Annotated in this window: 49 protein-coding genes (2 of these 49 cut by a window edge); 35 read left to right on the top strand and 14 right to left on the bottom strand. The window is 67.4% G+C overall.

Translation table 11 applies throughout. The annotated features are described in order from the left end of the window. The 4 genes in view from VL15_RS01785 to VL15_RS01770 are tightly spaced (at most 57 nt apart) and all read right to left on the bottom strand, a layout consistent with a single transcriptional unit that may run on beyond the window. Positions 1 to 1554: the 5' portion of a lactate permease LctP family transporter gene (locus VL15_RS01785; protein WP_048242772.1), read on the bottom strand. Its footprint begins 162 nt before the window's first position; 1554 of the gene's 1716 nt are visible here — the first part of the coding sequence; its start codon is at positions 1552 to 1554; its stop codon lies off the left edge, out of view. Positions 1555 to 1611: 57 nt separating this feature from the next. Then, the gene (locus VL15_RS01780) at positions 1612 to 3057 is read right to left on the bottom strand and encodes a LutB/LldF family L-lactate oxidation iron-sulfur protein (RefSeq protein WP_048242770.1); all 1446 of its coding nucleotides are present in this window, start codon (positions 3055 to 3057) and stop codon (positions 1612 to 1614) included. Further along, on the bottom strand, positions 3054 to 3779 hold the full coding sequence (locus VL15_RS01775) for a LutC/YkgG family protein (RefSeq protein ID WP_048242768.1): 726 nt from the start codon (positions 3777 to 3779) through the stop codon (positions 3054 to 3056). The genes VL15_RS01780 and VL15_RS01775 overlap by 4 nt, the downstream gene beginning before the upstream one ends. Then, positions 3776 to 4573 carry a (Fe-S)-binding protein gene (locus VL15_RS01770; RefSeq protein ID WP_048242767.1) on the bottom strand — a complete coding sequence of 266 codons (798 nt, stop codon included), beginning with the start codon at positions 4571 to 4573 and terminating at the stop codon, positions 3776 to 3778. The genes VL15_RS01775 and VL15_RS01770 overlap by 4 nt, the downstream gene beginning before the upstream one ends. 134 nt (positions 4574 to 4707) lie before the next feature. On the opposite strand from VL15_RS01770, the gene VL15_RS01765 reads away from it, so the two are divergent. The 5 genes from VL15_RS01765 (at position 4708) to VL15_RS01745 (ending at position 10049) form a co-directional block, all read left to right on the top strand. Next, positions 4708 to 5421 (top strand): FadR/GntR family transcriptional regulator, encoded by a 714-nt coding sequence (locus VL15_RS01765; protein ID WP_048242766.1) that lies wholly within the window; start codon positions 4708 to 4710, stop codon positions 5419 to 5421. Positions 5422 to 5668: 247 nt separating this feature from the next. Then, positions 5669 to 7294 carry a phospholipase D family protein gene (locus VL15_RS01760; protein ID WP_048242765.1) on the top strand — a complete coding sequence of 542 codons (1626 nt, stop codon included), beginning with the start codon at positions 5669 to 5671 and terminating at the stop codon, positions 7292 to 7294. 147 nt (positions 7295 to 7441) lie between these two features. Next, positions 7442 to 8215 (top strand): class II aldolase/adducin family protein, encoded by a 774-nt coding sequence (locus tag VL15_RS01755; protein ID WP_048242764.1) that lies wholly within the window; start codon positions 7442 to 7444, stop codon positions 8213 to 8215. Positions 8216 to 8562: 347 nt separating this feature from the next. Next, entirely contained in the window at positions 8563 to 8997 is a 435-nt protein-coding gene (locus tag VL15_RS01750; protein WP_048242763.1) for a CHRD domain-containing protein, read from the top strand. An 89-nt stretch (positions 8998 to 9086) separates the two neighbouring features. Further along, on the top strand, positions 9087 to 10049 hold the full coding sequence (locus tag VL15_RS01745) for an alpha/beta hydrolase (RefSeq protein WP_048242762.1): 963 nt from the start codon (positions 9087 to 9089) through the stop codon (positions 10047 to 10049). On the opposite strand, the gene VL15_RS01740 is transcribed toward VL15_RS01745, so the two are convergent. After that, positions 10019 to 10861, bottom strand: coding sequence for an EcsC family protein (locus VL15_RS01740; protein WP_048242761.1), 843 nt, complete (start codon positions 10859 to 10861; stop codon positions 10019 to 10021). The two genes, VL15_RS01745 and VL15_RS01740, sit on opposite strands and share 31 nt — an antisense overlap. Before the next feature lie 396 nt (positions 10862 to 11257). Between VL15_RS01740 and VL15_RS01735 the strand changes: the two genes are divergently transcribed. Next, positions 11258 to 12853 carry an MDR family MFS transporter gene (locus VL15_RS01735; protein ID WP_048242760.1) on the top strand — a complete coding sequence of 532 codons (1596 nt, stop codon included), beginning with the start codon at positions 11258 to 11260 and terminating at the stop codon, positions 12851 to 12853. Between the two features lie 51 nt (positions 12854 to 12904). Continuing rightward, complete coding sequence (locus VL15_RS01730) at positions 12905 to 13351, top strand: MarR family winged helix-turn-helix transcriptional regulator (RefSeq protein WP_048242759.1); 447 nt, start codon at positions 12905 to 12907, stop codon at positions 13349 to 13351. Positions 13352 to 13463: 112 nt separating this feature from the next. On the opposite strand, the gene VL15_RS01725 is transcribed toward VL15_RS01730, so the two are convergent. Together VL15_RS01725 and VL15_RS01720 are read right to left on the bottom strand one after the other, a co-directional pair. Continuing rightward, positions 13464 to 14045 (bottom strand): DJ-1/PfpI family protein, encoded by a 582-nt coding sequence (locus tag VL15_RS01725; RefSeq protein WP_048242758.1) that lies wholly within the window; start codon positions 14043 to 14045, stop codon positions 13464 to 13466. A 192-nt stretch (positions 14046 to 14237) separates the two neighbouring features. Continuing rightward, on the bottom strand, positions 14238 to 15518 hold the full coding sequence (locus tag VL15_RS01720; RefSeq protein ID WP_048242757.1) for an amino acid deaminase: 1281 nt from the start codon (positions 15516 to 15518) through the stop codon (positions 14238 to 14240). 118 nt (positions 15519 to 15636) lie between these two features. Here VL15_RS01720 and VL15_RS01715 point away from each other — a divergent pair, with 118 nt between their 5' ends. The 3 genes from VL15_RS01715 (at position 15637) to VL15_RS01705 (ending at position 18562) form a co-directional block, all read left to right on the top strand. Continuing rightward, positions 15637 to 16566: a MurR/RpiR family transcriptional regulator gene (locus VL15_RS01715; protein WP_048242755.1), complete on the top strand. Its 930-nt coding sequence runs from the start codon at positions 15637 to 15639 to the stop codon at positions 16564 to 16566. Positions 16567 to 16568: 2 nt separating this feature from the next. Beyond that, on the top strand, positions 16569 to 18050 hold the full coding sequence (locus VL15_RS01710; RefSeq protein ID WP_048242754.1) for an N-acyl-D-amino-acid deacylase family protein: 1482 nt from the start codon (positions 16569 to 16571) through the stop codon (positions 18048 to 18050). Positions 18051 to 18175: 125 nt separating this feature from the next. Beyond that, positions 18176 to 18562 carry a RidA family protein gene (locus tag VL15_RS01705; RefSeq protein ID WP_011353171.1) on the top strand — a complete coding sequence of 129 codons (387 nt, stop codon included), beginning with the start codon at positions 18176 to 18178 and terminating at the stop codon, positions 18560 to 18562. 124 nt (positions 18563 to 18686) lie between these two features. Here VL15_RS01705 and queF read toward each other — a convergent pair whose 3' ends face one another. Further along, positions 18687 to 19517 carry an NADPH-dependent 7-cyano-7-deazaguanine reductase QueF gene (queF, locus tag VL15_RS01700; protein WP_048242752.1) on the bottom strand — a complete coding sequence of 277 codons (831 nt, stop codon included), beginning with the start codon at positions 19515 to 19517 and terminating at the stop codon, positions 18687 to 18689. 12 nt (positions 19518 to 19529) lie between these two features. After that, on the bottom strand, positions 19530 to 21053 hold the full coding sequence (gene ilvA / locus VL15_RS01695; RefSeq protein WP_048242751.1) for a threonine ammonia-lyase, biosynthetic: 1524 nt from the start codon (positions 21051 to 21053) through the stop codon (positions 19530 to 19532). A 578-nt stretch (positions 21054 to 21631) separates the two neighbouring features. On the opposite strand from ilvA, the gene VL15_RS01690 reads away from it, so the two are divergent. From VL15_RS01690 to VL15_RS01605, 18 genes are all read left to right on the top strand, one after another. After that, positions 21632 to 25663: a DUF3683 domain-containing protein gene (locus tag VL15_RS01690; RefSeq protein ID WP_048242750.1), complete on the top strand. Its 4032-nt coding sequence runs from the start codon at positions 21632 to 21634 to the stop codon at positions 25661 to 25663. A gap of 85 nt (positions 25664 to 25748) precedes the next feature. Then, a complete protein-coding gene (locus VL15_RS01685) occupies positions 25749 to 26192 on the top strand; it encodes an HIT family protein (protein ID WP_048242749.1) in 444 nt (147 codons plus the stop codon). Continuing rightward, positions 26189 to 26602: a gamma-butyrobetaine hydroxylase-like domain-containing protein gene (locus tag VL15_RS01680; RefSeq protein WP_047899004.1), complete on the top strand. Its 414-nt coding sequence runs from the start codon at positions 26189 to 26191 to the stop codon at positions 26600 to 26602. The genes VL15_RS01685 and VL15_RS01680 overlap by 4 nt, the downstream gene beginning before the upstream one ends. Positions 26603 to 26654: 52 nt before the next feature. Further along, positions 26655 to 27386 (top strand): bifunctional demethylmenaquinone methyltransferase/2-methoxy-6-polyprenyl-1,4-benzoquinol methylase UbiE, encoded by a 732-nt coding sequence (ubiE, locus tag VL15_RS01675; protein ID WP_048242748.1) that lies wholly within the window; start codon positions 26655 to 26657, stop codon positions 27384 to 27386. 41 nt (positions 27387 to 27427) lie between these two features. Beyond that, positions 27428 to 28468: a Tim44 domain-containing protein gene (locus VL15_RS01670; protein ID WP_048242746.1), complete on the top strand. Its 1041-nt coding sequence runs from the start codon at positions 27428 to 27430 to the stop codon at positions 28466 to 28468. Positions 28469 to 28632: 164 nt separating this feature from the next. Then, positions 28633 to 29259 (top strand): ubiquinone biosynthesis accessory factor UbiJ, encoded by a 627-nt coding sequence (locus VL15_RS01665; protein ID WP_048242745.1) that lies wholly within the window; start codon positions 28633 to 28635, stop codon positions 29257 to 29259. A 12-nt stretch (positions 29260 to 29271) separates the two neighbouring features. Then, positions 29272 to 30849, top strand: a complete 1578-nt coding sequence (gene ubiB, locus VL15_RS01660) for a ubiquinone biosynthesis regulatory protein kinase UbiB (protein WP_048242744.1) — start codon at positions 29272 to 29274, stop codon at positions 30847 to 30849. A gap of 17 nt (positions 30850 to 30866) precedes the next feature. Beyond that, positions 30867 to 31493 carry an SAM-dependent methyltransferase gene (locus VL15_RS01655; RefSeq protein WP_048242743.1) on the top strand — a complete coding sequence of 209 codons (627 nt, stop codon included), beginning with the start codon at positions 30867 to 30869 and terminating at the stop codon, positions 31491 to 31493. A 95-nt stretch (positions 31494 to 31588) separates the two neighbouring features. Continuing rightward, positions 31589 to 31933: an FmdB family zinc ribbon protein gene (locus VL15_RS01650; RefSeq protein ID WP_048242742.1), complete on the top strand. Its 345-nt coding sequence runs from the start codon at positions 31589 to 31591 to the stop codon at positions 31931 to 31933. 61 nt (positions 31934 to 31994) lie between these two features. After that, positions 31995 to 32645 (top strand): DUF502 domain-containing protein, encoded by a 651-nt coding sequence (locus tag VL15_RS01645; protein ID WP_048242740.1) that lies wholly within the window; start codon positions 31995 to 31997, stop codon positions 32643 to 32645. Positions 32646 to 32712: 67 nt separating this feature from the next. Then, positions 32713 to 34515 carry an aspartate--tRNA ligase gene (gene aspS / locus VL15_RS01640; RefSeq protein ID WP_048242739.1) on the top strand — a complete coding sequence of 601 codons (1803 nt, stop codon included), beginning with the start codon at positions 32713 to 32715 and terminating at the stop codon, positions 34513 to 34515. Between the two features lie 160 nt (positions 34516 to 34675). After that, positions 34676 to 35170, top strand: a complete 495-nt coding sequence (gene nudB / locus VL15_RS01635) for a dihydroneopterin triphosphate diphosphatase (RefSeq protein ID WP_048242738.1) — start codon at positions 34676 to 34678, stop codon at positions 35168 to 35170. Beyond that, positions 35167 to 36441: a cardiolipin synthase ClsB gene (gene clsB / locus VL15_RS01630; protein WP_048242737.1), complete on the top strand. Its 1275-nt coding sequence runs from the start codon at positions 35167 to 35169 to the stop codon at positions 36439 to 36441. The genes nudB and clsB overlap by 4 nt, the downstream gene beginning before the upstream one ends. Before the next feature lie 200 nt (positions 36442 to 36641). Then, the gene (locus VL15_RS01625; protein ID WP_047898994.1) at positions 36642 to 37241 is read left to right on the top strand and encodes a TetR/AcrR family transcriptional regulator; all 600 of its coding nucleotides are present in this window, start codon (positions 36642 to 36644) and stop codon (positions 37239 to 37241) included. 58 nt (positions 37242 to 37299) lie between these two features. Further along, positions 37300 to 39087 (top strand): acyl-CoA dehydrogenase C-terminal domain-containing protein, encoded by a 1788-nt coding sequence (locus tag VL15_RS01620; protein ID WP_048242736.1) that lies wholly within the window; start codon positions 37300 to 37302, stop codon positions 39085 to 39087. Between the two features lie 113 nt (positions 39088 to 39200). Continuing rightward, positions 39201 to 41636 (top strand): 3-hydroxyacyl-CoA dehydrogenase/enoyl-CoA hydratase family protein, encoded by a 2436-nt coding sequence (locus tag VL15_RS01615; protein ID WP_048242735.1) that lies wholly within the window; start codon positions 39201 to 39203, stop codon positions 41634 to 41636. Between the two features lie 70 nt (positions 41637 to 41706). Then, positions 41707 to 42906, top strand: coding sequence for an acetyl-CoA C-acyltransferase (locus VL15_RS01610; protein ID WP_048242734.1), 1200 nt, complete (start codon positions 41707 to 41709; stop codon positions 42904 to 42906). Positions 42907 to 42997: 91 nt separating this feature from the next. Beyond that, positions 42998 to 43765, top strand: coding sequence for an enoyl-CoA hydratase (locus VL15_RS01605; protein ID WP_048242733.1), 768 nt, complete (start codon positions 42998 to 43000; stop codon positions 43763 to 43765). Positions 43766 to 43816: 51 nt separating this feature from the next. Here VL15_RS01605 and fdhD read toward each other — a convergent pair whose 3' ends face one another. Continuing rightward, positions 43817 to 44683, bottom strand: coding sequence for a formate dehydrogenase accessory sulfurtransferase FdhD (gene fdhD / locus VL15_RS01600; RefSeq protein WP_419188647.1), 867 nt, complete (start codon positions 44681 to 44683; stop codon positions 43817 to 43819). A gap of 115 nt (positions 44684 to 44798) precedes the next feature. On the opposite strand from fdhD, the gene VL15_RS01595 reads away from it, so the two are divergent. After that, positions 44799 to 45281, top strand: coding sequence for a nitrate reductase associated protein (locus VL15_RS01595; RefSeq protein WP_048242731.1), 483 nt, complete (start codon positions 44799 to 44801; stop codon positions 45279 to 45281). 38 nt (positions 45282 to 45319) lie between these two features. Here VL15_RS01595 and VL15_RS01590 read toward each other — a convergent pair whose 3' ends face one another. After that, positions 45320 to 45715 carry an acyl-CoA thioesterase gene (locus VL15_RS01590; RefSeq protein ID WP_048242730.1) on the bottom strand — a complete coding sequence of 132 codons (396 nt, stop codon included), beginning with the start codon at positions 45713 to 45715 and terminating at the stop codon, positions 45320 to 45322. A 175-nt stretch (positions 45716 to 45890) separates the two neighbouring features. Between VL15_RS01590 and VL15_RS01585 the strand changes: the two genes are divergently transcribed. Next, positions 45891 to 47762 carry an ABCB family ABC transporter ATP-binding protein/permease gene (locus VL15_RS01585; RefSeq protein WP_048242729.1) on the top strand — a complete coding sequence of 624 codons (1872 nt, stop codon included), beginning with the start codon at positions 45891 to 45893 and terminating at the stop codon, positions 47760 to 47762. Positions 47763 to 47856: 94 nt separating this feature from the next. On the opposite strand, the gene murU is transcribed toward VL15_RS01585, so the two are convergent. Beyond that, positions 47857 to 48576, bottom strand: coding sequence for an N-acetylmuramate alpha-1-phosphate uridylyltransferase MurU (gene murU / locus VL15_RS01580; RefSeq protein ID WP_048242728.1), 720 nt, complete (start codon positions 48574 to 48576; stop codon positions 47857 to 47859). Between the two features lie 31 nt (positions 48577 to 48607). After that, positions 48608 to 49657 (bottom strand): aminoglycoside phosphotransferase family protein, encoded by a 1050-nt coding sequence (locus VL15_RS01575; protein WP_048242727.1) that lies wholly within the window; start codon positions 49655 to 49657, stop codon positions 48608 to 48610. A gap of 212 nt (positions 49658 to 49869) precedes the next feature. Here VL15_RS01575 and VL15_RS01570 point away from each other — a divergent pair, with 212 nt between their 5' ends. From VL15_RS01570 to rsmA, 4 genes are read left to right on the top strand one after another with little or no spacing between them, the layout of a single operon-like run. Continuing rightward, on the top strand, positions 49870 to 52230 hold the full coding sequence (locus tag VL15_RS01570) for an LPS-assembly protein LptD (RefSeq protein ID WP_048242725.1): 2361 nt from the start codon (positions 49870 to 49872) through the stop codon (positions 52228 to 52230). Between the two features lie 51 nt (positions 52231 to 52281). Then, positions 52282 to 53640: a peptidylprolyl isomerase gene (locus VL15_RS01565; RefSeq protein WP_048242724.1), complete on the top strand. Its 1359-nt coding sequence runs from the start codon at positions 52282 to 52284 to the stop codon at positions 53638 to 53640. A gap of 11 nt (positions 53641 to 53651) precedes the next feature. After that, the gene (gene pdxA, locus VL15_RS01560) at positions 53652 to 54641 is read left to right on the top strand and encodes a 4-hydroxythreonine-4-phosphate dehydrogenase PdxA (protein WP_048242723.1); all 990 of its coding nucleotides are present in this window, start codon (positions 53652 to 53654) and stop codon (positions 54639 to 54641) included. A gap of 48 nt (positions 54642 to 54689) precedes the next feature. Next, positions 54690 to 55517, top strand: a complete 828-nt coding sequence (rsmA, locus tag VL15_RS01555; protein WP_048242721.1) for a 16S rRNA (adenine(1518)-N(6)/adenine(1519)-N(6))-dimethyltransferase RsmA — start codon at positions 54690 to 54692, stop codon at positions 55515 to 55517. Positions 55518 to 55625: 108 nt separating this feature from the next. Here rsmA and VL15_RS01550 read toward each other — a convergent pair whose 3' ends face one another. After that, the gene (locus VL15_RS01550; protein ID WP_048242720.1) at positions 55626 to 56561 is read right to left on the bottom strand and encodes a DMT family transporter; all 936 of its coding nucleotides are present in this window, start codon (positions 56559 to 56561) and stop codon (positions 55626 to 55628) included. A gap of 345 nt (positions 56562 to 56906) precedes the next feature. Here VL15_RS01550 and gloA point away from each other — a divergent pair, with 345 nt between their 5' ends. Further along, positions 56907 to 57083: the beginning of a lactoylglutathione lyase gene (gene gloA / locus VL15_RS01545; RefSeq protein WP_031401084.1), read on the top strand. 213 nt of this gene lie beyond the right edge of the window; only the first 177 of its 390 coding nucleotides appear in the window; its start codon is at positions 56907 to 56909; its stop codon lies beyond the right edge, outside the window.

The following is a 57083-nucleotide window of genomic DNA, read 5'->3' as shown; positions in this document are numbered from 1 at the left end:
CATCTTCGCGGTCACGCCGCCCGTCGTGTTCGCGGCGACCGCGAGCGTCTCGGGCACGCCGAGCTGATGGGCGGTGGCCTGCTGCAGCGAGCAGAAGAGGGCATTCGACGACGTGTCCGAGCCGGTCAGGAACACGCCGAGCCAGCCGAGGAACGGCGAGAAGAACGGGAACGCGGCGCCGGTCGCGGCCAGCATCAGCGCGAGCGTCGACGACATCCCCGAGTAGTTCGCGACGAACGCGAACGCGAGCACGAGGCCGATCGACAGGATCGGGCGCGTCAGTTCCTTCAGCGTCTCGCCGAACGTGACGAGCGCGTCGCGCGGCTTCATCCGCAACAGCGCCATCGAGATCAGCCCGGTCACGAGGATCGCGCTGCCCACCGCCGATACCAGGTCGATCTTCAGCACGGCTTCGATTGCCTTCGGCGTCGCGGCGATCGGTGCGGTCTTCACGACGAGCTGGTCGAGCCCCGCCACATGGAACTTCAGCACGGTCGACGCGAGCGCGCCGTGCGCGGCGAACAGCGCCTTGAACGGCGCGATGCTCCATACGGTGACGACGGCCGTCAGGATCAGGAACGGTGACCACGCGCGCACGGTCTGCGCGAGCGTGTATGGCGACGCTTGCCGGCTCGAACCGGCGCCGAAGCCGCCCGCGTCGAACCTGCCCGCGCCGAACCCGGCCAGCGCCGCGCCGCCGCCGGACGCGACGATGCCGCCGGCCGGCTGCTGCGCGGTGCGCGGCTGCCACACCTTCAGGAACGCCGTGAGCGCGACGAGGCTGACGAGCGACGACGTGATGTCCGGCAGCTCGGGCCCGATGTGGTTCGACGTGAAGTACTGCGTGACCGCGAAGCTGCCGCCCGCGACGAGCGCGGCCGGCCAGGTCTGCCGCACGCCGCGTAGCCCGTCCATCATGAACACGAGCCAGAACGGCACCGCGAGCGACAGCAGCGGCAGCTGGCGGCCGGCCATCGCGCCGATATGGAACGGGTCGATGCCGGTCACCTGCCCGGCGACGATGATCGGGATGCCCATCGCGCCGAACGCGACCGGCGCGGTATTCGCGATCAGACACAGCCCGGCCGCGTGCAGCGGGCGAAAGCCGAGGCCGACGAGCAGCGCGGCCGTGATCGCGACGGGCGCGCCGAAGCCGGCCGCGCCCTCGAGGAACGCGCCGAACGAGAAGCCGATCAGCAGCATCTGCAGGCGCTGGTCGTCGGTGATCGACAGTACGGACGCGCGAATGACGTCGAACTGGCCGGTCTTCACGACGATCTTGTACAGGAACACGGCCGCGACGATGATCCACGCGATCGGCCACAGGCCGTACGCGAAGCCGAAGCCGGCCGCGGCGAGCGCCTGCGGCACGGGCATGCCGTACGCGAGGATCGCGACGCCGAGCGACAGCAGCAGCGTGATTGCGGCGGCGACGTGACCTTTCATCCGCAGCGCGGCCAGCGCGACGAAAAAGAAGATGATCGGGATCGCGGCGACGAACGCCGACAGCCCGAGGCTGCCGAGCGGGGTGTAGATCTGATGCCAAACCTGCATGGATGTCTCCTCCATCTGTGTCTGTATTTCTATGGGTAAGGGCGGGAAAACGGTGTTCTATTCGGGCTGGCCGCGTGCGCGCAGCAGGTCGGACAGGCTGCGCGGCGCCGGTTCGAGCGGCGTGCGGTGCTGCGTCCAGCCCATCTGTTTCGCGGGCGTCAGCGCACGCAGGCGCGTCGCGGCCCAGCGGAACGCGCGGTACGCACGCGGATGCGCGAATGCGCCCGACCAGAAGCGCCATACGAGGTCTTCCGCGCGGTTGTAGTTCGCGCCCTGGCCGCGCAGCGGATGCGCGACGGGTTCGTCGGGCTTGCGGTTCGCCTCGGTGCGCAGCCGCACGAGCAGTTGCGGGATCGGGATCCGGACCGGGCACACCTCGCCGCACGCGCCGCACAGCGTCGACGCGGTCGGCAGGTCGGCCGTCGCGTCGAGGCCGAGCAGGTGCGGCGAGATGATCTTGCCGATCGGCCCCGGGTAGGTGGTTCCGTATGCATGGCCGCCGATGCGCGTGTAGACGGGGCAGTGGTTCATGCACGCGCCGCAGCGGATGCATTGCAGCGTCGCGCGCAGCTGTTCGTCCGCGTAGGCCTGCGTGCGGCCGTTATCGAGCAGCACGAGATGCAGCTCGCGCGGGCCGTCGCGTTCGCCGTCGCGGCGCGGGCCCGAGATCAGGTTGAAGTAGGTCGTGATCGCCTGACCGGTGGCCGAGCGCGTGAGCAGGCTCGACAGCGGCACGATGTGCTCGAGCTTGTCGACGACTTTCTCGATCCCCATGATCGCGATATGCGTGTCGGGCACCGTCGTCGACAGCCGGCCGTTGCCTTCGTTCTCGACGAGCCACAGCGTACCCGTGTCGGCCGCCGCGAAGTTCACGCCGGACAGCCCGATGTCCGCGTCGGCGAACGCGCGGCGCAGCGCGCGCCGGCCGGTCTGGATCAGCTCGTCGACGTCTTCCGTGTAGCGCGTGCCGGGGATGTGCGCCTCGAACAGTTCGGCGATGTCGCCACGCGTCTTGTGGATCGCCGGCATCACGATATGCGACGGCTTCTCGCCCGCGAGCTGCACGATGAACTCGCCCATGTCGGACTCGATGCAGTCGACGCCGTGCTCCGCGAGGTAATGGTTCAGCTCGATTTCCTCGCTCGCCATCGACTTGCCCTTGATCACGCGGCGCGCCTTCTTCGCCTGCGCGATGCCGAGCACGATCGCGTTCGCGTCGGCGGCCGTCTCGGCCCAGTGCACGTGCACGCCGGCTTCGGTGAGCTTCGCCTCCAGCCGTTCGAGCAGCGCGGGCAATTGCGCGAGCGCGTGCTGCCGTACGGCTTCGCCGAGGTCGCGCAACTGCTGCAGCTCGGTGTCGTCGGGGAACTGCGTCGCGCGCTTGCCCTGCAGGAAATCCATCGCGCCGCGAAAGCTCTGGCGCAGCGCGGGATCGTCGAGCGCGGCGCGCGCGCGGGCCTTGAAGTCGCCGGGGGCGACGAATTGCAGCGTGCGGTCGCTCATCGCGGCAGGTCCTCGCATGCGGTTGCGGCCGGCCGGTCGGCCGAGTCGGTGACGATCACGACCCACAGGCGGCGCGGGCCGTGCGCGCCATATGCGAGCGTCTGCTGGATGTCGGAGGTCTTCGACGGCCCCGACACCAGCACGAGGTTGGTCGGCATGCCGGCGTGCCAGCGTTCCGCATGCACGGCCGCGTGAAGGTCCGCATGCAGCGTGCTTGCGTGGACGAGCGCGACATGCAGCGGCGGCACCAGCGACACCGTGCGCGGCGTGCCGGCATCGGGTGCGAGCACGACGGTGCCGGTTGCGGCGATGCCCGAGCGCGCGACGGTGAAGCCTGCGTCGATCGTGTCGAACAGTTCGGCTTTCCATGCGTCGATGGGTCGGTCGAACGGCACGGGCGCGACCGTGTCGGGCAGCGAGCGGGCGAGGGTCGCGGATTCGGCGCGGTGCGGGTCGAGCAGCAGGCGGCGCACACCGGCGTGGGCGAGACGCGCGGCGAGTTGCGCGGGCCATTCGTCGCCGGTCGCGCACCAGACGTCCGCGTGCGATGCGGCGAGTGCGACCTGCATCGCCTGGGCGAGCGCGTGCGGATCGCGCGCGGCCGATGCGCGGCGCGTGTCGTAATGCGTGTCGATGCGTGCGTCGAGCGTGGGGGCGGCCGTCGCGGCGACGCCCGGGGCCGTGGCGCGCAGGCGCGCGAGAATCGCGGCGCGCGCGCTCATTGCTGGTCTCCGCGCAACGACGCGGCGCCGGCCGTGCGGCGCCACAGGAAGCTCGCGAGATGTTCGACCGGCAGCGGCGCGCCGGACTGGGTCGCAGCGTGGCCGATGTTCAGCAGGCAGCCGCAGTCCGCGGACACGAGCCGGTCGCAGCCGGTCGTGCAGGCCGACGCGACCTTGTCGCGCACCATCGCGCCGGAGATGTCGGGATGTTTGAGCGAAAACGTGCCGCCGAAGCCGCAGCATTCGGATTCGCGTTCGTGTTCGATGCGCGTCACGCCCGGCAGCGCGTCGACGAGCGCGACGCCGTGCCCGCGCGTGCCCATCTCGCGCCGCGCCGCGCACGACGTGTGCAGCACGACGCGTTCGGCGGGCCCGGCGCTTGCCGCGACCGCATCGAGTTGCACGTCGAGCACATGGACGAGGAATTCGGCGAGCTCGTAGGTCCGCTCCGCGATCGCGCGGGCCTTCGGGCCGTGGACCGGATCGTCGGCGAACAGCGCCGGCCAATGGTGCCGGATCATGCCCGCGCACGAGCCGGACGGCACGATCACGGGCCACGATTCGGCGAACAGGTCGAGCTGCGCGGCCGCGACGCGGCGCGCTTCGTCGGGATTGCCGCTGCTGTACGCCGGCTGCCCGCAGCAGCTCTGGCCGCGCGGATAGTGGACGGTCAGGCCTTCGCGTTCCAGCAGGCGGACCGCGTCGAGCCCCGCTTCGGGGACGAACAGGTCGACCAGGCAGGTCGCGAACAGGTAAGCGTGCGCGGTGGCGGCGGGGTACTGCCTTTCGTTCATGTCTCGCTCCAGAGGCGACGGCCCGGCATGCGGATGCGGGACGACGATTTCGCTGCATAATTCCCGCGACGGCGCCGCAGTTCAAATTGGTTGGGCCAATCGGCGTGACGGGCAATCCGGGAGGAGACGCGACGATGGCAGCGATGACGGCACGGGGCCGGACCGAAGTGGTGATGCGCAAGATCGAGACGGCGCTGCTCGACGGCACCTGGCCGGCGGGCGCGCGCCTGCCGGCCGAGCGCGTGCTCGCGCAGCAGTACGGCGTCGCGCGCAATACGGTGCGCGAGGCGACCCAGCGGCTCGTCGCGCGCGGGTTGCTGCAGAGCCGGCGCGGCGCGGGCGTGTACGTGACGGACCAGTTGCGCGCGGGCATCGCGTCGCCGTGGGGCCAACTGGTCGCCGACCATCCGGCGCTGCGCGACGACATCCTCGAATTCCGCCGCGTGCTGGAAGGCGCGACCGCGTATTTCGCCGCGCTGCGGGCCGACGCGAACGACCGCCGCCGGATCCGTGCGCTGCTGCGCGAACTCGAAACCGCACACGCGAACGACGACCGGGCCGTCGAGGCCGCGACCGACGCGAAGCTGCACGAGGCGATCGCGCTCGCGTCGCGCAACACGATGTTCCTGCACCTCCATACGAGCGTGATCGGGATGCTGCGCGAGCACATTTCGATCAACGTGGTCGGCATGAGCGTGCAGAACGAGCAGGCGGACCAGTTGCTGCTGCAGCACCGCGCCGTGTGCGACGCGATCTGCGCGCACCGGCCCGAGGAGGCGCGCACCGCGATGCAGACGCACATCGATTACGTGCGCAGCCATTTCGAGCGCAGCGACGACGCGCGTTGAAATTGGTCGGACCACTTCGGCGAACGGCCGGTGTGGTGGGCGGGGGCGGGGGAAGCATCGCCGGCTTCCGGGCGGCGGCCGTTCGCCGGCGGTCCGCGCCGCCCGCCGCCGCCGCCGCGGTGCGCCGCCCGCGCTTGCCGCGCGATTGACCGGTTCATCGGGCGCCCACTAGAATCGGCCGGAACCGCCCGCCAGCCGCGCGCCGCGGCGAATGCGGACTTTTGTTCCGCCAGTCGAGGAAGTTCCCGTGCTCACGTCTTTCATCCGGCGCGCGCCGGCCGCGCCGTCGTGGCGCGCCGTATGCGGCCCGGCCCGTGCGCTGGCCGTCTGCGTGCTGCTGTCGCTCGTTGCCGCGTGCGCGACGCATCCGCCCGCCACCACGCTCGATCGCCCGGTTTCCCATGCATTGCCGCCCGATACGGCGACGCCGTTGCGCGACGCGCTGGCCGCGCCCGAGGCCGCGCATCCGGGACAGTCCGGCTTCCGGCTGCTGCCCGACGGCGCCGCGGCGCTGCAGATGCGCATCGCGCTCGCCCGCGCGGCGACGAAGACGCTCGACATGCAGTACTACATCGCGACCGAGGACACGACCGGCAAGCTGCTGCTCGCCGCGGCGCTCTACGCGGCCGATCGCGGCGTGCGCGTGCGGATGCTGATCGACGACCTGAACTTCCGCGACATCGATCGCATCATGGCCGCGCTGAACACGCACCCGAACATCGAGATCCGCGTGTTCAACCCGTTCGGCGCGTCGCAGCAGCGCATGGCAGAGCGCACGGCCAACTTCTTCACGCGCATCGACAGCTTCACGCGCCGGATGCACAACAAGGCGATGATCGCGGACAACCAGATCGCGATCGTCGGCGGCCGCAATCTCGGCGATGAATACTTCAGCGCGAGCCCCACGCTGCAGTTCCGCGATCTCGACGTGCTCGCCGCGGGCCCCGTGACGAATGACATCTCGGCAAGCTTCGACACGTATTGGAGCAGCGCGAGCAGCTATCCGCTGAGCGTGCTGAATCACCAGTCGTTCGATCCGAAGGATCTCGACGCGATGCGCGACGAGTTGCGCGACCACTGGCGCAAGAACGCCGATCCGTACAACGCGAAGCCGCTGAACGCGACGCCGCTCGCGCAGCAGATCGCGCGCGACGAGCTCGCGCTCGTGTGGGCGCCGGCGGAGTTTCAGGCAGATGCACCCGACAAGGTCGCGCAGCGAACCGACGCGTACGTGAGCCCGCCGATGCAGCGCCTCGTCGAGCTGACGCGCGGCGCGCAGCAGGAATTCCTCGCGTTCTCGCCGTATTTCGTGCCGCACGACGCGGGCGTGACGATCCTCGGCGACGCGACCGCGCGTGGCGTGCGCGTCGCGATCCTGACGAATTCGCTCGCCGCGACCGACGCGGTCGCCGTGCAGGCCGGCTACGGGCCGTACCGCGTGCCGCTGCTGCAGCACGGCGTCGAGTTGTACGAGTTCAAGGCGCAGCCCGGCCGGCAGCGCCCGCGCCTGTTCGGGTCGCGCTCGCGGGCGAGCCTGCACGCGAAGGCGTACGTGATCGACCGGAAGATTCTCGTGATCGGCTCGATGAACCTCGATCCGCGCTCCGCATACCTGAATACCGAACTGGCGCTCGTGATCCACAGCCCGGCGCTCGCGCAGCAGGTCGCGACGATCTTCACACGCGTGACGCAGCCGGACGAAAGCTATCGCGTGAGCCTCGCGACGCCGGCGGGCGGCGGCGCGCCCGCACTCGAATGGACCGGCACGGACAACGGCCGGCCGGTCACCTATCACGTCGATCCGGGCGCGGGGCTGCTGCGCAACCTGATGACCGGCATCTTCATGCTGCTGCCGGTCGACGATCAGCTCTAAGGGACGGAATTGCTCCGGCTAAACCCGCGTTAACGGTGTGCCGGGAAAGGTGATATGGTTGTGTGCGCAACCATAATGGCGGTATGACGATGCCGCCGGGCGGCCCACGTAACGCGTGCCGCGCACACCCGCAACCGGAGCTCCTCCATGCAACGTGTACCGAACCAGCCGTTCACGCGTCCCGCCCGCTTCTCCGAAGCCGAATGGCAGGCGCGCGTGCAGCTCGCGGCGGCGTATCGCATCTTCGATCATCTCGGCTGGACCGAGCTGATCTACAACCATATCTCGCTGCGCGTGCCGGGCGAGGACGGGCATTTCCTGATCAATCCGTTCGGACTCCATTACCGCGAGGTGTGCGCGTCGAACCTCGTGAAGATCGATATCGACGGCAACGTGATCGGTCATTCCGACTGGCCGATCAATCCGGCCGGTTTCACGTTCCACAGCGCGATCCATGCGGCGCTGCCCGATGCGCACTGCGTGATGCACGTGCACACGACGCCCACGATGGCCGTGTGCTGTTCGCGCGACGGGCTGTCGTTCTCGAATTTCTATTCGGCGCAGTTGTACGGGAAGATCGCGTATCACGACTTCGAGGGCATCACCGTGCATCTCGAAGAGGGGCGGCGCATCGTCGAGAGCGCCGGTGGGCGGCCCGTGCTGCTGCTGCGCAATCACGGGCCCGTGACGATCGGCGCGACGCTCGCGCAGACGTTCTCGCTGATGTGGCTGCTCAATCGCGCGTGCGAGGTGCAGGTCGCCACGCATGCGATCGGCGATGCGCTGCCGATCGCGCCGCCCGTGCTCGAAGCGTGCGTGCGCGATTCGCTGAATTTCGACCCGAAGCATGGCGCGGGGCAGGACGCGTTCGACGCGCTACAGCGCATCGTCGATCGCATCGATCCCGGTTATCGCGCGTGACGCGAAGCGCTGCGTTCACCGGCGGCACACGCAAAAAAAACGCGGCCGGGTGGCCGCGTGAATACTCGCAGACTCCTTCGGACGAAGGAAACAAGCAACTGTGAAACGAAGTGTAGCGAAAGGCCGCACGCGGATTCAGCCGTCAGGCTGCAAAGGTCCGTTCCAGGTTGACGCAGACTGACGCGACGTGCGCTGCGCAAGATGGCCGGCCGCACGCGGCGCCATCGAGGGTGGTGCGGCGATTCGCAGCATGGCCGTTCGGCGGACTGCCGGAGCGACGGCGATCGACTACCATCATGTCTGGCGCCCCCGCTCGGGCGGCGTACAACGTCGTACAAGGAGAGTCCATGCTCAAGCTGCGTTTGCTCCAGGTCGCGTTACTCGCGGGCGTGCTGGCCGCCGGCAGCGCCGCCGCCGAAACGGTGCGCCTGTCCGCCAATCTCCAGCCGTCGAGCGAAGTGCCGCCAACCGCGACCAAGGGTTCGGGTGCCGTCGATGCCACCTACGACACGGCCACGCACACGCTGCAGTGGACGGCGACTTACGAACACCTCACGGGGCCGGCCACCGCCGCGCATTTCCACGGGCCTGCGCCGGTCGGCCAGAATGCAGGCGTGCAGGTGCCGATTCCGAAGGACGAGTTGGCAAGCCCGATCAAGGGTTCGAAGGCGCTCACCGACGCGCAGGTCACCGACCTGATGGGCGGCAAGTGGTACTTCAACGTGCATACGAAGGAACACCCGTCCGGCGAGATCCGTGGCCAGGTGATGCCGGCGAACTGAGCGCCGGCGTTTGATATAGAGGCACCTGTCGAGCGGTGCGGGAACGTTCGCACGTACCATCGTCACACTGCGATTACGGAGTGCGTCCGATGAGTTGGCAAAGCAAGTTCGCCTGCTGGCTGTTGCGCTGGCAGTTCCGTCCCGAGACCACGCGCGAGGTGCTCGATCCCGCCCGCGCACGGCGCTTTACCGACCTGCGGATGTTCGTGCCGCGCCGCGCGCCGTCGGGCTACCGGCTGCGCCAATGCCATGGCGCGGGCGACGCACCGCTGCGCGGCGAATGGCTCGAACGCACCGATGCGGTCGAGGGTCGCGGGCCCGGCCGCACGCTGCTGTACTTCCACGGCGGCGGTTATTACTTCTGCTCGACGAAAACTCATCGGCCGCTCGTGTTCGGCCTGACGAAGCGCGCCGGCGTGCGCTCGTTCTCGCTCGACTACCGGCTTGCGCCCGAAAACCGCTTTCCGGCGGCGCTTGACGATGCGCTGGCCGCATACCGGCAACTGCTCGCGCTCGGCACACCGCCCGAGTCGATCGTGCTCGGCGGCGATTCGGCGGGCGGCGGCCTTGCGCTCGCGACGCTCGTCGCGCTGCGCGATCGCGGCGAGCCGCTGCCGGCCGGCGCGATCCTGTTCTCTCCGTGGACCGACCTGGCGGCCACCGGCGACACGCTGCGCACCAACGACGGCGCCGATCCGATGTTTGCCGGCGCGGCGCTGCCGAAGGCCGCGAAGCTCTACCTCGGCGACGCGCCGGCGACGCATCCGTACGCGTCGCCGCTCTATGCGGATTTCGCGGGCCTGCCGCCGCTTTACATCCAGGTCGGCAGCACCGAGGTGCTGCTCGACGATTCGCGCCGCGTCGCCGAGAAGGCGAAGGCGGCCGGCGTGGCGGTGGAGATCGAGGTGTGGCCGGACATGCCGCACGTGTGGCAGCTATACGCGCCGATGGTGCCGGAAGCGCGCGACGCGCTCGACCGCGCGGCCGCGTTCCTGCGCCGCGTCGCGGTCGAACGCGTGGTTCAGCGCGTCGGCGAGGCGGCGATCGCCTGATAGGCGGCCTTGACGGCCACCGAACCGTACTTGCGCTCGAGCCGGCGCACGGTGAAGTGGCCGTGCGCCATCTGCTGGAAGTGGTCGATGAACAGCGTGTTGACGGTCGCGCCGAGCACGGCGCCGATCGCCGGAATCGACTTCGCGGCCATCTGCTCGGTCACCTGTACCGAGAAGCGCGATGCCACCGTCTGCACGAGCTTGAACACGGCCGCCGAGCTGTGCGCGGCGATGCCTTTCGTCGTGATGTCCGACGATGCCTTCGAGATGGCCTGCGCGAGCGCGCCGCGCAGCACGAAATAGCCGAGATCGGCGTCCTCTTCCTGCTTGTCCGGGTTGCCGCCCATGCCGAGCACGGCCAGGCATTGCAGCTGCGTATCGACCGACGTCAGGTCCTCGCCTTCGCTGCGCGCGATGTCGCACACCGAGCGGAAGATCAGCGTGGTCGTCACCGGCAGCTCGACCGGCAGTGCGAGAAAGCCGAACGCGCCGCCCGCCGCGCCGGTCGTCGCGACCGCGAGCTTGTGCAGCAGGTTGCTCGGCTTGTCGGGCTCGGCGTCCGGCGCCGGCGGCTTGCCGAGCGTGCGCAGCGCAATGTTCAGGCACTTGCGCAGCGCGAGCTGCGTCGCGTCGTTGATCTTGCCGGTCGCGAAATCCGGCAGCCGGGCGATCATTTTCTCGACCGGCGCGCCGAGCATGCCCGTCAGCTTCATCGTCAGCGACGGGCTTTCGAGCACCTGCTTCGCGCGCCACAGCGCGTCCCGATCCTCCTGCGACAGGGATATCGCGGGGGTGATTGAAATCGGTTCCATCATTCTCCTTGGCGGCCGGGGTCGGTTAGGGCCTGTTCCCGCTAATAACGGGCTTGCGCTGGCCCCCAGAAGGGCCGAGCGCGAGGATTGCGACGAAGCGAATACTCGACGTATTCGCGAGGAGCATGACGTGGCGATCGGCCCTTCTGGGGGCCAGCCCCACGCATAATATTTCCCAAACAGGGGAACGAGCCTTGCCGGCCGCATTGCGGCGCCGCGCGTCGCTTGTTTGGCTCGGCCAAACGGCGCTCCTTGCTTCTTGCAATGCAGCCGGCAAGGCTCGTTCGCAAGCCCGTTATTAGCGGGAGCAGGCCCTAAACCGCCGCCAGCCTAGATTACTCCGCCATGCTAGAATTTTAAGATTGTTTGACTCGTCAAAAGTTGCATCAACAAAAAATGGCCGTCCACACTGCCGCCCACCATTCGAGCGGGCAAGTCTTGCCATTCCGCGAATCGCTGCTGGCGATGATCGGGATCTCGTTCGTCACCATGCTCGTTGCGCTCGACCAGACCGTCGTCGGCACCGCGCTGCCGACCATCGTCGCCGAGCTTCGGGGCTTCGACCTGTACGCGTGGGTCGCGACCTCGTACCTGCTCAGTTCCGTGATCACCGTGCCGATCTTCGGCCGGCTCGGCGACTATTACGGCCGCAAGCCGTTCGTGATCGTGTCGATCATCGTGTTCACCGGCGCGTCCGTGCTGTGCGGCATGGCCAACGACATGCTGTATCTCGTGCTCGCGCGCGGGCTGCAGGGGATCGGCGGCGGGATGCTGGTCGGCACCGCGTTCGCGTGCATTCCCGACCTGTTCCCCGATTCCGTCGTGCGGCTGCGCTGGCAGGTGCTGATGAGCTCCGCGTTCGGCATCGCGAACGCGGTCGGCCCGTCGCTCGGCGGCGTGCTGACCCAGTCGTTCGGCTGGCGCTCGGTGTTCTACGTGAACCTGCCGGTCGGCCTGCTGTCGCTGCTGTTCGTGTGGCGCTACCTGCCGCACCTGCGCCACGTCGAGCACGATCGCAAGATGCGGCTCGACTGGCCGGGCGCGCTGCTGATCGCGCTGTCGCTCGGCTCGCTGCAACTGTTCGTCGAATGGCTGCCGAAGTACGGCGTCGCGAGCTGGGCGTCGCTGCTGCTCGTCGTCGCGGTCGCGGCCGGCGTCGGCCTGTGGCACTGGGAGAAGCGCGCCGCGCAGCCGATTCTGCCGTTCGACATGTTCGGCAACCGCGCGCTGTCGGCGCTCTTCGTGCTCGCGATCCTCGCCGGCTTCTCGATGTTCTCGCTGCTGTTCTACGCGCCGCTGCTGTTCCAGGGTGGTTTCGGGATGTCGCCGAAAGAAGCGGGCCTCGTGATCACGCCGCTCGTCGTGTTCATCACGATCGGCAGCATCATGAATGGCCGCGTCGTCACGCGCATCCGCAATCCGAACGCGATGCTGCATGTCGGCTTCGTGCTGTTCGCGATCACGTGCGCGGGCATCGTCGTGTCGACGCACACGACGCCGACCTGGATGCTGATGGCGCTGATGGTCGCGGGCGGCATCGGGCTCGGCTTCGTGCTGCCGAACCTCACCGTGTTCGCGCAGCAGACGGCCGGCCGCGAGCACCTCGGCATCGCGACGGCGCTGCTGCAATCGCTGCGGATGGTCGGCGGGATGGTCGGCACCGCGCTGACGGGTACGCTCGTCAACCAGATGTATTCGGGCGGCGTGCGCAATGCGCTGTCGGTCGACCATGCGATGCAGTGGCATGCGCAGCTTGCCGATCCGCAGATCCTGATCGATCGCACCGCGCAGGGCAGTCTCGTCGCCGAGCTGACGCGTGCCGGGCATAATGGCGCGCTGCTGCTGGAAGCGGCCCGCGAATCGCTGGTCAGTGCGATTCACCTGGGCGTCGCGATGGCGGCCGTCATCGCCGTGGTGTCGGTGTGGCAGTGCCGCCGCGTGCCGCCGATCGCGCTGCGGCGCAAGATCGAGCCGCATGTCGCGGCCGACTGACGGATTGACCGATTCAACGATTCATCGATTTACCGGAAACGAAATCAGCGCATGGAAGAACAGGACCGCGTCGCGATCTTGCAGCAATTCGGACGCACGTATCGCGCGTTCATGACCGCGTTCGAAACGCACGTCGGGCAGCCGATGCCGCGCTGGCGCATCATGGTCGCGTTGCACACGATGGGCGGGCATTCGTCGCAGAAGCGGCTCGTCGAAGTGCTGCGCATCGATCCGGGTGCGCTCACGCGCCAGTTGAAGTCGCTCGACGCGCTCGGCTGGATCGAGCGCGAATCCGACGCACGCGACAACCGCGTGACCAATGTCACGCTGACGGACGACGGCCGCGCAGCGTTCGATGCATGCCTGCCGCGCCGCAAGGTATTTCTCGAGCAGACGATGGCGCAGTTGCCGGACGACGTGCTGAATGCGCTGTCGGGCGCGCTGGCGATGCTCGAATCGCGAATCGCGGACGTCGGTTCGACGCCGGCCGCGCGCTGACGCGCGGCGCGGGCAGGCGCGTCAGCCGCGCCCGCGACCGATCGCCACCGGCAGGCGGGCACGTTATCCCGCCGCCGGCCGGCGCTTCATTTCATCTCGATTCACTTCAGGTTTACAGCTCGATGCGCGTTCCCAGCAGCGCGAGGAACTGCGCGAGCCATGCCGGATGCGCGGGCCACGCGGGCGCGGTGACGAACGGCGCATCGGTCACGGCCGCATCGACCGGGATGTCCGCGTATTCGCCGCCCGCGAGCTTCACTTCGGGCGCGCAGGCCGGGTAGGCCGAGATGCGCTTGCCGCGGATCACGTCGGCGGCCGCGAGCAGTTGCGCCGCGTGGCAGATCGCGGCGATCGGCTTGCCGGCCTCGGCGAACGCGCGCACGAGCGCGATCACCTTCGGGTCGAGTCGCAGGTATTCGGGGGCGCGGCCGCCCGCGATCGCGAGCGCGTCGTAGCGCGACGCATCGACATCGTCGAACGCCGCGTTCAGCGTGAACTGGTGGCCGGGTTTCTCGGTGTAGGTCTGGTCGCCTTCGAAATCGTGGATCGCGGTCTTGATCTTGTCGCCCGCGCGCTTGCCCGGGCAGACTGCATCGACGTGGTGGCCGACGGCCTGCAGCGCCTGGAACGGCACCATCGTTTCGTAGTCTTCGGCGAAATCGCCGGTCAGGAACAGGATCTTCTTCGCGGCCATGGCTTTCTCCAATGAAGCGACGTTGAGGGCCCGTTCGCGCCGTGCGCGACAGACGGGCGCAACGGCCTCGAGGCACTGTTGCGAAGCGGGTAACGGTCCGCCCCGAGGACGAAAGCGCAGTGTACTCCGGCAGATTGAAGCGCGCGTGACGGCCGCCCCGCGCGAGCGGCGGGGCGGCGCGCGCAATGCGTGTCAGAAGAAGGTTTCGACGACTTCCGTCACGCGGAACTGCGGATCGAGCACGAGCACCTGGCGCCACTTGTCGAACGTCAGGCATGGGTGGGAGATGTCGAACGCGACCATGTCGCCGACCTTCACGTCCGCGCCCGGCGGGATCTGCAGGTACGCGTGCTGATCCATCATCCCGGTGACGGCCCAGCCTTCGGTGACGGCGACGTCGCGCGGCGCGCTGTCGCGGCCCGGGCGGAAGTGGCGCGCCGGCTCGGGCAGGCCCGCGTCGAACGCCGCGTCGCGCTTGCCGAGCGCGACGATCGCGCGGTCGGCTTCCGGCACCGACTGCACGTATGCCCACAGCTGCAGCGCGGGCAGCAGCCCTTCGCCCATCGTGCGTGCGATCGGGTTGCGTGCGAACACGTCGGTCTGCGCCTTCTTGTAGACGCCGACGTCGTGCGTCAGGTAGCAGCCCGGACGCAGCACGACTTCCGCGAAGCCCGCGTTGGACGCCTTCGCGAATTCTTCCGCGACCACGTCGTACCACGCCGAACCGGCGCCGGACAGGATTGCCGGCGTGCGCGCGAAGCGACCCGCGTCGGCCAGCTCGCGCGTGAGCGCGACCGCTTCCTGCAGGAATGCGCGGATCTCGCCTTCCTCTTTCAGCACGCCTTCATACAGCTCGATGCCGGCCAGCTTCAGCGTGTCTGGATAACGCGCGAGCGCGGCGAGCACGGCTTCGCGCTGCGCGGCATCGCGCACGCCCGCGCGGCCACCCGGCACGCCGAGCTCGAGCAACACGTTCAGCGGCTTCTTCAACTCGCCGAAGAAGCGGCCGAGCTGGTCGACGCTCTCGGCGGAATCGACGAGGCAGAAGAATTCGAAGTCGGGATCGGACAGCAGCCCGGCGATGATCGTCATGTTCTGGCGGCCGACGAGCTGGTTCGCGAGCAGCACGCGCCGCACGCCGCCGTGATATGCGGCCTGCGTCTGGTGCGCGGTCGCGAGCGTGATGCCCCACGCGCCCGCGTCGAGCTGGCGGCGGAACAGTTGCGGCGCCATCGTGGTCTTGCCGTGCGGCGCAAACTTGACGCCATACTGCTGGACGAATGCCTGCATCCAGTTCAGGTTGTGTTCGATGCGATCCTCGTAGAGCACGGCAGCCGGCAGGCTGACGTCTTCCGCGAGCAGGTTCCACTCGAGGCGACCCGCGTCGCCCAGCGGCACGCTCGCGCTCGGCAGATTGCCGAGACCCTTGCCGAACGGATCGATCGTCGCTTCCTGATAGTTTGTAACTTTCATGTCATCCCGCTCCATCATCACTATGCATTGCACTGAAGTTGACATGCAGATGGTACAGAAAGTAGGATTTGCGCGGTGATGTTATTTAGTAACATCAAGCTCCCCATCCTTTCCGTAGATGAATACGCCCGCTACTCCGTCCGCTCCGCACGCGGTCGAGCCCCATCCGGCTCCGCCGGTCCTCGACATCGTCGCGCGGATCGCCGAATGCGCGCCCGAGCTTCGTGAAGCCGAGCGCAAGGTCGCCGCGTTCATCCTTGGCGATCTTGCGCGCGCAGCGCATGCGAGCATCGGCGCGCTCGCACGCGACGCGGAGGTCAGCGTCGCGACCGTCACGCGTTTCGCGAAGGCGGTCGGCTGCCGCGACGTGCGCGAACTGAAGGTGCTCGTCGCGCAGGCGGCGGCCGTCGGCCAGCGCTTTCTCGTGCCGTCCGACGATGTACCGGCCGACGACACGAACCCCGCGTCGGTCGTCTACGACGAGATCCGCCTGGCGCTCGCGCACAACCATCAGTTGCTGCGCAACACGTCGTTCGACGCGGCGGCCGAGCTGCTCGCCGGCGCGAAGATGATCTACGTGTACGGGCAGGGCGGCGGCTCGACCGCGCTCGCCGACGAGTTGCGCTTCCGGCTCGTGCGCTTCGGCCGGCCGGTCGCGACCTACCAGGACAGCCTGCTGCAGCGGATGGTGTCCGCAACGCTGTCGCGCGACGCCGTCGTCGTCGCGCTGTCGGTCAGCGGGCGCGTGCCCGAGCTGCTCGAGAGCTGCCGGCTCGCGCAGCGCTATGGCGCGAAGTTGATCGTGATCACGGCGCCGGCTTCCCCGCTCGCGAAGCTGGCCGACCACCTGATTCCGGTCGTCGCGTTCGAAACCGATTTCATTTACAAGCCGTCGACATCGCGCTACGCGATGATGATGGCGATCGACGTGCTCGTCACCGGAGTCGCGTTGCGGCTCGGCGATGCGGGCCGAGAATCGTTGCGCCGCATCAAGCATGCGCTCGACGCGCATCGCGGCGGCGGAGACCGTCAACCGGTAGGAGACTGAACATGCATTCGCATCCCGAAGCGGCCGATACGCTGATCGTCGGCGCGCAGCTTTACGACGGTACCGGTGCGCCGCCCGTCACGCGCGACGTCGCGATCCGCAACGGCGTGATCGCGGCGATCGGCAACCTGTCGAACTGGCTCGCCGAGACCGTCGTCGATGCGAACGGCCGCGCGCTCGCGCCGGGCTTCGTCGACGTGCATACGCACGACGACACGCACGTGATCCGCGCGCCGCAGATGCTGCCGAAGATCTCGCAGGGTGTGACGACCGTGATCGTCGGCAACTGCGGGATCAGTGCGTCGCCGGTGACGCTCGCGGGCGATCCGCCCGACCCGATGAACCTGCTCGGCGAGCGCGGCGCGTTCCAGTACCCGACCTTCGCCGACTACGTCGCGGCCGTGAACGACGCGCGGCCGGCTGTGAACGTCGCGGCGCTCGTCGGCCACACGGCGCTGCGCAACAACCAGATGGACCGCCTCGACCGCGCGGCGACCGACGGCGAAATCGCCGGGATGCGTGCGCAGCTCGAGGAGGCGCTCGCGAACGGCGCACTCGGATTGTCGTCGGGCCTCGCGTACGGCTCCGCGTTCGCGGCGCCGGCCGAGGAAGTGATGGCGCTCGCCGAGCCGCTCGCGAACGCGGGCGCGCTGTACACCACGCACATGCGCACCGAGTTCGACGCGATCCTCGATGCGATGGACGAGGCGTATCGCGTCGGCCGCCATGCGCGGGTGCCGGTCGTGATCTCGCACCTGAAATGCGCGGGCCCGTCGAACTGGGGGCGCAGCACTGAAGTGCTCGCGTCGCTCGAAGGCGCGCGCCGCTACCAGCCGGTCGGCTGCGACTGCTATCCGTACAGCCGCAGCTCGTCGACGCTCGACCTGAAGCAGGTGACGGGCGACATCGACATCACGATCACGTGGTCGGAGCCGCATCCGGAAGTCGCGGGCAAGCTGCTGAAGGCGATCGCGGCCGACTGGGGTGTATCCGAGCAGGAAGCCGCGCAGCGCATCCGCCCGGCGGGCGCCGTGTACCACAACATGTCCGAGGACGACGTGCGCCGGATCCTGTCGCACCCCGCGACGATGGTCGGTTCGGACGGCCTGCCGAACGATCCGCTGCCGCACCCGCGGCTGTGGGGCGCGTTCCCGCGCGTGCTCGGCCATTACGTGCGCGACACGAACCTGCTGCCGCTCGAGGAGGCGATCCGCAAGATGACGTCGCTGTCCGCGCGCCGCTACGGGATCGCGCGGCGCGGCGAGGTGCATGTCGGTTACCACGCGGATCTCGTGCTGTTCGACCCGGCGCGCGTGATCGACGCCGCGACGTTCGAGAAGCCGCAGCAGCCCGCGCACGGGATCGACGCCGTGTGGGTGAACGGCGTGCTGACCTACGAGAACGGCCAGCCGACCGGCGAGCGCGCCGGCGGCTTCGTCGCGCGCGGCGAGCGCGTGCCGGCGAGCGCCGACGCCGCGTTCTGAGCGCGGCGTCGGTATCGATCTTCCGCGCGTGCCGCTGCCGGCGCGCGCATCCGCAACCCTGTGTTGCATGGGATCCGGGTCAGCGCTGAAGTGCGGCGCGGGTCGACAAAACAAGGAGTGAAACGATGAAGCGATATGGCGTAGGCGAAGCGAAGGGTACGGGCGGCCAGGTGATGCCGTTCGCGCGTGCGGTCGAGGCCGACGGCTGGCTGTACGTGTCGGGCCAGACGCCGATGGTGAACGGCGAGGTCGTCGAAGGCGGGATTGTCACCCAGTCGAAGCAGACGATCGAGAACGTGATCGCGATCCTGAAGGAAGCCGGTTACGGCCTCGAGCACGTCGTGCGCTGCGGAGTGTGGCTCGACGACGCGCGCGATTTCGCGTCGTTCAACAAGGTGTTCATCTCGTACTTCGGCGAGCATCCGCCGGCACGCGCATGCGTGCAGTCGAGCATGGTGATCGACTGCAAGGTCGAGGTCGATTGCATCGCGTACAAGGCGCCGGCGAAGTAACGCGGCCGCGCTCCCCGCGCACAGCAAAACAGCCCGGTCGGTGAATGCCGACCGGGCTGTTTCGTTTGGGGTTCGCCGTGATGTCGTTACGTTGCTTGCGACCCGCGGCGACCGCTTGCCGCCGTCACTGCCGCGCGGTGCGCGCGTTGTCCGGCATCGGCTGGTTGTAGTTCGTCCGGAACGGGTTGATGTCGAGCCCGCCGCGGCGCGTATAGCGCGCATACACCGCGAGCTTGACCGGTTTGCACGCATGCAGGATGTCGAGGAAGATCCGCTCGACGCACTGCTCGTGAAAGCCCGTGTGGTTGCGAAACGAGATGATGTAGCGCAGCAGGCCCGCGTGATCGATCTGCGGCCCGACGTAGTGGATCTGCACGCTGCCCCAGTCGGGCTGGCCCGTGACCGGGCAGTTCGAGCGCAGCAGGTCCGACACGAGCGTCTCCTCGACCGGCGCTTCGTCCTCGGCGTCGGCCGCCGACAGCAGCGACGGATCGGGTTCGTACACGTCGGTATCGAGATCGAGCCGGTCGAGCGACAGCCCGTCGAGTTCGTCCATCTGCAGCTTGCCGAAGTCGTGCGGCGACACGAGCTGCACGGATACGCTCGCGCCGCACGCGGCCGAAACGTCGCGCTTCAGCGTGTCGCGCACCGCATCGACCGAGTCGAACGTCGACTGCGCGAACGAGCCGAGATACAGCTTGAACGACTTCGATTCGACGATGTTCGGCGATTCGGCCGGCACGTAGAAAGTCGCGACCGCGACCTGCGGCTTGCCGCGCGCGTTGAGCCACGACAGCTCGTACGCGTTCCAGATGTCGGTGCCGAAGAACGGCAGCGCCGACGTGATGCCGATCTGCTCGCGCGCACCGGCGCGCGGAATCGGGAACAGGAGCGACGCGTCGTACTGGGCTGCGTAGACGGTGGCCTTGCCGAGCGGGGAATGTTCGGGATTCATTGCGTGTCGCCTTTACGACAGGAAGAGGCGGTAAGCCGGGTTGGCGCTCTCTTCGACATACGGATAGCCGAGCGCCGCGAGGAAGCGTTCGAATTCGGCGCGATCGGCCTGCGGCACCTGCAGCCCGACGAGGATCGAACTGTAGTCCGCGCCCTGGTTGCGGTAGTGGAACAGGCTGATGTTCCAGTCCGGCGCCATCGACGACAGGAACTTCATCAGCGCGCCCGGACGCTCCGGGAATTCGAAGCGGAACAGGCGCTCGTCGAGCGCGAGCGGCGAGCGGCCGCCGACCATGTAGCGGATATGTTCCTTCGACAGTTCGTCGTGCGTCAGGTCGACGGACTTGAAGCCGTGCGACTCGAAGTTCGCGGCGATCTCCGCCGATTCGCCGCGGCGGCGGATCTGCACGCCGACGAAGATGTGCGCGGACTGCGCATCGGCGATCCGGTAGTTGAACTCGGTGACGTTACGATCGCCGACGAGCGAGCAGAAGCGCTTGAAGCTGCCGCGCTCCTCGGGGATCGTGACCGCGAACACGGCTTCGCGCGCCTCGCCCACCTCCGCACGCTCCGCGACGAAGCGCATCCGGTCGAAGTTCATGTTCGCGCCGGACGTGATCGCAACGAGCGTCTGGTTTTCGATGCCTTCGCGTTCCGCGTACAGCTTCGCGCCCGCGACCGCCAGCGCGCCGGACGGTTCGAGCACGCTGCGCGTGTCCTGGAACACGTCCTTGATCGCCGCGCACAGCGCGTCGGTGTTGACCGTCAGCACGCCATCGAGGTATTCGCTGCACAGGCGGAAGGTTTCCTCGCCGACGAGCTTCACCGCGGTGCCGTCCGCGAACAGGCCGACTTCGGTCAGCTCGACGCGCTTGCCGGCGTCGATCGACTGCGCCATCGCGCACGAATCCTCGGTCTGCACGCCGAACACCTTGATCTCCGGGCGCACGGCCTTGACGTACGCGACGATGCCCGCGGCGAGTCCGCCGCCGCCGATCGGCACGAAGATCGCGTGGATCGGGCCCTGGTGCTGGCGCAGGATTTCCATCGCGACGGTGCCCTGGCCCGCGATCACGTACGGATCGTCGAACGGGTGGACGAACGTGAGATCGCGCTCCTGCTGCACCTTGACCGCGTGCGCGTACGCATCGCTGTACGATTCACCGGCCTGGATCACCTCGACGCTCGGGCCGCCGTGCGTGCGCACCGCATCAACCTTCACCTGCGGCGTCGTGACCGGCACGACGATCACGGCCTTGATGCCCATCCGGGCCGCCGAGAACGCGACACCCTGCGCGTGGTTGCCGGCCGATGCCGTAATCACGCCGCGCGCGAGCGCGTCCGCCGGAATGTGCGCCATCTTGTTGTACGCGCCGCGCAGCTTGAACGAGAACACCGGCTGGTTGTCCTCGCGCTTCAGGTAAACGGCATTGCGCAGCCGGGCCGACAGGTTGCGGGCGGGTTCGAGTTCCGTCTCGATCGCGACGTCGTAGACGCGCGCGGTGAGGATTTTCTTCAGGTAATCGTGGGATGCCATGGGCGCTCGCGTGCAGTGCGGAAGCAGACGGGAAAACGTCAATGATAGCGCCAAGGGTCCGCCCGCACGCAAGCGGCATGCCGGGAGAGCGGTCGCGGAGCCGTTCGGGTGGCGCGTTCGCGACGCGGGGCGTCCCCTTTTTACCGGGTTAACCGCACGGTTACCGACCGGACGGGCGGCGAATGATCGCACGAAACCGCGCCGAACCAGGCGTGGCGCGGCTTGCGGCGATAGCCCCACGGCCTGTCCGGCGTGTCACGTATGGCCCGATCATGGGTTAGAATTCCGTTTTGAATCAAGGATCGGAAGATGCAGAGGCACCCTCGGATCGCCCAGTTGAAGCCGTCGCCGCGCGCAGCCAGCCCCGCGGCGGAACGGCATGAGCGCCGCGCGCGATCGTGCTGATGGTTCCGAGTGCCGCCAGGCCCTGTCGCCGGCCAGGAGGGGCGAGTCAACGCCCGCTCCGGCCCCATGAAGGACAGCCGCGCGCCTGGTAACAGAACAGATTTCCCCAAGATTGCGCCCACGCGCTTGCCGACGCCCGTGCACGGGGTATCGGCCCTCCGAGTCGTCCGAACATGAACGCACCACAAGTTTTCGATCCGAATGGCGCGGCCGCCGCCGTCGCCGCCGACCCCGCGCCCCGATTGCGCGAGATTCCCTACAACTACACGTCCTTCTCGGATCGCGAGATCGTGATCCGCCTGCTCGGCGAGGAGGCGTGGTCGGTGCTCGACGAACTGCGCGCCGAGCGCCGTACGGGCCGCTCGGCACGGATGCTGTATGAAGTGCTCGGCGACATCTGGGTCGTGCGTCGCAACCCGTACCTGCAGGACGATCTGCTCGACAACCCGAAGCGCCGCGCGCTGCTGATCGAGGCGCTGAACCACCGCCTGACCGAGATCGGCAAGCGCCGCAGCGCGGATCTCACCGCGCACCGCGACGACGCGGGCCGCGAGCGCGCGTTGCGCGTCGAGATGCTCGAAGCCGCCGCGCGGCGCGCGGTGAGCGAGTTCGCCGACGAATTCGAGAAGATGGCCGACCTGCGCCGCCGAGCGACCAAGGCGCTCGGCCGCTGCACGCAGAAGGACAACATCCGCTTCGACGGGCTGTCGCGCGTGTCGCACGTGACCGACGCGACCGACTGGCGTGTCGAATACCCGTTCGTCGTGCTGACGCCCGATTCCGAGGCCGAGATCGCCGGACTGATCAAGGCCTGCTTCGAGCTCGGCCTGACCGTGATCCCGCGCGGCGGCGGCACCGGTTACACGGGCGGCGCGGTGCCGCTCACGCCGTTCTCCGCGGTGATCAACACCGAGAAGCTCGAACAGCTCGGCGCGGTCGAGCTGACCGAGCTGCCGGGCGTCGCGCACAAAGTGGCGACGATCTTCTCCGGCGCGGGCGTCGTTACGCGCCGCGTGACCGAGGCGGCCGAAGCGGCCGGCTACGTGTTCGCGGTCGATCCGACGTCGCTCGACGCATCGTGCATCGGCGGTAACGTCGCGATGAACGCGGGCGGCAAGAAGGCCGTGCTGTGGGGCACCGCGCTCGACAACCTGGCCTGGTGGCGAATGGTCGACCCGGACGGCAACTGGCTCGAAGTCACGCGCCACGAGCACAACCAGGGCAAGATCCACGACATTCCGGTCGCGCGTTTCGAGCTGAAGTGGTTCGACGGCGCGTACGCGCCGGGCGAGAAGCTGCTGCGTACCGAGATGCTCGAGATCGAAGGCCGCCGGTTCCGCAAGGAAGGGCTCGGCAAGGACGTGACCGACAAGTTCCTCGCCGGCCTGCCGGGCGTGCAGAAGGAAGGCTGCGACGGGCTCATCACGTCCGCGCGCTGGGTGCTGCACAAGATGCCCGCGCACACGCGCACCGTCTGCCTCGAATTCTTCGGCCAGGCGCGCGAGGCGATCCCGAGCATCGTCGAAATCAAGGACTACCTGTTCGAGACGTCGAAGCAGGGCGGCGCCATCCTCGCGGGTCTCGAGCACCTCGACGAGCGCTACCTGCGCGCGGTCGGCTACGCGACCAAGAGCAAGCGCAATGCCTTCCCGAAGATGGTGCTGATCGGCGACATCGTCGGCGATGATGCCGATGCAGTGGCGCAAGCGACGTCCGAAGTGATCCGGATGGCGAACGGCAAGAGCGGCGAAGGCTTCGTTGCGGTCAGCGCGGAGGCGCGCAAGCGCTTCTGGCTCGACCGCAGCCGCACGGCCGCGATCGCGAAGCACACGAACGCGTTCAAGATCAACGAAGACGTCGTCATCCCGCTGAACCGGATGGGCGAGTACACCGATGGCATCGAGCGGATCAACATCGAGCTGTCGCTGAAGAACAAGCTGCAGCTCGTCGACGCGCTCGAAGCATTCTTCCGCGCCGGCAACCTGCCGCTCGGCAAGACCGACGACGCGAACGAGATCCCGAGCGCCGAGCTGCTCGAAGACCGTGTCCAGCAGGCGCTGGAGCTGTTCAAGCGCGTACGTGCGCGCTGGGAATTCGTGCGCGACCGGCTCGACCAGCCGCTGCGCGAGGCGCAGCACTACCTCGTGCAGCTCGGCTACGAGGCGCTGGCCGAGAAGTTCGCGGATCGCGCGGACGAGCAGCCGGGCGCGACCGTGTTCCACATCACGCAGGACCGCACGGTCCGCATCTCGTGGAAGCAGGAGATCCGCGCGGAGCTGCGCGCGATCTTCAACGGCGGCGCGTTCAAGCAGATCCTCGACGAAGCGCAGGCGATCCACAAGCAGGTGCTGCGCGGCCGCGTGTTCGTCGCGCTGCACATGCACGCGGGCGACGGCAACGTCCACACCAACCTGCCGGTCAACTCCGACAACTACGAGATGCTGCAGGACGCGCACGCGGCAGTCGCGCGCATCATGAAGCTCGCGCGCTCGCTCGACGGCGTGATCTCCGGCGAGCACGGGATCGGCATCACGAAGCTCGAGTTCCTGACCGACGACGAGATCGCCGAATTCCGCGCGTACAAGCAGCGCGTCGACCCGAACGGCCGTTTCAACAAGGGCAAGCTGCTCGACGGCGCCGATCTGCGCAACGCGTATACGCCCAGCTTCGGGCTGATGGGCTACGAGTCGCTGATCATGCAGCAGTCCGACATCGGCGCGATCGCCGATTCGGTGAAGGACTGCCTGCGCTGCGGCAAGTGCAAGCCGGTGTGCGCGACCCACGTGCCGCGCGCGAACCTGCTGTACAGCCCGCGCAACAAGATCCTCGCGACGTCGCTGCTGGTCGAGGCGTTCCTGTACGAGGAACAGACGCGCCGCGGCGTGTCGATCAAGCACTGGGACGAGTTCAACGACGTGGCCGACCACTGCACGGTGTGCCACAAGTGCGCGACGCCGTGCCCGGTGAAGATCGACTTCGGCGACGTCACGATGAACATGCGCAACCTGTTGCGCAAGATGGGCAAGAAGAAATTCAACGCCGGCAACGCGGCGGGCATGTTCTTCCTGAACGCGACCAATCCGCAGACGATCAACCTCGCGCGCGGCGTGATGATGGGCGTCGGCTACAAGGTGCAGCGCTTCGCGAACGACATGCTGAAGAAGGTCGTGACGAAGCAGACGCAGCACCCGCCCGCGACGACCGGCAAGCCGCCCGTCGTCGAGCAGGTGATCCACTTCGTCAACAAGAAGATGCCGGGCAACCTGCCGAAGAAGACGGCGCGCGCGCTGCTCGACATCGAGGACAACAAGATCGTGCCGATCATCCGCAACCCGAAGTCGACGACCGTCGATTCGGAAGCGGTGTTCTACTTCCCGGGCTGCGGCTCCGAGCGTCTGTTCTCGCAGGTCGGTCTCGCGACGCAGGCGATGCTGTGGGAAGCCGGCGTGCAGACGGTGCTGCCGCCGGGCTACCTGTGCTGCGGTTATCCGCAGCGCGGCGCGGGGCAGTACGACAAGGCCGAGAAGATCGTCACGGACAACCGCGTGCTGTTCCACCGGGTCGCGAACACGCTGAACTACCTCGACATCAAGACGGTGGTCGTGTCGTGCGGTACCTGCTACGACCAGCTTGCCGGGTATGAATTCGACAAGATCTTCCCGGGCTGCCGGATCATCGACATCCACGAGTTCCTGCTCGAGAAGGGGATGAAGCTCGACGGCGTGACGGGCACGCGCTACATGTATCACGACCCGTGCCACACGCCGATCAAGACGATGGACCCGGTCAAGCTCGTCAACGAGCTGATGGGCTCGGAGAAGGACGGCTACAAGATCGAGAAGAACGATCGCTGCTGCGGCGAATCGGGCACGCTCGCGGTCACGCGCCCGGACGTGTCGACGCAGGTCCGCTTCCGCAAGGAAGAGGAGATCCGCAAGGGTGCCGCGAAGCTGCGCAGCATCCCGGTCGTGGCCGGCGGCGCGAGCACGCCGGCGCCGGCCGCCGCGGCCGCGAACGGCCCGGACGTGAAGATCCTGACGAGCTGCCCGTCGTGCCTGCAGGGCCTGTCGCGCTACAACGAGGACGCGAACATCGAGGCCGACTACATCGTGGTCGAGATCGCGCGCCAGGTGCTCGGCGAGAACTGGATGGCCGACTATGTCGCACGTGCGAACCATGGCGGGATCGAGCGCGTGCTGGTCTAATGCGGGCATGACGACCGCCCGACCGGGCTTGGGATGAGCGGGCGCCGGCGCTGTCGCGCCGGCGCCCGTCCACATGGGAGCGACGATGGAATGCGTGTTTTGCCGTGAAGACGGCGGCGAGCTGCTCTGGCAGGACGATGCGCTGCGCGTCGTGCTGGCGACGGGCGAGCACGACTACCCGGGCTTCTGCCGGGTGATCTGGGGCGCGCACGTGGCCGAATTCTCCGATCTCGGCGAGCCCGAGCGGGCCCACCTGATGCGCGTGGTCTACGCGGTCGAGCGGGCCGTGCGCCGCGTGATGCAGCCGAACAAGGTGAATCTCGCGAGCCTCGGCAACATGGTGCCGCACGTGCACTGGCATGTGATCCCGCGTTTCTCGAACGACGCCCATTTCCCGCAGCCCGTGTGGGCGCCGCGCCAGCGCAGCGTGTCCGAGGCGCTGCTGCGCTCGCGCGCCGCGCAGGCCTCGCTGCTGCACAATGCGGTGCGCGAGGAAATTCAACGCATGACCGATTCGAGGCAGCCATGAGCGGTTTGACTTCCACGACGCCGATTCCGTCCGGCGTCGTCGTGCACGCGGTGTCGCGCGTGCTCGAATTGCAGTACCCGAACGGCGACAGCTACCGGATTCCGTTCGAGCTGATGCGCGTTTATTCGCCGTCCGCCGAGGTGCGGGGCCACGGGCCCGGCCAGGAGACGCTGCAGACGGGCAAGCGCGAAGTGACGATCACCGCGCTCGAGGGCGTCGGCAACTATGCGCTGCAGCCGACCTTCTCCGACGGCCATTCGACCGGCATCTACTCGTGGGATCTGCTGTACGAACTGGCGACGCAGCAGGACGCGCTGTGGCGCGACTATTTCGACAAACTGAAGGCGGCGGGCGTCGAGCGCGACGCCCCGATGCAGGCGGCCGCGGCGCCGCACGGCCACTGCCACTGAAATCGACGGCGCCCGCTCGGCGCCGTCTTGCCATTTACTGAGGATCAACGCGATGAGCAAAACCCACTTCGGCTTCGAAAGCGTCGAGGAAAACGAAAAAGCGAAGAAAGTGGCGGGTGTGTTCCATTCGGTCGCGGGCAACTACGATCTGATGAACGACCTGATGTCGGCGGGCATGCACCGCGCGTGGAAGGCGTTCACGATCGCGCAGGCGAACGTGCGCCCCGGCTTCAAGGTGCTCGACATCGCGGCCGGCACCGGCGACCTGACCAAGTCGTTCGCGAAGGCGGCCGGGCCGACGGGCGAGGTCTGGCACACGGACATCAACGAGTCGATGCTGCGCGTCGGCCGCGACCGGCTGCTCGACAAGGGCATCGTGACGCCGTCGCTGTTGTGCGACGCGGAGAAAACGCCCTTTCCGGACAACTACTTCGATGTCGTCACGGTCGCGTTCGGCCTGCGCAACATGACGCACAAGGACGCCGCGCTGGCCGAGATGCGCCGCGTGACGAAGCCCGGCGGCCGCGTGATGGTGCTGGAATTCTCGAAAGTCTGGGATCCGCTGAAAAAAGCGTACGATCTGTATTCTTTCAAAGTATTACCGTGGCTTGGCGACAAGTTCGCGAAAGATGCTGAAAGTTACCGGTATCTTGCTGAATCTATCCGGATGCACCCCGACCAGGACACGCTGAAGACGATGATGGAACAAGCGGGCCTCGATGCCGTCAAATATTACAATTTGTCAGGTGGCGTGGTAGCTTTACACATGGGAACCAAGTACTAAGGGGTTTTTTCCATACATTCGCCTTACATCTGGAGAAAGTGATGTCCGAATCGCGTTCGTTGTTCAACCGTAGCAAGCCGTCGAAGCCGTGGGCTCGACGGGTCGGCACGCTGCTGATGGTCGGCCTGCTCACGGCCGGCACGTTCGCATCGCTCGACGCCGAAGCCAAGCGCGTAGGCGGCGGGCGCAGCATCGGCCGCCAGAACTCCACCGTCACGCAGCGCCAGGCCACGCCGCCCGCGCAGCAGCCGATGCAGCAGGCCGCGCCGTCGCAGGCGCAGCGTGCGAACCCGGCCGCGCCCGCGCCGGCCGCGCAGCCCAACCGCTCACGCTGGCTCGGCCCGATCGCCGGCCTCGCTGCCGGTCTCGGCATCGCGGCGCTGCTGTCGCACTTCGGTCTCGGCGAGGCATTCGCCGGCATGATGTCGAACATCATCGTGATCGCGCTGCTCGCGTTCGTCGGCATCTGGCTGATCCGCAAGTTCATGAATCGCCGCCGCACGCAAGAGCCGGCGTACTCGGTCGGCGGCTCGGCCTCGTCGTCGGGCGGCTACTCGCAAAGCCCGTCGTTCCAGCAGGGCAACACCGGCAGCAACTACGCCGGCAGCGGCAGCAGCTACGCGAACGAAGCGCAAGGCGTGTTCGGCGGCGGTGCCGCGGCCACCGGCGCGGCGGCAGGCGCAATGGCAGCGGCGGCGCCGCTCCAGGTGCCGGCGGGCTTCGACACCGAAGCATTCCTGCGCAGCTCGAAGGTGTATTTCGTGCGCCTGCAGGCCGCGTGGGACCAGGGCAACCTGGCCGACATCCGCGAGTTCACGACCCCCGAAATGTTCGCCGAGATCAAGATCGACCTCGATTCGCGCGGCAACGAGTCGAACCAGACCGACGTCGTGCAGCTTGACGCGGAACTGGTCGCGATCGAGGATCGCGGCATCGAGCAGTCGGCGAGCGTGCGCTTCCACGGCCTGATCCGCGAATCGGCGAATGCGTCGGCCGCGCCGTTCGACGAAGTGTGGAACCTGTCGAAGTCGGGCAGTCAGGGCTGGCTGCTCGCGGGCATCCAGCAGCTCAACACGCACTGAGCGCGACCGGCGGCTCGCGCCGCCGGATGCCCGGGCGACGGCCGCTTCGCTGCGACCGCTTGCCGCCCGGGTGTACGGTCAGGCACGGTCTGCCAGCGATCCGACGTTACAATAGAAACCCGCGTGGGCGCCCGGCCTGCGCGGGTTTTTTCTTTCCCAGCCCGATGACCTTTGCCGCCAAGCCTTTTGCTGCTGCCGTCAATCACTTGCTCGCGCGCGAATCGTGGGCACGCGACCGCCTGATTCCCTATGCGGGCAAGACTGCCCGGATCGACGTGCCCCCCGTCACGCTCACGCTGCTGGTGCAGCCCGACGGTTATCTGTCGGCCGTCGACGCACAGGATGCGCAGCAGGTCGACGTGTCGATCGCGCTCGCGGGCGATACGGTCGCCGCATTCCTGCAGGGCGGCCAGGCGGCCGTGATGAAGCACGTGAAGATCGAGGGCGACGCGGAATTCGCGACGCAGATCGCGAAGCTGGCCGAGCACCTGCGCTGGGAACCTGAAGAAGATCTCGCGAAGCTGGTCGGCGACGCGGCGGCATACCGGATCGCGACGGTCGTGCGCGACGCCGGTGCGCGCGCGCGACGCACCGGCCGCAACGTGCTCGATTCCGTCGCCGAATACTGGCTCGACGAGAACCCGCAAGTCGTCCGGCGCGCGTCGCTCGGCGGCTTCGACGCCGAACTGGCGCGCGCACGCGATGCGCTCGCGCGGGTCGAAAAGCGGGTCGAGCGACTCGAACAAAAAATCGGCGCGCGCACGGGTTCCGGCCCGCGCGGCGCGCACTGAGGGCCGCAGGGCATGCGCATTTTCCGTTTCATCAAGATTGTCTACACCGTCATCCGCTTTGGTCTCGACGAAGTGATGCTGTCCCGGATCGACGACCGGCGCGTGAAGCTGCTGCTGCGGATCACGACGATCGGCCGTCGTTATTCCGATCCGCCCGCCGTGCGGCTGCGTCGTGCGCTCGAAAGTCTCGGCCCCATCTTCGTGAAGTTCGGCCAGGTGCTGTCGACGCGCCGCGACCTGCTGTCGGTCGATTTCGCGAACGAACTCGCGAAGCTGCAGGACCAGGTGCCGCCGTTCGATTCGGCGGTCGCGATCGCGATCATCGAGAAGTCGCTCGGTGCGCCGGTCGACGAGCTGTTCGACGAATTCGAGCGCGAGCCGGTCGCAAGCGCGTCGATCGCGCAGGTGCATTTCGCGAAGCTCAAGCAGGGCGTGCACGCGGGCAAGGCCGTCGCGGTCAAGGTGCTGCGTCCGAACATGCTGTCCGTGATCGATTCGGATCTCGCGCTGATGCGCGACATCGCCATCTGGACCGAACGCATGTGGGCTGACGGCCGGCGCCTGAAGCCGCGCGAGGTCGTTGCCGAATTCGACAAGTACCTGCACGATGAGCTCGACCTGATGCGCGAGGCCGCGAACGGCAGCCAGCTGCGCCGCAACTTCGCGGGCCTCGACCTGCTGCTCGTGCCCGAGATGTTCTGGGATTTCTCGACGTCGCAGGTGCTCGTGATGGAGCGCATGACCGGCGTGCCGATCAGCCAGGTCGAGACGCTGCGCACGGCCGGCGTCGATATCAAGAAGCTTGCGCGCGAAGGCGTCGAGATCTTCTTCACGCAGGTGTTCCGCGATGGTTTCTTCCATGCGGACATGCACCCCGGCAACATCCAGGTGAGCCTCGACCCGAACACGTTCGGCCGCTACGTCGCGCTCGATTTCGGGATCGTCGGCGCGCTGTCCGATTTCGACAAGAACTACCTCGCGCAGAACTTCCTCGCGTTCTTCAAGCGCGACTACCACCGCGTCGCGACGCTCCACCTCGAATCGGGCTGGGTGCCGCCCGAGACGCGCGTCGAGGAGCTCGAAAGCGCGATCCGCGCGGTGTGCGAGCCGTATTTCGACCGCGCGCTGAAGGACATCTCGCTCGGCCAGGTGCTGATGCGCCTGTTCTCGACGTCGCGTCGCTTCAACGTCGAGATCCAGCCGCAACTCGTGCTGCTGCAGAAGACGATGCTGAACGTCGAAGGTCTTGGCCGCTCGCTCGACCCCGAGCTCGACCTGTGGAAGACCGCGAAGCCGTACCTCGAGCGCTGGATGACCGAGCAGATCGGCCTGCGCGGCTGGTACGAGCGCTTCAAGGTCGAGGCGCCGCAGTGGAGCAAGACGCTGCCGCAACTGCCGCGCCTGATCCATCACGCGATGGCGGCGCGCCATGACGCGCCGCGCGCCGCGAGCGAGGACCTGATGCGTCAGATCCTCATCGAACAGAAGCGGACGAACCGGTTGCTGCAGGCGCTGCTGATTTTCGGCCTCGCCGTCGGCGTCGGGGCCCTCGTCGCGCGCGTGCTGCTCGCGCTCGCGTACGGCTCATGACCGAAAGGAGCAGAGCGATGTCCGATCCGAAGCAACCGGCCGCACCGACGGCCGCGGATTTCGCGACGCGCGACCCCGGCAATGCGTCGTTCTGGGACGAGCGTTTCGAGCGGGGTGTGACGCCGTGGGAATTCGGCGGTGTGCCTGACGGTTTTCGCGTGTTCGCGCACCGGCTCACGCCGTGCCCGGTGCTGATTCCCGGCTGCGGCAGTGCGCAGGAGGCCGGCTGGCTCGCGCAGGCCGGCTGGCCCGTGCGCGCGATCGATTTCGCCGCGCAGGCGGTGGCCACCGCGAAGGCGCAACTGGGCGCGCATGCGGACGTCGTCGAGCAGGCCGATTTCTTCGCGTACCGGCCGCCGTTCGACGTGCAGTGGGTGTACGAGCGCGCGTTCCTGTGCGCGCTGCCGCCGAGCCTGCGCGCCGACTATGCGGCGCGGATGGCCGGGTTGCTGCCCACGGGCGGATTGCTGGCCGGCTATTTCTTCCTGACGGCGAAACCGAAGGGGCCGCCGTTCGGGATCGAGCGTGCCGAACTCGATGCGCTGCTCGCGCCGCACTTCGAGCTGATCGAGGATTTGCCCGTGACCGATTCGCTGGCCGTGTTCGAAGGGCACGAGCGCTGGCTCACGTGGCGCCGCCGCTGATGCGCGGGCGTAGCGGCCGTTGCCGGAACGCGCCGGGGTTTCGGCTATAATTCAAGGTTTTGCAAGCCGTTTCCAGTTTCCGCGGGAAAAATATCATGCCGATCTACGCCTATCGATGCGAAGCGTGTGGTTTCGCGAAGGACGTGCTCCAGAAGATGAGCGACGCGCCGTTGTCGCAGTGCCCGGAATGCGGGAAGGATGCGTTTCGCAAGCAGGTAACTGCCGCGGGCTTCCAGCTGAAGGGCTCGGGTTGGTACGTCACCGATTTCCGTGGCGGTTCGGGTGGCGCCAGTGCGCCGGCGACCGCGTCGGGTGACGCGGCTGCGACTGCGCCCGCCGCGGCGGAACCGGCAGCGGCCGGGCCGGCCGCAGCGAGTTCCGAAAGCACGACGACGAGCGCCGCGCCCGCCCCGGCTGCAGCGCCCGCCGCCAGTAGTTGACCGTCGCGGTCCGACCGGGCCGCGACCACCCCGCGCCGCCGGCGCGGTTCATTGACGGCAGATGATGAAAAAGACGACCCTGAAATCGGTGTTTCTGACCGGCCTGCTGGTTCTCGTCCCGCTCGCGATCACGCTGTGGGTGCTCGGTCTCATCATCGGCACGATGGACCAGACGCTGCTCCTGCTGCCTGAATCGTGGCAGCCCGAGCGGATGCTCGGCTTCCACCTGCCGGGGATCGGCGCGGTGCTGACGCTTGCGTTCATCTTCGTCGTCGGTCTGGCCACGCGGAATTTCGTCGGCCAGAAGCTCGTCACCTGGTGGAATGCAGTCGTGCGCCACATCCCGGTCGTGGGGCCGATCTACACGAGCGTCAAGCAGGTATCGGACACGCTGCTGTCGAGCAGCGGCAACGCGTTCCGCAAGGCGCTGCTGATCGAATATCCGCGTCGCGGCTCGTATACGATCGCGTTTCTGACCGGCACGCCCGGCGGCGACGTGCTCAATCATCTGACGGAAGAATACGTGAGCGTGTATATCCCGACGACGCCGAACCCGACGTCGGGCTTCTTCCTGATGCTGCCGAAGAGCGAAGTCATCGAACTCGACATGTCGGTCGATGCCGCGCTGAAGTACATCGTCTCGATGGGCGTCGTGGCGCCCCCGGCGCCGGCTCCGGCGCCCGCCCGCCGCCCCGTCGAGCCGCCGCTGTAAGTAAAGAATCATCGCCCGGGCCGCGCGTTGCGGCGCCCGTTGATCAAACCGAACGAAAGCAAACATCATGTCGATGCGTACTGAATACTGCGGTCTCGTGACCGAACACCTGCTGGGCCAAACCGTGTCGCTGTGCGGCTGGGTGCAGCGCCGCCGCGATCACGGCGGTGTGATCTTCATCGACCTGCGCGATCGTGAAGGCCTCGTGCAGGTGGTGTGCGACCCGGATCGCGCGGAAATGTTCGCGACCGCCGAAGGCGTGCGCAACGAGTTCTGCGTGCAGGTGAAGGGTCTCGTGCGCAACCGTCCGGAAGGCACGGTCAATGCCGGGCTGAAGAGCGGCAAGATCGAAGTGCTGTGCCACGAGCTGACCGTGCTGAACGCGTCGGTCACGCCGCCGTTCCAGCTCGACGACGACAACCTGTCGGAAACGACGCGTCTCACGCACCGCGTGCTCGACCTGCGCCGTCCGCAGATGCAGCACAACCTGCGCCTGCGTTACCGCGTCGCGATCGAGGCGCGCAAGTACCTCGACGAGCAGGGCTTCATCGACATCGAAACGCCGATGCTGACGAAGAGCACGCCGGAAGGCGCGCGCGACTACCTCGTGCCGTCGCGCGTGAACGCGGGCCAGTTCTTCGCGCTGCCGCAGTCGCCGCAGCTGTTCAAGCAGTTGCTGATGGTCGCGAACTTCGACCGTTACTACCAGATCACCAAGTGCTTCCGCGACGAGGATCTCCGTGCCGACCGTCAGCCGGAATTCACGCAGATCGACTGCGAGACGTCGTTCCTCGGCGAGCAGGAAATCCGTGACCTGTTCGAAGACATGATCCGTCACATCTTCAAGACGACGATCGACGTCGAACTCGACGCGACGTTCCCGGTCATGCCGTACTCGGAAGCGATGGCGCGTTTCGGTTCGGACAAGCCGGACCTGCGCGTGCAGCTCGAATTCACCGAGCTGACCGACGCGATGAAGGACGTCGACTTCAAGGTGTTCAGCACGCCGGCCAACGCGAAGGACGGCCGTGTCGCGGCGCTGCGCGTGCCGAAGGGCAGCGAGCTGTCGCGTGGCGACATCGACGGCTACACCGAATTCGTGCGCATCTACGGCGCGAAGGGCCTCGCATGGATCAAGGTCAACGAGAAGGCGAAGGGCCGTGACGGCCTGCAGAGCCCGATCGTCAAGAACCTGCATGACGCATCGATCGCGGCGATTCTCGAGCGCACCGGCGCTGAAGACGGCGACATCATCTTCTTCGCGGCCGACCGCGCGAAGGTCGTCAACGACAGCCTCGGCGCGCTGCGCCTGAAGATCGGCCATTCGGAATTCGGCAAGGCGAACGGCCTCGTCCAGGCCGGCTGGAAGCCGCTGTGGGTCGTCGACTTCCCGATGTTCGAATACGACGACGAAGATGCACGCTACGTCGCCGCGCACCACCCGTTCACGAGCCCGAAGGACGAGCACCTCGAGTACCTCGAGACCGACCCGGGCCGCTGCCTCGCGAAGGCCTACGACATGGTGCTGAACGGCTGGGAAATCGGCGGCGGCTCGGTGCGTATCTACCAGGAGGAAGTGCAGAGCAAGGTGTTCCGCGCACTGAAGATCGGCGCGGAAGAGGCTCAGCTGAAGTTCGGCTTCCTGCTGGACGCACTGCAATACGGCGCGCCGCCGCATGGTGGTATCGCATTCGGTCTTGACCGCATCGTCACGATGATGGCCGGCGCCGATTCGATCCGCGACGTGATCGCGTTCCCGAAGACGCAGCGTGCGCAGGATCTGCTCACGCAGGCGCCGAGCCCGGTCGACGAGCGTCAGCTGCGCGAACTGCACATCCGTCTGCGTCAGCCGGAACAGCCGAAGGCGTAACGCGCTTTCGCAACCCCTCGTGTGTGCGGCGACGCGCACACGACGCACATGAAAAAGGCGCTGCGATGCGCCTTTTTCGTTTTTTGCGGTACAGTCGCAGCACTTGCCGCACGTTCGGAGCACATGCTCGGCGCGCGGCCCTGTGCCGCATGAAACAAAGATGACGAAGCCGCCGAAAATCCCCGAATCCGTTCTCGTCGTGATCTACACGCCCGACCTCGATGTGCTGGTGATCAAGCGTGCCGACCAGCCCGATTTCTGGCAATCGGTGACCGGATCGAAGGACATGCTCGACGAGCCGCTCGCGGTCACCGCCGCACGCGAAGTGGCCGAGGAAACCGGCATCTCGATCGGCACGCCGGACGTGCCCGCCACCGCGCTCGCCGACTGGCGCCACCGGATCGAATACACGATCTATCCGCAATACCTGCATCGTTATGCACCGGGTGTCACGCGCAACACCGAGCACTGGTTCGGGCTGTGCGTGCCGCGTTGCGTCGACGTGACGCTGTCGCCGCGCGAGCATGTCGACCATGCATGGTTGCCGTTCCGCGAGGCGGCCGCGCGCTGCTTCTCGCCGTCGAACGCCGAGGCGATCCTGCAATTGCCCGCGCGCGTGGCACTCGCGCGGGCGCCGCACGGCTCGTCCGCATGACTGCGGAGACCCGCAAGCGTTTCGCGCAATTGCGGCAGATGTTCCTGCAGGAACGCGGTTCCGCGTCGCGGCTCGCGTTCACGGCGGGCAACACGGTGCGACTGTGCGAGGGCGGCTGCGAATTCTTCGCGGCACTGATCGAACGGATCGATGCGGCCCGCGAGCAGGTGATGCTCGAAACCTACATCTTCTGCGACGACGCCGCCGGCCGCCCGGTGTCGGACGCGCTGATCCGCGCGGCGCAGCGTGGCGTGCGCGTGCGCGTGATCACCGACGGCATCGGCACCGCGCGCCTGCCGCTGTTCGACACGTGGGTCGCGGCGGGCGTCGAGCACAGCATCTACAACCGCTTCCTGTTCGGCCGTTTCGGCTTCTCGCGCACGCACCGCAAGCTCGCGGTGATCGATCACGCGGTCGCGTTCTGCGGCGGCATCAACATCGTCGACGACTATGCGCAGGGCGGTGCGACGCTACCGTTTCCGCGCTGGGATTTCGCGGTCGAGATGGCGGGGCCCGCGGTGTCCGACGTGCGCGCCGCGTTCGAACTGCAGTGGCACCGGATCCGGTTCGGCCACAAGCCGTATGCGCAATACGCGGCCGGGCTGCACGGAGGCGAAGCGTTCCCCGACATGTTCCGGCGCTGGATGCGCAGCCACCGGTGGATCAAGGCCGGCGCGCTGCGGGTCGTGACGGAGCCGAGCGTCGCGTTCGTCGCGCGCGACAACGTCGTGAACCGTCGTGCGATCGAGAAGGCCTATCTCGCGGCGATCGGCCAGGCGCGCCAGCAGATCCTGCTCGCGAATCCGTACTTCATGCCGGGCCGCAAGCTGCGCCGCGCGCTGACGGGCGCCGCGCGGCGCGGCGTCGACGTGCGGATCCTGGTCGGCCGCAAGGAGTTTGCGGCGCTCGATACGGCCGTGCCGTTCCTCTACCATGCGCTGCTGCGCGCGGGCGTGCGCGTGGCCGAATACGACAAGACGATGCTGCACGGCAAGGTGGCCGTGATCGACGACAACTGGGCGACGGTCGGCTCGTCGAATCTGGACGCGCTGAGCCTGATGCTGAACAATGAGGCCAATGTCGTGCTGGTGCGCTACGATGCAGTGACGAACGAACTGCGCGACGCGATCACGGCCGCGTTCGCCGACGGCCGGGAGATCGATCCCGCGCGATTTGCCGCGCGCCCGCGCATCGAGCGTCTGCTGAACTGGCTGGCCTATACGACGTATCGTGTCGTGATGAAGGCGCTGACGGTCGGCGGTTACGACTGACGCGGACTAAGCGTTCGCTTCAAAAAATCTGTCCGCACGTTCGTGCGGAAAAGCCGCTCCGGCCTCGCCGGAATCGCGCAAAATAGCGGCTCGGTTAGACACCGGTTTCTAATAATTTCCTTGTTTCGCGAGCGGCCGCACTCAATAATAGTACGGCCGTTCGATTTTATTCGAACCCCCGAACGGTTACAGAAATAGCTATGCGAAAAGGCGAACAGACGCGTGCCGCGATACTTGAAGCTGCTTTGGACCTCGCCAGCCGTGACGGGCTGGAGGGGCTGACGATCGGCCTGCTGGCCGAGCGCATGCAGATGAGCAAGAGCGGCGTGTTCGCGCACTTCGGATCGCGCGAGGACCTGCAGGTCGAGGTTGTCCGCGAGTATCACCATCGTTTCGAAAACGAGGTGTTCTTTCCGAGCCTGCGCGAGTCGCGCGGTCTGCCGCGTCTGCGGGCGATGCTGGCGCGCTGGATCGAGAAGCGCATCCAGGAGGTGACGACTGGGTGCATCTACATCAGCGGCGCAGTGGAGTACGACGACCGGCCGGACAGCCCCGTGCGCGAGCAGTTGATCGCGAGCGTGACAGCCTGGCGTGCCGCGTTGCTGCGCGCCATTTCGCAGGCGATGGAAGAGGGGCATCTGCGCACGGATACCGATCCGGACCTGATGCTCTTCGAGCTGTACAGCTTCACGCTCGGCCTGCATCACGACGCGCGCTTCCTGCATTCGCCGGACGCCGTGCGCCTCACGTGGGCCGCGCTGGAAAAGACGATTGTTTCGTATCAGAGCGAGAGCCGTTAGCGGCGCGTCAACCGCCCGCCAGGAGCTCGAGCCGTTTTGCCCACCTTTGGAGAGAGTCATGGGACAGTACGCCGCGCCGCTGCGCGACATGCAATTCGTGTTGCACGAGCTTCTGAACGTCGAAGCCGAAGTCAAGCAAATGCCCAAGCATGCGGACCTCGACGCCGACACGATCAACCAGGTCCTCGAAGAAGCGGGCAAGTTCTGCTCCGAGGTGCTGTTCCCGCTGAACCAGGTCGGCGACCGCGAAGGCTGTACGTATGAAGGCGACGGCGTCGTGAAGACCCCGACCGGCTTCAAGGAGGCCTACCGGCAATACGTCGAGGCCGGCTGGCCGGCGCTCGGCTGCGATCCGGACTACGGCGGCCAGGGCCTGCCCGCGTTCGTGAACAACGCGCTCTACGAAATGATGAATTCGGCGAACCAGGCATGGACGATGTATCCCGGCCTGTCGCACGGCGCGTACGAATGCCTGCACGCGCACGGCGCGCCGGAACTGCAGAAGGCCTACCTGCCGAAGCTCGTGACGGGCGAATGGACCGGCACGATGTGCCTGACCGAGCCGCACTGCGGCACCGACCTCGGCATCCTGCGCACCAAGGCCGAACCGAACGGCGACGGCTCCTACTCGATCAGCGGCACGAAGATCTTCATCTCGAGCGGCGAACACGACATGGCGGAGAACATCGTCCACCTCGTGCTCGCGCGCCTGCCGGAAGCGCCGCAAGGCACGAAGGGCATCTCGCTGTTCATCGTGCCGAAGTTCATTCCCGACGCAGCGGGCGCGCCGGGCGAGCGCAACGGCGTCAAGTGCGGCTCGATCGAGCACAAGATGGGCATCCACGGCAATTCGACTTGCGTGATCAACCTCGACAACGCGAAAGGCTGGATGGTCGGCGAGCCGAACAAGGGCTTGAACGCGATGTTCGTGATGATGAACGCGGCCCGTCTCGGCGTTGGCGCACAGGGCCTCGGCCTCACGGAAGTCGCGTACCAGAACTCGCTCACGTATGCGAAGGAGCGTCTGCAGATGCGCTCGCTGACGGGCCCGAAGGCACCGGACAAGCCGGCCGACCCGATCATCGTGCACCCGGACGTGCGCCGCATGCTGCTCACGCAGAAGGCCTACGCGGAAGGCGCGCGCGCGTTCACGTACTGGTCCGCGCTGCAGATCGACAAGGAGCTGTCGCACGCCGATGAAACGGTGCGCAAGGAGGCGGCCGACCTCGTCGCGCTGCTTACGCCGATCATCAAGGCGTTCCTGACCGACAACGCATTCGAGTGCACGAACCACGCGATGCAGATCTACGGCGGCCACGGCTTCATCTCCGAGTGGGGCATGGAGCAGTACGTGCGCGACGCGCGGATCAACATGATCTACGAAGGCACGAACTCGATCCAGTCGCTCGATTTGCTGGGCCGCAAGGTGCTCGGCGACATGGGCGCGAAGCTGAAGAAGTTCGGCAAGCTCGTCACGGAATTCGCGGAAGCCGAAGGCGTGAAGCCGGAAATGGCCGAGTTCATCAACCCGCTCGCCGACATCGGCGACAAGGTGCAGAAGCTGACGATGGAAATCGGCATGAAGGCGATGCAGAACCCCGACGAAGTCGGCGCTGCCGCCGTGCCGTACCTGCGCACCGTCGGCCACCTGGTGTTCTCGTACTTCTGGGCGCGGATGGCGCGCCTCGCACTCGACAACGAAGCGTCGGGCGATCCGTTCTACAAGTCGAAGCTCGCGACGGCCCGCTTCTACTTCGCGCGCCTGCTGCCCGAGACGGCATCGACGATCCGCGCCGCGCGCGCCGGCTCGAAGACGCTGATGGAAGTCGACGAATCGCTGTTCTGACGCGAGTCCGGGCGGTGCGCGATGCGTGCCGCCCGAACGCAACGGTTCCTGGTACTCACTACGCTGTGCAGCCCTCACATCCCGCGCTGCACGACATTATCCGGAGACATCCCGTGAGCAATTTCCTGATTCGCAAGGTCGCCGTGCTGGGCGCCGGCGTGATGGGCGCGCAGATCGCCGCGCACCTCATCAACGCGCGCGTGCCGGTGCTGCTGTTCGACCTGCCGGCCAAGGAAGGCCCGAAAAACGCGATCGCACTGAAGGCGATCGAGAACCTGAAGAAGCTGTCGCCCGCGCCGTTCGGCGTGAAGGACGACGCGAAGTACCTCGAGGCAGCCAACTACGAAGACGACATCGCGAAGCTCGCCGAGTGCGACGTCGTGATCGAGGCGATCGCCGAGCGGATGGACTGGAAGCACGACCTGTACAAGAAGGTCGCACCGCACATTGCACCGAACGCGATCTTCGCGACCAACACGTCGGGCCTGTCGATCACGAAGCTGTCCGAAGGTTTCTCGGACGAGCTGAAGTCGCGCTTCTGCGGCGTGCACTTCTTCAACCCGCCGCGCTACATGCACCTCGTCGAGCTGATCCCGACCGCGCATACGCGCCCGGAGATCCTCGACCAGCTCGAGACGTTCCTGACGAGCATCGTCGGCAAGGGCGTCGTGCGCGCGAAGGACACGCCGAACTTCATCGCGAACCGCGTCGGCATCTTCTCGATCCTCGCGGTGATCACCGAGGCTGCGAAGTTCGGCCTGCGCTTCGACGAAGTCGACGATCTGACGGGCAGCCGCCTCGGCCGCGCGAAGTCGGCGACGTTCCGCACCGCGGACGTGGTCGGCCTCGACACGATGGCGCACGTGATCAAGACGATGCAGGACAACCTGGCCGACGATCCGTTCTTCCCGGTCTACCAGACGCCTGCCGTGCTCGCCGAACTGGTGAAGCAGGGCGCGCTCGGCCAGAAGACGGGCGGCGGTTTCTACAAGAAGGAAGGCAAGGCGATCAAGGTGCTCGACGCGAAGACGGGCAGCTACGTCGACGCCGGCGCGAAGGCTGACGAAACCGTCGGCCGCATCCTGAAGCGTCCGCCGGCGGAGCGCCTGAAGCTGCTGCGCGAGACGGACCATCCGCACGCGCAGTTCCTGTGGTCGATCTTCCGCGATGTGTTCCATTACATCGGCGTGCATCTCGAGTCGATCGCCGACAACGCGCGCGACGTCGACCTCGCGATCCGCTGGGGCTTCGGCTGGAACGAAGGCCCGTTCGAAGGCTGGCAGGCTGCTGGCTGGAAGCAGGTCGCCGAGTGGGTGCAGGAAGACATCGCGGCCGGCAAGGCGCTCGCGAACGTGCCGCTGCCGTCGTGGGTGCTCGAAGGCGCGGTCGCCGAGAAGGGCGGCGTGCACACGGCTGAAGGCTCGTGGGCGCCGGCTGCGCAGCGCTTCGTGCCGCGTTCGGACCTCGCGGTCTACGGCAAGCAGGTATTCCGCGCGCCGCTGCTCGGCGAAGCGGGTGCCGATCCGAAGTCCTACGGCAAGACGCTGTTCGAGACCGACGCGGTGCGCGCATGGGTCGACGACCGTGCGGGCGAGGACGACGTCGTGATCGTGTCGTTCAAGTCGAAGATGAACACGATCGGACCGAGCGTGATCGACGGCCTCGTGCAGGCGATCGAGCTCGCGGAGAAGGACTACAAGGGCGTGGTGATCTGGCAGCCGACGTCGCTGAAGCTCGGCACGCCGGGCGGTCCGTTCTCGGCCGGCGCGAACCTCGAAGAGGCGATGCCCGCGTTCATGATGGGCGGCGCGAAGGGCATCGAGCCGTTCGTGAAGAAATTCCAGGAAGGCATGCTGCGCGTGAAGTACGCGAACGTGCCGGTCGTCGCGGCCGTGTCGGGCATCGCGCTCGGCGGCGGGTGCGAGCTGATGCTGCACAGCGCGAAGCGTGTCGTGCACGTCGAAAGCTACGTCGGTCTCGTCGAAGTGGGCGTCGGCCTCGTACCGGCGGGCGGCGGCCTGAAGGAAGCGGCGCTGCGCGCGGCGGAAGCCGCAACGGCCGCGAACGCGACCACCGACATCCTGAAGTTCGTGACGAAGTCGTTCGAGAACGCGGCGATGGCGAAGGTGTCGGCATCCGCGCACGACGCACGTGCGATGGGCTACCTGAAGCCGTCCGACACGATCATCTTCAACGTGTTCGAACTGCTCGATACCGCGAAGAAGGAAGCGCGCGCGCTGGCCGCAACCGGCTACCGCGCACCGCTGCGGGCGAAGGACGTGCCGGTCGCGGGCCGCTCGGCCATCGCGACGATCAAGGCATCGCTCGTCAACATGCGTGACGGCCGTTTCATCAGCGACCACGACTACCTGATCGCGAGCCGCATCGCCGAAGCCGTGTGCGGCGGCGACGTCGAAGCCGGCAGCCTCGTCGACGAGCAGTGGCTGCTCGCGCTGGAGCGCCGTGCGTTCGTTGAGCTGCTCGGTACGCAGAAGACGCAGGAACGGATCATGGGCATGTTGCAGACCGGCAAGCCGGTGCGTAACTGAGCGAGCGGACAACTTTGCATGGGACCGAAGCGGGCGCCGAAGCACCCGCTCCGTCCAACAGGAGTTTGAAATGAGCAAACAATTGCAAGACGCATACATCGTCGCCGCCAGCCGCACCCCGATCGGCAAGGCACCGCGCGGTGTGTTCAAGAACACGCGCCCGGACGAGCTGCTGGTCCACGCGATCAAGTCGGCGGTCGCGCAGGTGCCCGGCTTCGACACGAAGCTGATCGAAGACGCGATCATCGGCTGCGCGATTCCGGAAGCCGAACAGGGCCTGAACGTCGCGCGCATGGGCGCGCTGCTCGCGGGCCTGCCGCAGACGGTCGGCGGCGTGACGGTCAACCGTTTCTGCGCGTCGGGCATCACCGCGCTCGCGATGGCGGCCGACCGCATCCGCGTCGGCGAGTCGGATGCGCTGTTCGCGGGCGGCTGCGAATCGATGAGCATGGTGCCGATGATGGGCAACAAGCCGTCGATGTCGCCGCACATCTTCGATCGCAACGAAGATTTCGGCATCGCGTACGGGATGGGCCTGACGGCCGAGCGCGTCGCCGAACAGTGGAAGGTGAGCCGCGAAGACCAGGACGCGTTCTCGGTCGAGTCGCACCGCAAGGCGCTCGCCGCGCAGCAGGCTGGCGAGTTCAACGACGAGATCGCCGCGTACACGCTCACCGAGCGTTTCCCGAACCTGGCAACGGGTGAAGTCGACGTTAAGACGCGCGAGATCGCGCTCGACGAAGGTCCGCGTGCGGATACGTCGATCGAAGGCCTCGCGAAGCTGCGCGCGGTGTTCGCGAACAAGGGTTCGGTCACGGCCGGCAACAGCTCGCAGACGTCGGACGGCGCGGGTGCGCTGCTGGTCGTGTCGGAGAAGGTGCTCAAGGCGTTCAACCTGACGCCGCTCGCGCGCTTCGTGAGCTTCGCGGTGCGCGGCGTGCCGCCGGAAATCATGGGCATCGGCCCGAAGGAAGCGATTCCCGCCGCGCTGAAGGCCGCGGGCCTGAAGCAGGACGATCTCGACTGGATCGAGCTGAACGAGGCGTTCGCCGCGCAATCGCTGGCGGTGATCCGCGATCTCGGCCTCGACCCGTCGAAGGTCAACCCGCTGGGCGGCGCGATCGCGCTCGGCCACCCGCTCGGCGCGACCGGCGCGATCCGCGCGGCGACCGTCGTGCACGGCCTGCGCCGCCGCAACCTGAAGTACGGCATGGTCACGATGTGCGTCGGCACCGGCATGGGCGCCGCAGGCATCATCGAACGTCTGTAAGCGGGACGCGACCATAGCGACGACGGTGCGCGGGCCACGAGCTCGCGCACCGTTTTTTCATTCCGGTAGAGGCAAGTCAAAGGAGACGGTTGTGTCCGAAATTCAAGTGGAACGCGCCGAAGGCGTGATGACGATCACGATCGCGCGCCCGGCGAAGAAGAATGCGCTGACGGCGGCGATGTACCAGACGATGGCCGATGCACTGGCCGACGCGCAGGAAGACAAGGCGGTCCGCGTGATCCTGCTGCGCGGCAGCGACGGCAATTTCAGCGCGGGGAACGATCTCGAGGATTTCCTGAAGGCGCCGCCGAAGGACGAGAACGCATCGGTGTTCCAGTTTCTCGCGCGAATCAGCGGTGCGCAGAAACCCGTCGTCGCTGCGGTGCCGGGCATCGCGGTCGGCGTCGGCGTGACGATGCTGTTGCACTGCGATCTGGTCTACGCGGCCGATACCGCAATGTTCTCGCTGCCGTTCGCGCAGCTCGGGCTGTGCCCGGAAGCCGCATCGAGCGTGCTGCTGCCGCGCCTGGCCGGCCATCAGGTCGCCGCGGAGAAGCTGCTGCTCGGCGAGGCGTTCGATGCACTGGAAGCGCACCGGATCGGCATCGTGAACCGCGTGCTGCCGGCTGCGGAGCTCGACGCGTTCGCGGCGAAGCAGGCGGCGAAGCTCGCGGCACTGCCTGCGTCGTCGCTGCGCGTGACGAAGGCGCTGCTGAAGGATACGGGCGGCGTGGCGACGGCCGCGCGGATGGCCGAGGAAGCGGGGCATTTCTCCGCGATGCTGCGCGCGCCGGAAGCACGCGAGGCGATGACGGCGTTCTTCGAGAAGCGCAAGCCGGATTTCCGTCAGTTCGACTGACGGAGCAGGCCGCGCCGGCGGTGGCTTACCGGCGCGATCCCGCCCTTGCGATCAGGCCGTGCCGTAGTCGACGTGGCCGGTTTCGCGGCAGAAGCTGACGAGCCGCAAACCGGCCGCCTTCGCGATGTCGATCGCGAGCGATGACGGCGCGGAGATCGTCGCGACCAGCGGGATGCCGACCCGTGCGGCCTTGCGCACGAGCTCGTAGCTGGCGCGGCTCGACAGGAACACGAAGCCGTCGGTCGTGTCGGCGCGCGACAGCACGAGCGAGCCGATCAGCTTGTCCAGCGCGTTGTGGCGGCCGACGTCCTCGAACGCCGTCCGGATCGCGCCTGTTGCGTCGCACCACGCGGCCGCATGCAGGCCGCCCGTGAGCTGCGTGAGCGCCTGGTGGGCCGGCAGCGCCTGCGCCGCGTGTGCCAGCGCGTCGGGCGCGAGGCGTGTGAGAAAGCCCGTGTCGGGCACGCGTTCGGGCGCGAGGTCGAGCAAATCGATGCTTTCGATCCCGCACACGCCGCAGCCGGTGCGCCCCGCGAGCGCGCGGCGCCGGTCCTTCAGCGCCGCGAACGCCTGCTGGACGACTTCCAGGTGCACTTCCGCGTGCGGCAGCGGTGCGTCGATATGCAGGATCACCTCGATGTCCTTGATGTCGCTGCCGCGCGCGACGATGCCTTCCGAGATCGCGAAACCGACCGCGAACGCTTCGAGGTCGCATGGCGTACACATCATCACCGCGTGCGAGATGCCGTTGAAGACGAGTGCGACCGGCCATTCCTGGCCGACGTAGTCGTGCGCGGTTTCGACGGTGCCGCCGCGCGTGCGGCTCACGGACAGTTCGATCGCGCCGCGCGGTTCGGCGCCCGGTTCGTCGCGCGGTTCGTCGCGCGGTTGATCGATCTTGGTCGGATTCACGAGCACTCCCGTTGATTCGAAGCGCGGCCGGCGACAATCGTGTCCGCCGCCCGCGTGCAGAGGTTCTAAAATACCTCAGGCAGGCCGGCCGCGCCGGCATCCGCCAAGTCAGGTAACGACCATGGGACTCAGCGACGCTCCGTTGCTATTCAATTTCGAACACGATTCGTCGGAAAACTTCACGTACATCCCGATGATCGTGCGTTTCAACCTCGACCGTTTCGGTTTGCGGATTTCACTCGAGCAATGGCAACTGCTGCCGCTCGAGGACCGCAAGCTGCTCGCGCGCTTTCCGGCCGACGACGACACCGCGATCGAGCCCAACTTCGATCATGCGCTGTTCGAGATGCTGCGCACGCATGCCGATCTGGAACCGTCATGGTTCCAGCCGGACGAGCGGCCGACCTGGCGCGCCGTCGATACGGTGCCGGAGTCGCTCGTGCAGCAGAGCGCGCTGGCCGGGCTGTCGGCGCCTGCGCTCGCGCAGTGGCAGCGGCTCGCGCCGTTCCAGCGCTACGTGCTGGTGAAGCTGTCGCGCAAGCCGAAGCTGAATCACGATTTCCTGCCCGCGATGCGGGAGTTCGGGCTGACGGCCACGCACTGACGTGGCCGTCAGCCGCGCCGCGGCGCGGCGCTCGCCCGTCAGAGCGGCGGCAGTTGCCGCGGCTTGCGGTCCGGGCCGGTCGCGACGTACGTGAGCGTCGCTTCGGTGACCTTCACGACTTCGCCCATCAGGCGCATGCGCTGCGCGTACACCTCGACGTCGACCGTGATCGACGTGTTGCCGGTACGCGTGATGGTCGCGTAGAAGCTCAGCAGATCGCCGACGAACACCGGCTGCTTGAACACGAACGAGTTGACCGCGACCGTCGCGACGCGGCCGTTCGCGCGCTGGCTCGCGGGAATCGAGCCGGCGATGTCGACCTGCGACATGATCCAGCCGCCGAACACGTCGCCGTGGACGTTCGCGTCGTGCGGTTGCGGGACGACGCGCAGCGCGGGCTGCATTTGCGGGAGGTCGAGGGTCGAATCGGTCATGGCGGGGGCTTTCATCCTGTAATAAATACGCCGCCGCGCGCAGGCTGGCCGGCGAGGCCGCCGGCAGCGGCGCGAAGCGGCTTCTGCGACAATACAACGTTCGCAAATTGTACGAGAAAGCGGGCGAGCCGGCCGCCGATGCACGCGTCCGGCCCAGCCGCCGATCCTTCCCCCCATGCGCCGATTTCCTGCTTCCGGTGAGCCCGCGCCGGCTTCGACCGGGCCCCGCAACGACTGGCAGACCATCCGGTCGCTGCTGCCGTATCTGGCCACCTACAAATGGCGCGTCGCGCTTGCGCTCGGCTGCCTGATCGGCGCGAAGGTCGCCAACCTTGGCGTGCCGGTCGTGATGAAGCGCATCGTCGACCACCTGTCGTCCGTGCAGCAGCTCACCGCGCTCGGCCGCGCCGAACAGTCGGCCGGCATCGTGCTCGCGGGCGGCGTCGGGCTGCTGGTCATCGCGTATGCGCTCGTCCGGCTGTCGACGTCGCTGTTTACCGAACTGCGCGAGATCCTGTTCTCGAAGGTCACCGAGAGCGCGGTGCGCCAGCTCGCGCTGCAGGTGTTCAGGCACCTGCACGGGCTGTCGCTGCGCTTCCATCTCGAACGCCAGACGGGCGGCATGTCGCGCGACATCGAGCGCGGCACGCGCGGCATCCAGCAACTGATTTCCTATTCGCTGTACAGCATCCTGCCGACGCTCGTCGAGGTCGGGCTCGTGCTCGGTTTCTTCGTGGTCAAGTACGAGGCCTATTACGCGTACGTGACGTTCGCGGCGCTGGCCACGTACATCGTGTTCACCGTGAAGGTCACCAACTGGCGCACGCACTTCCGCCGCACGATGAACGAGCTCGACTCGCGCGCGAACTCGCGGGCGATCGATTCGCTGATCAACTACGAGACGGTGAAGTACTTCGGCAACGAGGAGTGGGAAGCGCAGCGCTACGACGAGAACCTGAAGCGCTACCGGAAGGCCGCGATCCGCTCGCAGAATTCGCTGTCGGTGCTGAACTTCGGCCAGCAGGCGATCATCGGCACGGGGCTCGTGCTGATTCTGTGGCGCGCGACGCAGGGCGTGCTCGCGGGCAAGCTGACGCTCGGCGATCTCGTGCTGATCAACACGTTCATGCTGCAGCTCTACATTCCGCTGAATTTTCTCGGCGTCGTCTATCGCGAGCTGAAGCAGAGCCTCACCGACATGGACCGGATGTTCGGGCTGCTGTCGTCCGCGAAGGAAGTCGCGGACTTGCCCGATGCGCGACCGCTCACGGTGGCCGGTGCACAGGTGCGCTTCGAGCACGTGAACTTCGCGTACGAGCCGGCGCGGCAGATCCTGCACGACGTGACGTTCACGATCGACGCGGGCACGACGACCGCGGTGGTCGGCCACAGCGGCTCCGGGAAGTCGACGCTGTCGCGGCTGCTGTTCCGCTTCTACGATCTCGACCGGCAGGCGGGTGGCGCGATCCGGATCGACGGCCAGGATATCCGCGACGTCACGCAGGACTCGCTGCGCGCATCGATCGGGATCGTGCCGCAGGACACCGTGCTGTTCAACGATTCGATCTACTACAACATCGCGTACGGCCGGCCGACCGCGACTCGCGACGAGGTGGTCGCGGCCGCGCGCGCCGCGCACATCCACGATTTCATCGAAAGCTTGCCGAAGGGTTATGACACGCCGGTCGGCGAGCGCGGGCTGAAGCTGTCGGGCGGCGAGAAGCAGCGCGTCGCGATCGCGCGCACGCTGCTGAAGGATCCGCCGGTCCTGCTGTTCGACGAGGCGACGTCGGCGCTCGATTCGCGCTCGGAACGCGCGATCCAGCACGAGCTCGACCAGATCGCGCGGCATCGCACGACGCTCGTGATCGCGCACCGGCTGTCGACGGTCGTGCACGCGCAGCAGATCCTGGTGATGGATCACGGGCGGATCGTCGAGCGCGGCACGCACGACGAACTCGTGCGCGCGGACGGGCTGTATGCCCAGATGTGGGCGCTGCAGCAGCAGCGCGCGGCGGCGGGCGGCGAAGAGGCCGAGGCCGCGTAAGCGGCGGGGCTGCGCGCCGTGGCGCGCGGCAGGCAGGCGACGGTCTGCCGGAAGGGGGGGCGGGCGGTGCCGTGCCGGACCGTCCGTCGTTCGGTCAGCCCGCGGCGCGCAGCCGCGCGTCGAGCTCGCCGAGCTGCGCGGGCGTGCCGACGTTCTCCCAGATGCCTTCGTACAGTTCGCCGCTCGCGCGGCCGGCTTCGATCGTCGCGCGGAAGTACGGCGTCAGTGCGCGTCGCGTGCCGGGTGCGAGATCGCGGAACATGCGCGAGTCGTACAGGCCGATGCTGCCGAACGTAACGCGCTCGCCGCCGTCGAGCGACAGGCGCCCGTCGCCACCGAGCACGAAGTCGCCGGACGGATGGAACGGCGGATTCGGCACCATCACGAGATGCATTGCGGGCGCGTCGAGCGCCGACATGTGTGCTGCACGGACGGCGAGCCTGCCGTAATCGAACTCGGCGAACACGTCGCCGGCCACCGCGACGAACACCGTCGACCGTCCGTCGCGCTCCAGCAGCGGGAGCGCCTGCGCAATCCCGCCGGCGGTCTCCAGCGCGTCGCCCTCGGCCGAATACGCAATCCGCACGCCCCAGCGCGAACCGTCGCCGAGCGCGGCCTCGATCCGCTCGCCGAGCCATGCGTGGTTGATCACGATCGTCTCGATGCCCGCACGCGCGAGCGCTTCGATCTGCCACACGATCAGCGGCTTGCCGCCCGCTTCGAGCAGCGGCTTCGGGCGGGTGTCGGTCAGCGGGCGCATCCGTTCGCCGCGCCCGGCGGCGAAGATCATCGCCGTGGTCAGGGTGTCGCTCATGTTCGGCTGGGTGTCGGGTCGGTCGGGACGGTCAGAACGTATAGCCGACGTCGGCCGGTGCGTTGCCCTCGAGCTCGTCGAGCAGCTTCGCGAACGGCACGAGCGGGCGGTAGCGCAGCGCGACCTTGCGCGCATACGTAATGAAGCGCGGCAGGTCGTTCAGGTAGTGCGGCTTGCCGTCGCGGTAATTGATGCGTGCGAACAGGCCGAGAACCTTGATGTGGCGCTGCAGGCCCATCCATTCGAGCTGGCGGAAGAACTCGCCGAAATCGGGGTCGACCGGCAGGCCGGCCTTTTTCGCCTTTTCCCAGTAGTACGCGAAGCAGTCGAGCTCGAACTCCTCGTCCCAACTGATGAACGCGTCGCGCAGCAGCGACACGACGTCGTACGTCAGCGGCCCGTAGACGGCGTCCTGGAAGTCGAGCACGCCCGGGTTCGGCTCGCAGACCATCAGGTTGCGCGGCATGAAGTCGCGCAGCATGAAACCCTGCGGCTGCGCGTGCGCGCTGGCGACCAGCAGCGCGAAGGTGCGGTCGAGCGTGCCGCGCATCGCATCGGTGACGGGCTTGCCGAGGTGGCGGCCGACGTACCACTCGGGCATCAACTCCATTTCGCGGCGCAGGAACGCCTCGTCGAACGGCGGCAGCACGTCGGGCTTCGACGTGAGCTGGAAGCGGATCAGCGCGTCGAGCGCGTCGCGCATCAGCGGCTTCGCGGCGGCCGGGTCGGCCGGATCGAGCACCGAGATGTACGACGTGCGGCCGAGGTCCGTCACGAGCATGAAGCCCGCGTCGAAATCGTGGGCCAGCACGTCCGGCACGTGATCGCCGGCCGCGGCGAGCAATTGCGCGACCTGGACGAATTCGCGGCACTTCTCGGGCGGCGGCGCGTCGACGGCGATCAGCGTGCCGCCGGGGCTCGTGGCCGATGCAACACGGAAATAACGGCGGAAACTGGCGTCCGACGACGCCGGCGCGAGGGTCGACAGGTCGAGGGCGTAGCGCTCGGCGAGCGGGTGCAGCCACGCGGTGAGCGCTTCGAGGCGGGCGTCGGGCTGGGATGCGGCGGATGGGGGCGTCATGAAACTCGGGGGAGGGGAGAACGTCTTGCCATATAATACCCCACGACTTTTTTGACGCGCCCCGCGTCAGCTTCCGCCGTGCAGGCCCGCCGCCTGTCGCGCCGTCCGCCCGATCGCCTCCCCGGTTTGCGCTCAGCCGCAGTCGCGGTTCGACGGCGCGGCCCGCCGTGCGTGAAGGCGCGGTTGACAAGGGGCGATTCGCCAAACGATAGATGCCGCCCAAACCGCTATTCCCGAATGTTTTCCCCGGTGACGGGGCGCCGCGCAAACGGCGGCTCGCGCTCGCGCTCCTGGCCGTGCCCGGCCTCGTGCCGGCCGTGTCGTACGCGCAGCTGTCGGGTGCGGCCGCTCAGCCGCAGCCGCTCGACTCGCCGTGGGATCTGCGTCTCGCACCCCAACTCGAGGATCATCCGCTGAAGGACGGCGCGAAGCCGGCCGCCTTCGTGATCGCCGACCACACGAGCGGCACGGCCGAGCAGGATCTTGCCGCGAAGGGTTCGGCCGAACTGCGGCGCGGTGAGGCCATCGTGAAGGCCGACGCGATCCACTACGATCAGGATACCGACATGGCCGATGCGTACGGCCAGGTCAGGGTATTCAATTCCGGCACGTCGTTCGTCGGCCCCGAGGCGCATCTGAAGATCGAGGCGAACCAGGGTTTCATGACGGCGCCGAAGTATCACTTCAACATGACGGGCGGGTCGGGCAGCGCGGAGCGCGCCGACATGCTCGACAACGAGCGCTCGGTGTTCTTCAACGGCACCTACACCGCGTGCCAGTGCTCGACGAACCCCGCGTGGTACATCAAGGGCAGCCGCTTCGACTTCGATACGGGTGCCGACGAAGGCTCCGTGCGCAACAGCGTGCTGTTCTTCCAGGGCGTGCCGATCTTCGCGAGCCCGTGGATGACGTTCCCGCTGTCGGGCGAGCGGCGCAGCGGCCTGCTGCCGCCGACGTTCTCGGTGAACTCGAGCAACGGGTTCGAGCTGACGCTGCCGTACTACTTCAACATCGCGCCGAACCGCGACCTGACGCTCACGCCGCGCATCATCTCGCGGCGCGGCGTGATGGCCGAGGCGACGTTCCGCTACCTGTCGCCGTCGTATTCGGGCACGTTTACGGCCAATTACCTGCCGGATGACCGGCTCGCGCACCGCAACCGCTACGCGATCTACTGGCAGCACCAGCAGAACTTCGGCGGCGGTTTCGGCGGCTACGTCTACTACAACAAGGTCTCGGACAACACCTATCCCGAAGATCTCGGTTCGTCGAACCAGTTCATCAACGGGACGCAGACGCTGTACCAGCAGGAAGCGGGCCTCACGTATAACAACGGCCCGTGGTCGGTGCTCGCGCGCTACCAGCACTGGCAGACGCTGCCACAGTCGACCGCGCCGTACAGCCGCGAGCCGCAGTTGAACGTGAAGTACGCGAAGTACAACGTCGGCGGCTTCGACTACGGTGCGGAAGCCGACTATTCGCGGTTCCGCATCACGACGGCCGATGCGACCGAAGGCGACCGGATCGTCTTCAACCCGTACATCGCGTATGGCGTGTACGGCCCCGGCTACTTCGTCGTGCCGAAGGTCCAGTACCACTTCGCGTCGTACGACCTGAACTACCTGTCGTCGAAAACGCCGAACAGCCCGAAGCGCTTCACCGAGTCGATCCCGACCGTGAGCTTCGATACGGGCCTGATCTTCGACCGCTCGGTTCACCTGTTCGGCCAGGACTTCATCCAGACCCTCGAGCCGCGCCTGTACTACGTGTACACACCGTACCGCGACCAGTCGAACGCGCCGCTGTTCGACACTGCGGAATCGGACTTCGGCCTCGCGGAGATCTACCAGCCGAACACGTTCGTCGGCAACGACCGGATCGCCGATGCGAACCGGATCACGGCCGGCCTCACGTCGCGCTTCATCGACCCGCGCACCGGCGACGAGCGTGCGCGTTTCGTGATCGCGCAGCAGTACTACTTCGCCGATCAGCGCGTCACGCTGAATTCCGGCCAGACCGCCGCGCAGGCGCGCCACTCGGACCTGATCGTCGGCGCCTCGCTGAAGCTTGGCTCGGGCTTCATGTCGGAGACGGCGTTCCAGTACAACCAGAACAACAACCAGCTCGCGAAGTCGAGCATCGGTTTCGGTTACAGCCCGGGCGAGCGCCGCGTGATCAACGTCGGCTACCGCTATACGCGCGCGACCCCCACGCTCAACGGTCTGCCGATCAACCAGTTCCTGGTGTCCGCGCAATGGCCGCTCACGCGCCGCCTGTATGCGATCGGCCGCTTCAACTACGATCTCGCCGGCGATCGCGTGGTCGATGGTCTGCTCGGCTTACAATACGACGCGGATTGCTGGGCGCTCGGGGTCGGCGTGCAGCGGGCTGCGAACGGCATCAATTCGTCGGGACAGCAGAGTTCGTCGACGCGTTTCATGATGCAGCTCACGCTCAAGGGGTTGTCGACCATCGACAACGGCCTCGTGTCCGCATTCCGCGCCGGGGTGGCTGGCTACACGCCGTTACCGTCGCCGCCGCCGCCGATGTCTCGCTTCAGCAACTACGAGTAACGCCGGCTTGTCTGCACCGGTCAGCACGATTTCAATGGAGTTTCAGTGGCAATGAAGAAAAACCTTCGTTTCGCGGCAGTCGTGTCCAGCCTCGCCGCGTCCGCCGTGCTGCTCGCCGCCGCGCCGGCCGCGGCGCAGGCGCTCGGTTCGCAAGGTGCGCAGCTCGCCGACGAAGTCGTCGCGGTCGTCAACAACGACGTGATCACGGGCCGCGAACTCGACCAGCGCGCCGGCCTGATCGCGCGCCGGCTGCAGCAGCAGAACGCGCCGGTGCCGCCTGACGACCAGTTGCGCGCACAGGTGCTGAACCAGATGGTGCTCGAGCGGATCCAGGTGCAGAAGGCCAAGGACGACGGGATCCGCATCGACGACGCGACCGTGCAGTCCACGCTGCAGCGTCTCGCGCAAGCGAACGGGATGACGCTCGACCAGTACCGCGCGCGTCTCGAGGCGCAAGGCGTGCCGTGGAGCATCTTCACGAGCGATGCGCGTACCGAGCTGATGCTGTCGAAGCTGCGCGAGCGCGAGGTCGACGGCAAGATCACCGTGTCGGACGCCGAAGTCGCGAACTACATCGCGAGCCAGCGCGGGCCGAACGCGGCCCAGCAGCAGGACCTGCGCTTCCAGCACATCTTCATCAAGGCGCCGACCAACGCGCCGCAGGCCGACATCGACGTCGCGCAGAAGAAGGCCGAAGCGCTGCTGCAGCAGGCGAAGTCGGGCGCCGATTTCGAGCGGCTCGCAAAGAACAATTCGGAAGCGAACGACGCGAAGAAGGGCGGTGATCTCGGCTTCAAGGCGCCGAGCACGCTGCCGGCCGAAGTCGTCGATGCCGCCTCGAAGCTGCGCCCGGGCGAGGTCAACCCGACGCTGATCCGCGTGCCGGACGGCTTCGAGATCGTGCGTCTCGTCGACCGCCGCCAGAGCCAGGGCGCGACGGCCGCGGCGCCGAAGATCGTCCAGACGCACGTGCGCCACATCCTGCTGCGCGTGGGCGAAGGCAAGTCGGAAGGCCAGGCGCGCCAGCAACTGGTCGACATCCGCAAGCAGGTCGAGGCCGGTGGCGATTTCGCGAAGTTCGCGCGTACCTACTCGCAGGACGGGTCGGCGTCGCAGGGCGGCGATCTCGGCTGGATCAGCCCGGGCGAGACCGTGCCGGAATTCGAGCGTGCGATGAACAACTTGCAGGACGGCCAGATCAGCCAGCCGATTCGTACCGAATACGGCTACCACCTGATCCAGGTGCTGAACCGCCGCGACGCGGAAGGCTCGGTGCAGCAGCAGATGGACATCGCGCGTCAGGCGATCGGCCAGCGCAAGGCCGAGCAGGCATATGCCGACTGGCTGCGCGAGCTGCGCGATTCGTCGTACGTTCAGTACAAGATCGGCGGCGCCGGTCCGGCGAACTGAGCGAGCTTCGGATGACCACGCCCGCGCTGCAGATCGCGATCACGACTGGCGAACCCGCGGGAGTCGGCCCGGAGCTGACCGTGCAGGCGCTGCGTGACGCCGCGCAGCGCTGGCCCGATGCGCATTTCACCGTGCTCGGCGATGCGGCGCTGCTCGACACGCGTGCGGCAGCTGTCGGCGCCGACCGCACCACGCTTGCCGGCGGCGGGCAGGTGTCGGTCGCGCATTGCGCGCTCGCCGTTCCCGCTCAGGCGGGCAAGCTCGACGCGGCGAACGGCCGGTACGTGCTCGGGCTGCTCGACGCGGCGATCGACGGCGCCCTGGCAGGCCGGTACGACGCGATCGTTACCGCGCCGCTGCAGAAGAGCACGATCAACGATGCGGGCGTGCCGTTCACCGGCCATACCGAATACCTGGCGGAACGCACGCATACGCCGCGTGTCGTGATGATGCTGGCGGGCACCGGCGACAAGCCGCTGCGCGTCGCGCTCGCGACGACGCACCTGCCGCTGAAGGACGTGTCGGCCGCGCTGACGATCGACGGGCTCGTCGAGACGCTCGCGATCATCGATCGCGACCTGCGGCGCGACTTCGGTCTCGCCGCGCCGCGCATCCTCGTGACAGGGCTCAACCCGCACGCGGGCGAGAACGGTTATCTCGGCCGCGAGGAAATCGACGTGATCTCGCCGGCGCTGGCCCGCGCGCAAGCGCAGGGCATCGACGCGCGCGGCCCGTATCCGGCCGACACGCTGTTCCAGCCGCGCCATCTCGCGGACGCCGATTGCGTGCTCGCGATGTTCCATGACCAGGGTTTGCCCGTGCTGAAGTATGCGACGTTCGGCGAGGGCATCAACGTGACGCTCGGGCTGCCGATCATCCGTACGTCGGTCGATCACGGCACCGCGCTCGATCTGGCCGGCACGGGCCGCGCGGATCCGGGCAGCATGATTGCCGCGCTCGACACGGCCGTCACGATGGCGCGCCATCGCCGCGCCGCCTGACGCGGCCTGACCTCACCCATTCGTCGTATTTTTCGTTTTACTCAGTCGATGTCGAACAGCAGACAGCATCAAGGCCACTTCGCGCGCAAGCGCTTCGGGCAGAACTTCCTCGTCGATCACGGCGTGATCGACTCGATCGTGTCGACGATCGGCCCCGCGCGCGGCCAGCGCATGGTCGAGATCGGCCCCGGGCTCGGCGCGCTGACCGGGCCGCTGATCGAGCGTCTCGCGACGCCCGAGGCGCCGCTGCATGCGGTCGAGCTCGACCGCGATTTGATCGGACGCCTGCAACAGCGCTTCGGCGCGCTGCTCGAGCTGCACGCGGGCGACGCGCTCGCGTTCGACTTCCGGTCGCTCGCGGCGCCCGGCGACAAGCCGTCGCTGCGGATCGTCGGCAACCTGCCGTACAACATTTCCAGTCCGTTGCTGTTTCACCTGATGACGTTCGCCGATGCGGTCATCGACCAGCATTTCATGCTGCAGAACGAAGTCGTCGAACGGATGGTCGCGGAGCCGGGCACGAAGGCGTTCTCGCGGCTGTCGGTGATGCTGCAGTACCGCTACGTGATGGAAAAGATGCTCGACGTGCCGCCGGAATCGTTCCAGCCGCCGCCGAAGGTCGATTCGGCGATCGTCCGGATGATTCCGTACGAGCCGCACGAGCTGCCGGACGTCGATCCCGTGCTGCTTGGCGAAATCGTCACCGCCGCGTTTTCGCAGCGTCGCAAGATGCTGCGCAATACGCTCGGCGACTACCGCGAGACGATCGATTTCGATGCGCTCGGCTTCGATCTCGCGCGCCGTGCGGAGGACGTGAGCGTGGCCGAATACGTCGGCGTTGCGCAGGCGCTCGCGGCGGTGCGCAAGGCCGGGTAACGCACGTCGCCCGAGCCGGAGCGGAGGGTTCGACAAGGCTGCCCGACGGGGCAGCCTTTTTTAATGCGTGCGTGCCTTTCGCACGCCGGGGTCGACCGGCGCCCGCCGTCACGCCCGCTTGCGCGGCGGCGCGTTGACGAGCGCGATGCCGGTCAGCACGAGCGCGGCCGCGGACATGAAGCGCCAGCCGACCGATTCGCCGAGCAGCAACACGCCGAATGCGACGCCGAACAGCGGCGACAGGAACGTGAACACGGACAGCCGCGACGCGCTGTAGCGCGTCAGCAGCCAGAACCACGACAGGTAGCTGACGAACGCGACGATCACCGACTGGTACGCGAGGCTCGCCACCGCGACCGGCGTGACGTGCGCGAACGATACCTGGCCGAACAGCGCGGCGAGCGCGACCAGCACGACGGCGGATACCGCGAGCTGGTAGAACAGCGTCTTGCTCGCGCTTGCCCGCGCGAGCGCCGTCGAGCGGACGACGACCGTCGTCGCGGCCCACATCGCGCCGCCGAGAATGCCGAGCGCGTCGCCGGCCAGCCCCGCCAGCACGGATGCGCCGGGCGCGCGCGGCTTCAGGAAGCCGTCCGCGAACGCGAGCGCGATGCCGGCGAACGCGAGGCCGACGCCGACCCACTGCGTGCGCTGCAGCCGTTCGCCCGGCGCGAACAGGTGCAGCCCGAGCGCGGTGAAGCACGGTGCCGTGTACAGGAAGATCGCCATGTGCGACGCGCTCGTCAGCGTCAGCCCGAAGAACACACAGACGAATTCGCCGGCGAACAGCGTACCGGCCGCGAGGCCCGCGCGGAACGTGCCGTCTGCCTGGAACAGCGGCGTGCCGCGCGCGCGGGTCCAGCCCCACAGCAGCATCGCGGCGATCACCGAGCGCAGCCCGGCCTGGAACATCGGCGCGATCGCGGCGTTGGTGCTCTTGATCGCGACCTGCTGGAAGCCCCAGATCGCGCATAGCAGCAGCATCAGGCCGACGGCGCGCGTGTCGAGCGCGCGGCGCACGGGGGCGGCGGCGAGTGCGGTCATCGGCGCGCCTCGCCGGTCCGGCACGGCGGCCGCGAGGTCGGGTGGGCGGCGCGCCCGGCGCGCTCGAAGGGGCGGTTTCGCACGGCAGTGTGGCTGAATGGGAAGGTGGTCGCGTTCGAGGCGCGGGCCGTATGCCCGCTTTTGGTGCGAAGTGGAGGGATGTTACCCGATCGGCGGGGGAGGAGGGGTGAGCCAGGTTGTGCTGTTTGTCGCTGCGGCGATCGCGCTCGCGTATATCGAACCGATGCGCCGTGTCGGTCACTGCCGGCCGGGCGTCCCCGGCGAAGTTCACCCGTCTCTGGTAGAGTTTCCGGTTCTGGAAAGGCCCCCACAGGAGTACAAGACATGCGTTTGCTGCATACGATGCTGCGAGTCGGCGATCTCGACCGCTCGATCAAGTTCTACACCGAATTGCTCGGCATGAAGCTGCTGCGTCGCGAGGATTATCCGGAAGGCAAGTTCACGCTCGCGTTCGTCGGCTACGAAGACGAAAGCACGGGCACCGTGATCGAGCTCACCCAC

Origin of the sequence: Burkholderia cepacia (assembly GCF_001039005.1) — a bacterium.
Classification (GTDB): domain Bacteria; phylum Pseudomonadota; class Gammaproteobacteria; order Burkholderiales; family Burkholderiaceae; genus Burkholderia; species Burkholderia theae.
Note: the sequence above shows the minus strand (reverse complement) of the source record. Positions and strands in the feature narration are given on the sequence as shown.

What these genes read in the sequence shown, in the direction of transcription:
- VL15_RS01780 (WP_048242770.1), bottom strand. Translation starts at nt 3,057, where the DNA reads ATGAGCGACCGCACGCTGCAATTCGTCGCCCCCGGCGACTTCAAGGCC.
- VL15_RS01775 (WP_048242768.1), bottom strand. Translation starts at nt 3,779, where the DNA reads ATGAGCGCGCGCGCCGCGATTCTCGCGCGCCTGCGCGCCACGGCCCCG.
- VL15_RS01770 (WP_048242767.1), bottom strand. Translation starts at nt 4,573, where the DNA reads ATGAACGAAAGGCAGTACCCCGCCGCCACCGCGCACGCTTACCTGTTC.
- VL15_RS01765 (WP_048242766.1), top strand. Translation starts at nt 4,708, where the DNA reads ATGGCAGCGATGACGGCACGGGGCCGGACCGAAGTGGTGATGCGCAAG.
- VL15_RS01755 (WP_048242764.1), top strand. Translation starts at nt 7,442, where the DNA reads ATGCAACGTGTACCGAACCAGCCGTTCACGCGTCCCGCCCGCTTCTCC.
- VL15_RS01750 (WP_048242763.1), top strand. Translation starts at nt 8,563, where the DNA reads ATGCTCAAGCTGCGTTTGCTCCAGGTCGCGTTACTCGCGGGCGTGCTG.
- VL15_RS01745 (WP_048242762.1), top strand. Translation starts at nt 9,087, where the DNA reads ATGAGTTGGCAAAGCAAGTTCGCCTGCTGGCTGTTGCGCTGGCAGTTC.
- VL15_RS01740 (WP_048242761.1), bottom strand. Translation starts at nt 10,861, where the DNA reads ATGGAACCGATTTCAATCACCCCCGCGATATCCCTGTCGCAGGAGGAT.
- VL15_RS01735 (WP_048242760.1), top strand. Translation starts at nt 11,258, where the DNA reads ATGGCCGTCCACACTGCCGCCCACCATTCGAGCGGGCAAGTCTTGCCA.
- VL15_RS01730 (WP_048242759.1), top strand. Translation starts at nt 12,905, where the DNA reads ATGGAAGAACAGGACCGCGTCGCGATCTTGCAGCAATTCGGACGCACG.
- VL15_RS01725 (WP_048242758.1), bottom strand. Translation starts at nt 14,045, where the DNA reads ATGGCCGCGAAGAAGATCCTGTTCCTGACCGGCGATTTCGCCGAAGAC.
- VL15_RS01720 (WP_048242757.1), bottom strand. Translation starts at nt 15,518, where the DNA reads ATGAAAGTTACAAACTATCAGGAAGCGACGATCGATCCGTTCGGCAAG.
- VL15_RS01715 (WP_048242755.1), top strand. Translation starts at nt 15,637, where the DNA reads ATGAATACGCCCGCTACTCCGTCCGCTCCGCACGCGGTCGAGCCCCAT.
- VL15_RS01710 (WP_048242754.1), top strand. Translation starts at nt 16,569, where the DNA reads ATGCATTCGCATCCCGAAGCGGCCGATACGCTGATCGTCGGCGCGCAG.
- VL15_RS01705 (WP_011353171.1), top strand. Translation starts at nt 18,176, where the DNA reads ATGAAGCGATATGGCGTAGGCGAAGCGAAGGGTACGGGCGGCCAGGTG.
- queF (WP_048242752.1), bottom strand. Translation starts at nt 19,517, where the DNA reads ATGAATCCCGAACATTCCCCGCTCGGCAAGGCCACCGTCTACGCAGCC.
- ilvA (WP_048242751.1), bottom strand. Translation starts at nt 21,053, where the DNA reads ATGGCATCCCACGATTACCTGAAGAAAATCCTCACCGCGCGCGTCTAC.
- VL15_RS01690 (WP_048242750.1), top strand. Translation starts at nt 21,632, where the DNA reads ATGAACGCACCACAAGTTTTCGATCCGAATGGCGCGGCCGCCGCCGTC.
- VL15_RS01685 (WP_048242749.1), top strand. Translation starts at nt 25,749, where the DNA reads ATGGAATGCGTGTTTTGCCGTGAAGACGGCGGCGAGCTGCTCTGGCAG.
- VL15_RS01680 (WP_047899004.1), top strand. Translation starts at nt 26,189, where the DNA reads ATGAGCGGTTTGACTTCCACGACGCCGATTCCGTCCGGCGTCGTCGTG.
- ubiE (WP_048242748.1), top strand. Translation starts at nt 26,655, where the DNA reads ATGAGCAAAACCCACTTCGGCTTCGAAAGCGTCGAGGAAAACGAAAAA.
- VL15_RS01670 (WP_048242746.1), top strand. Translation starts at nt 27,428, where the DNA reads ATGTCCGAATCGCGTTCGTTGTTCAACCGTAGCAAGCCGTCGAAGCCG.
- VL15_RS01665 (WP_048242745.1), top strand. Translation starts at nt 28,633, where the DNA reads ATGACCTTTGCCGCCAAGCCTTTTGCTGCTGCCGTCAATCACTTGCTC.
- ubiB (WP_048242744.1), top strand. Translation starts at nt 29,272, where the DNA reads ATGCGCATTTTCCGTTTCATCAAGATTGTCTACACCGTCATCCGCTTT.
- VL15_RS01655 (WP_048242743.1), top strand. Translation starts at nt 30,867, where the DNA reads ATGTCCGATCCGAAGCAACCGGCCGCACCGACGGCCGCGGATTTCGCG.
- VL15_RS01650 (WP_048242742.1), top strand. Translation starts at nt 31,589, where the DNA reads ATGCCGATCTACGCCTATCGATGCGAAGCGTGTGGTTTCGCGAAGGAC.
- VL15_RS01645 (WP_048242740.1), top strand. Translation starts at nt 31,995, where the DNA reads ATGATGAAAAAGACGACCCTGAAATCGGTGTTTCTGACCGGCCTGCTG.
- aspS (WP_048242739.1), top strand. Translation starts at nt 32,713, where the DNA reads ATGTCGATGCGTACTGAATACTGCGGTCTCGTGACCGAACACCTGCTG.
- nudB (WP_048242738.1), top strand. Translation starts at nt 34,676, where the DNA reads ATGACGAAGCCGCCGAAAATCCCCGAATCCGTTCTCGTCGTGATCTAC.
- clsB (WP_048242737.1), top strand. Translation starts at nt 35,167, where the DNA reads ATGACTGCGGAGACCCGCAAGCGTTTCGCGCAATTGCGGCAGATGTTC.
- VL15_RS01625 (WP_047898994.1), top strand. Translation starts at nt 36,642, where the DNA reads ATGCGAAAAGGCGAACAGACGCGTGCCGCGATACTTGAAGCTGCTTTG.
- VL15_RS01620 (WP_048242736.1), top strand. Translation starts at nt 37,300, where the DNA reads ATGGGACAGTACGCCGCGCCGCTGCGCGACATGCAATTCGTGTTGCAC.
- VL15_RS01610 (WP_048242734.1), top strand. Translation starts at nt 41,707, where the DNA reads ATGAGCAAACAATTGCAAGACGCATACATCGTCGCCGCCAGCCGCACC.
- VL15_RS01595 (WP_048242731.1), top strand. Translation starts at nt 44,799, where the DNA reads ATGGGACTCAGCGACGCTCCGTTGCTATTCAATTTCGAACACGATTCG.
- VL15_RS01590 (WP_048242730.1), bottom strand. Translation starts at nt 45,715, where the DNA reads ATGACCGATTCGACCCTCGACCTCCCGCAAATGCAGCCCGCGCTGCGC.
- VL15_RS01585 (WP_048242729.1), top strand. Translation starts at nt 45,891, where the DNA reads ATGCGCCGATTTCCTGCTTCCGGTGAGCCCGCGCCGGCTTCGACCGGG.
- murU (WP_048242728.1), bottom strand. Translation starts at nt 48,576, where the DNA reads ATGAGCGACACCCTGACCACGGCGATGATCTTCGCCGCCGGGCGCGGC.
- VL15_RS01575 (WP_048242727.1), bottom strand. Translation starts at nt 49,657, where the DNA reads ATGACGCCCCCATCCGCCGCATCCCAGCCCGACGCCCGCCTCGAAGCG.
- VL15_RS01570 (WP_048242725.1), top strand. Translation starts at nt 49,870, where the DNA reads ATGCCGCCCAAACCGCTATTCCCGAATGTTTTCCCCGGTGACGGGGCG.
- VL15_RS01565 (WP_048242724.1), top strand. Translation starts at nt 52,282, where the DNA reads ATGAAGAAAAACCTTCGTTTCGCGGCAGTCGTGTCCAGCCTCGCCGCG.
- pdxA (WP_048242723.1), top strand. Translation starts at nt 53,652, where the DNA reads ATGACCACGCCCGCGCTGCAGATCGCGATCACGACTGGCGAACCCGCG.
- rsmA (WP_048242721.1), top strand. Translation starts at nt 54,690, where the DNA reads ATGTCGAACAGCAGACAGCATCAAGGCCACTTCGCGCGCAAGCGCTTC.
- VL15_RS01550 (WP_048242720.1), bottom strand. Translation starts at nt 56,561, where the DNA reads ATGACCGCACTCGCCGCCGCCCCCGTGCGCCGCGCGCTCGACACGCGC.